The organism is Acinetobacter sp. A2, assembly GCF_012371325.1.
Lineage (GTDB): Bacteria > Pseudomonadota > Gammaproteobacteria > Pseudomonadales > Moraxellaceae > Acinetobacter.
The window spans coordinates 1-57,671 of sequence record NZ_JAAZQX010000015.1 but is presented as its reverse complement, the minus strand read 5'-3'; the positions used below and the strand labels follow the sequence as shown (position 1 = coordinate 57,671).

At 40.2% G+C, this 57,671-nt stretch carries 57 protein-coding genes (1 of these 57 running past the window's edge); 28 read left to right on the top strand and 29 right to left on the bottom strand.

Translation table 11 applies throughout. The annotated features are described in order from the left end of the window. From sstT to plsB, 4 genes are all read right to left on the bottom strand, one after another. Positions 1–359, bottom strand: the start of a protein-coding gene (sstT, locus tag HHA43_RS07495; RefSeq protein WP_168542262.1) for a serine/threonine transporter SstT. It extends 838 nt beyond the left edge of the window; only the first 359 of its 1,197 coding nucleotides appear in the window; the start codon lies at positions 357–359; its stop codon lies beyond the left edge, outside the window. Positions 360–534: 175 nt separating this feature from the next. Continuing rightward, a complete protein-coding gene (locus HHA43_RS07490) occupies positions 535–2,277 on the bottom strand; it encodes a SulP family inorganic anion transporter (RefSeq protein ID WP_168542260.1) in 1,743 nt (580 codons plus the stop codon). A 132-nt stretch (positions 2,278–2,409) separates the two neighbouring features. Beyond that, positions 2,410–2,718: an ArsR/SmtB family transcription factor gene (locus HHA43_RS07485; protein ID WP_168542258.1), complete on the bottom strand. Its 309-nt coding sequence runs from the start codon at positions 2,716–2,718 to the stop codon at positions 2,410–2,412. Positions 2,719–2,909: 191 nt separating this feature from the next. Beyond that, positions 2,910–5,420 carry a glycerol-3-phosphate 1-O-acyltransferase PlsB gene (gene plsB, locus HHA43_RS07480; protein WP_168461137.1) on the bottom strand — a complete coding sequence of 837 codons (2,511 nt, stop codon included), beginning with the start codon at positions 5,418–5,420 and terminating at the stop codon, positions 2,910–2,912. A 298-nt stretch (positions 5,421–5,718) separates the two neighbouring features. On the opposite strand from plsB, the gene cysK reads away from it, so the two are divergent. After that, entirely contained in the window at positions 5,719–6,717 is a 999-nt protein-coding gene (cysK, locus tag HHA43_RS07475; RefSeq protein ID WP_168461135.1) for a cysteine synthase A, read from the top strand. Between the two features lie 79 nt (positions 6,718–6,796). Here the strand turns inward: cysK and HHA43_RS07470 are convergent, their stop codons facing one another. After that, the gene (locus HHA43_RS07470) at positions 6,797–7,405 is read right to left on the bottom strand and encodes a TetR/AcrR family transcriptional regulator (protein WP_168418267.1); all 609 of its coding nucleotides are present in this window, start codon (positions 7,403–7,405) and stop codon (positions 6,797–6,799) included. A gap of 434 nt (positions 7,406–7,839) precedes the next feature. Here HHA43_RS07470 and HHA43_RS07465 point away from each other — a divergent pair, with 434 nt between their 5' ends. Further along, a complete protein-coding gene (locus tag HHA43_RS07465) occupies positions 7,840–9,009 on the top strand; it encodes a thiolase family protein (protein ID WP_168461134.1) in 1,170 nt (389 codons plus the stop codon). Positions 9,010–9,102: 93 nt separating this feature from the next. Here HHA43_RS07465 and pcaD read toward each other — a convergent pair whose 3' ends face one another. The 12 genes from pcaD to HHA43_RS07405 all read right to left on the bottom strand — a co-directional run bounded on the left by pcaD (position 9,103) and on the right by HHA43_RS07405 (position 20,378). Continuing rightward, complete coding sequence (pcaD, locus tag HHA43_RS07460) at positions 9,103–9,879, bottom strand: 3-oxoadipate enol-lactonase (RefSeq protein WP_168418269.1); 777 nt, start codon at positions 9,877–9,879, stop codon at positions 9,103–9,105. Between the two features lie 76 nt (positions 9,880–9,955). Next, the gene (pcaF, locus tag HHA43_RS07455; RefSeq protein WP_168461133.1) at positions 9,956–11,161 is read right to left on the bottom strand and encodes a 3-oxoadipyl-CoA thiolase; all 1,206 of its coding nucleotides are present in this window, start codon (positions 11,159–11,161) and stop codon (positions 9,956–9,958) included. A gap of 176 nt (positions 11,162–11,337) precedes the next feature. Beyond that, the gene (locus tag HHA43_RS07450) at positions 11,338–11,988 is read right to left on the bottom strand and encodes a 3-oxoacid CoA-transferase subunit B (RefSeq protein ID WP_168418271.1); all 651 of its coding nucleotides are present in this window, start codon (positions 11,986–11,988) and stop codon (positions 11,338–11,340) included. Between the two features lie 22 nt (positions 11,989–12,010). After that, positions 12,011–12,697, bottom strand: coding sequence for a 3-oxoacid CoA-transferase subunit A (locus tag HHA43_RS07445; RefSeq protein ID WP_104851986.1), 687 nt, complete (start codon positions 12,695–12,697; stop codon positions 12,011–12,013). Positions 12,698–12,724: 27 nt separating this feature from the next. Continuing rightward, complete coding sequence (benE, locus tag HHA43_RS07440) at positions 12,725–13,945, bottom strand: benzoate/H(+) symporter BenE (protein ID WP_168418272.1); 1,221 nt, start codon at positions 13,943–13,945, stop codon at positions 12,725–12,727. Positions 13,946–14,004: 59 nt separating this feature from the next. Continuing rightward, the gene (gene benD / locus HHA43_RS07435) at positions 14,005–14,790 is read right to left on the bottom strand and encodes a benzoate diol dehydrogenase BenD (RefSeq protein ID WP_168418273.1); all 786 of its coding nucleotides are present in this window, start codon (positions 14,788–14,790) and stop codon (positions 14,005–14,007) included. Positions 14,791–14,828: 38 nt separating this feature from the next. Beyond that, positions 14,829–15,845: a benzoate 1,2-dioxygenase electron transfer component BenC gene (benC, locus tag HHA43_RS07430; RefSeq protein ID WP_168461132.1), complete on the bottom strand. Its 1,017-nt coding sequence runs from the start codon at positions 15,843–15,845 to the stop codon at positions 14,829–14,831. A 93-nt stretch (positions 15,846–15,938) separates the two neighbouring features. Then, positions 15,939–16,430 carry a benzoate 1,2-dioxygenase small subunit gene (gene benB, locus HHA43_RS07425; RefSeq protein WP_131261937.1) on the bottom strand — a complete coding sequence of 164 codons (492 nt, stop codon included), beginning with the start codon at positions 16,428–16,430 and terminating at the stop codon, positions 15,939–15,941. Next, positions 16,427–17,815, bottom strand: a complete 1,389-nt coding sequence (benA, locus tag HHA43_RS07420; protein WP_131261936.1) for a benzoate 1,2-dioxygenase large subunit — start codon at positions 17,813–17,815, stop codon at positions 16,427–16,429. The genes benB and benA overlap by 4 nt, the downstream gene beginning before the upstream one ends. 74 nt (positions 17,816–17,889) lie before the next feature. Beyond that, positions 17,890–18,810, bottom strand: coding sequence for a catechol 1,2-dioxygenase (gene catA / locus HHA43_RS07415; RefSeq protein WP_131261935.1), 921 nt, complete (start codon positions 18,808–18,810; stop codon positions 17,890–17,892). Between the two features lie 154 nt (positions 18,811–18,964). Beyond that, positions 18,965–19,255, bottom strand: a complete 291-nt coding sequence (gene catC / locus HHA43_RS07410; protein WP_168418274.1) for a muconolactone Delta-isomerase — start codon at positions 19,253–19,255, stop codon at positions 18,965–18,967. Positions 19,256–19,268: 13 nt separating this feature from the next. Next, positions 19,269–20,378, bottom strand: a complete 1,110-nt coding sequence (locus HHA43_RS07405; protein WP_168461131.1) for a muconate/chloromuconate family cycloisomerase — start codon at positions 20,376–20,378, stop codon at positions 19,269–19,271. A 116-nt stretch (positions 20,379–20,494) separates the two neighbouring features. Between HHA43_RS07405 and HHA43_RS07400 the strand changes: the two genes are divergently transcribed. From HHA43_RS07400 to HHA43_RS07390, 3 genes are all read left to right on the top strand, one after another. Beyond that, on the top strand, positions 20,495–21,409 hold the full coding sequence (locus tag HHA43_RS07400; RefSeq protein WP_168461130.1) for a LysR family transcriptional regulator: 915 nt from the start codon (positions 20,495–20,497) through the stop codon (positions 21,407–21,409). A gap of 292 nt (positions 21,410–21,701) precedes the next feature. Beyond that, positions 21,702–23,075: an MFS transporter gene (locus tag HHA43_RS07395; RefSeq protein ID WP_168461129.1), complete on the top strand. Its 1,374-nt coding sequence runs from the start codon at positions 21,702–21,704 to the stop codon at positions 23,073–23,075. Positions 23,076–23,183: 108 nt separating this feature from the next. Next, positions 23,184–24,533, top strand: coding sequence for a DcaP family trimeric outer membrane transporter (locus HHA43_RS07390; protein ID WP_168461128.1), 1,350 nt, complete (start codon positions 23,184–23,186; stop codon positions 24,531–24,533). 83 nt (positions 24,534–24,616) lie between these two features. On the opposite strand, the gene HHA43_RS07385 is transcribed toward HHA43_RS07390, so the two are convergent. Then, entirely contained in the window at positions 24,617–26,047 is a 1,431-nt protein-coding gene (locus tag HHA43_RS07385; protein ID WP_168461127.1) for a PLP-dependent aminotransferase family protein, read from the bottom strand. A 213-nt stretch (positions 26,048–26,260) separates the two neighbouring features. Here HHA43_RS07385 and HHA43_RS07380 point away from each other — a divergent pair, with 213 nt between their 5' ends. The 5 genes from HHA43_RS07380 to HHA43_RS07360 all read left to right on the top strand — a co-directional run bounded on the left by HHA43_RS07380 (position 26,261) and on the right by HHA43_RS07360 (position 29,213). Continuing rightward, positions 26,261–26,413 (top strand): hypothetical protein, encoded by a 153-nt coding sequence (locus HHA43_RS07380; protein ID WP_168461126.1) that lies wholly within the window; start codon positions 26,261–26,263, stop codon positions 26,411–26,413. Positions 26,414–26,618: 205 nt separating this feature from the next. Then, positions 26,619–27,506 carry a DMT family transporter gene (locus tag HHA43_RS07375; protein WP_168461159.1) on the top strand — a complete coding sequence of 296 codons (888 nt, stop codon included), beginning with the start codon at positions 26,619–26,621 and terminating at the stop codon, positions 27,504–27,506. 140 nt (positions 27,507–27,646) lie between these two features. After that, the gene (locus HHA43_RS07370; RefSeq protein ID WP_168461125.1) at positions 27,647–28,024 is read left to right on the top strand and encodes a hypothetical protein; all 378 of its coding nucleotides are present in this window, start codon (positions 27,647–27,649) and stop codon (positions 28,022–28,024) included. Then, entirely contained in the window at positions 28,014–28,457 is a 444-nt protein-coding gene (locus HHA43_RS07365; RefSeq protein ID WP_228284167.1) for a hypothetical protein, read from the top strand. The genes HHA43_RS07370 and HHA43_RS07365 overlap by 11 nt, the downstream gene beginning before the upstream one ends. Before the next feature lie 258 nt (positions 28,458–28,715). After that, the gene (locus tag HHA43_RS07360) at positions 28,716–29,213 is read left to right on the top strand and encodes a winged helix-turn-helix transcriptional regulator (RefSeq protein ID WP_168461123.1); all 498 of its coding nucleotides are present in this window, start codon (positions 28,716–28,718) and stop codon (positions 29,211–29,213) included. Positions 29,214–29,267: 54 nt separating this feature from the next. On the opposite strand, the gene HHA43_RS07355 is transcribed toward HHA43_RS07360, so the two are convergent. The 4 genes from HHA43_RS07355 to tusD are packed head-to-tail and all read right to left on the bottom strand — an operon-like array spanning position 29,268 to position 30,729. After that, positions 29,268–29,591 (bottom strand): TusE/DsrC/DsvC family sulfur relay protein, encoded by a 324-nt coding sequence (locus tag HHA43_RS07355; RefSeq protein ID WP_168418282.1) that lies wholly within the window; start codon positions 29,589–29,591, stop codon positions 29,268–29,270. A gap of 57 nt (positions 29,592–29,648) precedes the next feature. Next, the gene (locus HHA43_RS07350) at positions 29,649–29,933 is read right to left on the bottom strand and encodes a hypothetical protein (protein WP_168461122.1); all 285 of its coding nucleotides are present in this window, start codon (positions 29,931–29,933) and stop codon (positions 29,649–29,651) included. A 32-nt stretch (positions 29,934–29,965) separates the two neighbouring features. Beyond that, entirely contained in the window at positions 29,966–30,316 is a 351-nt protein-coding gene (locus tag HHA43_RS07345) for a hypothetical protein (protein WP_168418284.1), read from the bottom strand. 44 nt (positions 30,317–30,360) lie between these two features. After that, positions 30,361–30,729, bottom strand: a complete 369-nt coding sequence (gene tusD, locus HHA43_RS07340; RefSeq protein WP_168461121.1) for a sulfurtransferase complex subunit TusD — start codon at positions 30,727–30,729, stop codon at positions 30,361–30,363. A gap of 63 nt (positions 30,730–30,792) precedes the next feature. Between tusD and HHA43_RS07335 the strand changes: the two genes are divergently transcribed. The 4 genes from HHA43_RS07335 to HHA43_RS07320 all read left to right on the top strand — a co-directional run bounded on the left by HHA43_RS07335 (position 30,793) and on the right by HHA43_RS07320 (position 34,422). Continuing rightward, the gene (locus HHA43_RS07335) at positions 30,793–31,797 is read left to right on the top strand and encodes an SDR family NAD(P)-dependent oxidoreductase (RefSeq protein WP_168461119.1); all 1,005 of its coding nucleotides are present in this window, start codon (positions 30,793–30,795) and stop codon (positions 31,795–31,797) included. A 162-nt stretch (positions 31,798–31,959) separates the two neighbouring features. Then, positions 31,960–33,354, top strand: coding sequence for a class II fumarate hydratase (fumC, locus tag HHA43_RS07330; RefSeq protein ID WP_168461118.1), 1,395 nt, complete (start codon positions 31,960–31,962; stop codon positions 33,352–33,354). 183 nt (positions 33,355–33,537) lie between these two features. Next, positions 33,538–33,684: a hypothetical protein gene (locus HHA43_RS07325; RefSeq protein ID WP_168461117.1), complete on the top strand. Its 147-nt coding sequence runs from the start codon at positions 33,538–33,540 to the stop codon at positions 33,682–33,684. 246 nt (positions 33,685–33,930) lie between these two features. After that, the gene (locus tag HHA43_RS07320; RefSeq protein ID WP_168461116.1) at positions 33,931–34,422 is read left to right on the top strand and encodes a hypothetical protein; all 492 of its coding nucleotides are present in this window, start codon (positions 33,931–33,933) and stop codon (positions 34,420–34,422) included. Positions 34,423–34,505: 83 nt separating this feature from the next. Here HHA43_RS07320 and HHA43_RS07315 read toward each other — a convergent pair whose 3' ends face one another. Then, positions 34,506–36,293: an acyl-CoA dehydrogenase gene (locus HHA43_RS07315; protein WP_168461114.1), complete on the bottom strand. Its 1,788-nt coding sequence runs from the start codon at positions 36,291–36,293 to the stop codon at positions 34,506–34,508. Between the two features lie 111 nt (positions 36,294–36,404). Here HHA43_RS07315 and HHA43_RS07310 point away from each other — a divergent pair, with 111 nt between their 5' ends. Further along, positions 36,405–37,385 carry a GlxA family transcriptional regulator gene (locus tag HHA43_RS07310; protein WP_168461113.1) on the top strand — a complete coding sequence of 327 codons (981 nt, stop codon included), beginning with the start codon at positions 36,405–36,407 and terminating at the stop codon, positions 37,383–37,385. 51 nt (positions 37,386–37,436) lie between these two features. Here HHA43_RS07310 and HHA43_RS07305 read toward each other — a convergent pair whose 3' ends face one another. Continuing rightward, positions 37,437–38,354, bottom strand: a complete 918-nt coding sequence (locus tag HHA43_RS07305) for a LysR family transcriptional regulator (protein WP_168418292.1) — start codon at positions 38,352–38,354, stop codon at positions 37,437–37,439. A 93-nt stretch (positions 38,355–38,447) separates the two neighbouring features. Between HHA43_RS07305 and HHA43_RS07300 the strand changes: the two genes are divergently transcribed. From HHA43_RS07300 to HHA43_RS07265, 8 genes are all read left to right on the top strand, one after another. Further along, on the top strand, positions 38,448–39,689 hold the full coding sequence (locus HHA43_RS07300; RefSeq protein ID WP_168418293.1) for an acyl-CoA dehydrogenase family protein: 1,242 nt from the start codon (positions 38,448–38,450) through the stop codon (positions 39,687–39,689). Between the two features lie 131 nt (positions 39,690–39,820). Further along, positions 39,821–40,942, top strand: coding sequence for a phosphotransferase family protein (locus HHA43_RS07295; RefSeq protein WP_168461112.1), 1,122 nt, complete (start codon positions 39,821–39,823; stop codon positions 40,940–40,942). Beyond that, positions 40,939–41,637, top strand: coding sequence for a histidine phosphatase family protein (locus tag HHA43_RS07290; protein WP_168418295.1), 699 nt, complete (start codon positions 40,939–40,941; stop codon positions 41,635–41,637). Before HHA43_RS07295 ends, HHA43_RS07290 begins: the two co-directional genes overlap by 4 nt. Positions 41,638–41,650: 13 nt before the next feature. Next, positions 41,651–42,394, top strand: a complete 744-nt coding sequence (locus HHA43_RS07285; protein ID WP_168461111.1) for an SDR family oxidoreductase — start codon at positions 41,651–41,653, stop codon at positions 42,392–42,394. A gap of 148 nt (positions 42,395–42,542) precedes the next feature. Further along, on the top strand, positions 42,543–43,253 hold the full coding sequence (locus HHA43_RS07280; RefSeq protein ID WP_168418297.1) for an SGNH/GDSL hydrolase family protein: 711 nt from the start codon (positions 42,543–42,545) through the stop codon (positions 43,251–43,253). A 104-nt stretch (positions 43,254–43,357) separates the two neighbouring features. After that, positions 43,358–43,567: a hypothetical protein gene (locus tag HHA43_RS07275; protein ID WP_168461110.1), complete on the top strand. Its 210-nt coding sequence runs from the start codon at positions 43,358–43,360 to the stop codon at positions 43,565–43,567. Then, entirely contained in the window at positions 43,564–44,016 is a 453-nt protein-coding gene (locus tag HHA43_RS07270) for an XRE family transcriptional regulator (protein WP_168418298.1), read from the top strand. Before HHA43_RS07275 ends, HHA43_RS07270 begins: the two co-directional genes overlap by 4 nt. 34 nt (positions 44,017–44,050) lie before the next feature. Beyond that, positions 44,051–44,641 carry a uracil-DNA glycosylase family protein gene (locus tag HHA43_RS07265; RefSeq protein ID WP_168418299.1) on the top strand — a complete coding sequence of 197 codons (591 nt, stop codon included), beginning with the start codon at positions 44,051–44,053 and terminating at the stop codon, positions 44,639–44,641. 93 nt (positions 44,642–44,734) lie between these two features. Here the strand turns inward: HHA43_RS07265 and HHA43_RS07260 are convergent, their stop codons facing one another. Continuing rightward, entirely contained in the window at positions 44,735–46,291 is a 1,557-nt protein-coding gene (locus HHA43_RS07260; protein WP_416240603.1) for a phospholipase D-like domain-containing protein, read from the bottom strand. 128 nt (positions 46,292–46,419) lie between these two features. Here HHA43_RS07260 and HHA43_RS07255 point away from each other — a divergent pair, with 128 nt between their 5' ends. The 4 genes from HHA43_RS07255 to HHA43_RS07240 all read left to right on the top strand — a co-directional run bounded on the left by HHA43_RS07255 (position 46,420) and on the right by HHA43_RS07240 (position 51,537). Further along, positions 46,420–47,535 (top strand): S-(hydroxymethyl)glutathione dehydrogenase/class III alcohol dehydrogenase, encoded by a 1,116-nt coding sequence (locus tag HHA43_RS07255; RefSeq protein WP_168461108.1) that lies wholly within the window; start codon positions 46,420–46,422, stop codon positions 47,533–47,535. A 243-nt stretch (positions 47,536–47,778) separates the two neighbouring features. Continuing rightward, positions 47,779–48,804, top strand: a complete 1,026-nt coding sequence (locus HHA43_RS07250) for a flavin reductase family protein (RefSeq protein WP_227592003.1) — start codon at positions 47,779–47,781, stop codon at positions 48,802–48,804. A 17-nt stretch (positions 48,805–48,821) separates the two neighbouring features. Continuing rightward, a complete protein-coding gene (locus tag HHA43_RS07245; protein ID WP_168461106.1) occupies positions 48,822–49,997 on the top strand; it encodes a fatty acid desaturase family protein in 1,176 nt (391 codons plus the stop codon). A 481-nt stretch (positions 49,998–50,478) separates the two neighbouring features. Continuing rightward, a complete protein-coding gene (locus tag HHA43_RS07240) occupies positions 50,479–51,537 on the top strand; it encodes a 3-deoxy-7-phosphoheptulonate synthase (protein WP_168418304.1) in 1,059 nt (352 codons plus the stop codon). A 118-nt stretch (positions 51,538–51,655) separates the two neighbouring features. Here HHA43_RS07240 and HHA43_RS07235 read toward each other — a convergent pair whose 3' ends face one another. The 4 genes from HHA43_RS07235 to HHA43_RS07220 form a co-directional block, all read right to left on the bottom strand. Beyond that, positions 51,656–52,849, bottom strand: coding sequence for an MFS transporter (locus HHA43_RS07235; protein ID WP_168461104.1), 1,194 nt, complete (start codon positions 52,847–52,849; stop codon positions 51,656–51,658). A gap of 292 nt (positions 52,850–53,141) precedes the next feature. After that, on the bottom strand, positions 53,142–53,516 hold the full coding sequence (gene gcvH, locus HHA43_RS07230) for a glycine cleavage system protein GcvH (RefSeq protein ID WP_168418306.1): 375 nt from the start codon (positions 53,514–53,516) through the stop codon (positions 53,142–53,144). A gap of 71 nt (positions 53,517–53,587) precedes the next feature. Then, positions 53,588–54,616, bottom strand: a complete 1,029-nt coding sequence (locus HHA43_RS07225; RefSeq protein WP_168461103.1) for a helix-turn-helix transcriptional regulator — start codon at positions 54,614–54,616, stop codon at positions 53,588–53,590. 232 nt (positions 54,617–54,848) lie between these two features. After that, positions 54,849–56,708 (bottom strand): ABC transporter ATP-binding protein, encoded by a 1,860-nt coding sequence (locus tag HHA43_RS07220; RefSeq protein ID WP_168418308.1) that lies wholly within the window; start codon positions 56,706–56,708, stop codon positions 54,849–54,851. Between the two features lie 413 nt (positions 56,709–57,121). On the opposite strand from HHA43_RS07220, the gene HHA43_RS07215 reads away from it, so the two are divergent. Beyond that, a complete protein-coding gene (locus tag HHA43_RS07215; RefSeq protein WP_228284166.1) occupies positions 57,122–57,583 on the top strand; it encodes a DUF2147 domain-containing protein in 462 nt (153 codons plus the stop codon). Positions 57,584–57,671: the final 88 nt, after the last annotated feature.

Genomic DNA, 57,671 nt, shown 5'->3' with positions numbered 1-57,671 from the left:
GCAAGACTACCAGGAGGAGTGAGGTCAGCTTGAGTGGCTACATCTAAAAATAAAGTGCTTGGAAATAAAACACTGGCTATTACTGCGCTGAGGGCGGCTAAAAACATGCCAATCGCATACATCAACATAATCGGTTTAATGTAGGCATTGCTGCTACCAATTTTAAAATTGGCAATAGATGCCATGACCAAAATAAACACTAAAATTGGTGCAACAGATTTAAGGGCTTTAATAAATAAGTCCCCTAACAGGCTTAAATAAGCGGCAGATTCAGGAAATATAATTGCAACGGCCACACCCAGCACAATTGCAATCATAATTCGGGAGACTAAGCTCAAACGCAGAAAAGCTGAAAACATAAGAACGCAAAGTAAAAGAAAAACGGCTATTTTATACTGAAACAATCACTCGCTTAAAAATAATTTTGATATAAAAATTAAGTACCTATTTTTGAAAATGATATTTAAGAAACCATTTTTTTTAATAGATGTTAAAGTTCATATAACAGTTAAATAAGCTCCAAAATTTGGCTTATCAACTTGATGATACGCTTTGTGTCAGCTCAGGTGCTAATTCCTGCATAGCCAAATAATGCGATAAATAAACTTTGCCACTGAGCTGTTGTAATAGTTTGGAATGCTGTAACTTGTCCATTACAGGGCCTTTGATTTCTGAAAAATGCAGACAGATATTTAATTTTTTCAGTTCTGCATTTAAATCTTCAAGCATCTCTAAAGCACTTAAATCAATGCTACTGATACTCGAGCAGTTGACGACCACATGCTTGAGTTGCGGGTTTTGACTGACTTGATTAATAAAAAAGCCTTTTAAGGTATTCGCATTTAAAAAAGTCAGGTTTTCATCAATGCGCATAGACAATACATGCGTAGCAGTGCGGACTTGATGGCGCTGAATATTGCGAAAATGTTGTGTTCCTTCAAGTAAACCAATTTCTGCAATATGCGGACGGCTAATTCGCCACAACATTAAAATAAAAGTAGAGACTATCCCAATAATTAGGCCTGTAGAAATATCAATGAGTACGACGCCAAAGAAGGTGACCCACATAGCCAAACCATCTGCTTTTGAATAACGCCAGCTTTCACGGAAAGACTTAAACTCAACTAATTTCCAAATGGAAACCATAATGGTCGCTGCAAGGACTCCAAGCGGCAAATCACGAAAGAAACCTGTGAAGTACAAGCTTACAATTACAATCACGATGGAAGTAAATACGCCCGCCATTGGCGTTTTTGCGCCGGCATCTGCATTGACAACGGTACGTGACAAACTACCTGTAACCGGGAACGATGAACTAACACCCGCACCAAAATTAGCTAAACCTAAGGCAATTAACTCCTGATTGCTGTTTAAATGACTACGTTGTTGTAAGGCTGTGGCTTGTGCAATAGACAGCGACTCTACAAAGCTAATCATGGCAATCATGGCTGCGCCTGGCAGTAGCTGCATGATCAGATTTAGATTCCACTCAGGCAGTTGAATGGGTGGAAATCCTGAAGGAATTTCCCCAACTGTTTTAATGCCGACCTGTTGCAGATTAAAGGAAAATACCAAAACAATAGAGCCGATAACCAATACCAAAGGCAAGGCTTTTAAAATAAAGCCGCTACCCCGAATGCGTTCACGAATGGCATTGCTGTTGATGATTTTAGGGGCATAAATAAGAAATAAAATTGCTGCAATGCCTGAAATCACACTATATAAATGTGTCTGTCCGATATATTGCCAAAGGCTATATAAAAACTGGGGTAAATTACTGGCTTGTAGTGGAATATTTAATACGAATTTCAGCTGACCAATTGCAATCATAAGGGCAGAAGCAATAATGAAGCTTTTAATCACGGGGTGGCTGATCAGCTGAATTAAAAAACCAAAGCGTAAAACCCCAAGTAACAGAGAGATTAAACCCACCATAACGGCCAATAAACAAGCAGCTTGAATATATTCGGCTGAACCAACTTCAAATAATGGGTTTAAAGTGGCAAAGGTCATCATTGAAATAATGGCGACTGGGCCAATGGAGAGGGTTGGACTACCACCGACTAAGGCATACATCAGCATAGGGATTACACTGGCATATAGCCCCATGACTGGTGGCAAACCTGCCAGCATGGCATAAGCCATACCTTGTGGCACAAGCATCGCAATAACAATAAATGCAGACAGCAAGTCAGATTTCAATGTGTCTGCATTATATTTACGCAACCAGCGCCAAGCAGGCAGTACACGAGCCAAACGTGAATTGAAATCTGACATATTAAAATCTAAATCATAAATTTAGATATATTATGAACAAAAAATGCAAAGAAGTCTTTGTATTCAAATGAAGGAAAAGGTGCTTTTAGATAAATAAATTTGAGAAATATATTTTCAAGTAGGAATTACAAGTTATCGCGGGCAATACAGGGCATACAGTGTGTTGAGCACTGTGACCATTTTTTTATCTTTAATGGAATAAAAAATTTGTTTGCCTTCTCGGCGTGTATTTACCACATCACTTTTACGTAGCATCATCAACTGTTGTGAAAGTGTAGGTTGATGAATTTGAGTAATTTCTTCAATTTGAGACACATTTAACTCTTGTTGAGATAAATGGCACAGAATTAAAAGACGGTCGCTATTTGCTAAGGATTTTAAAATTCCAACAACGGTATCCGCAGATTCACGCATTGAGGTGATTTCAAGACCATCGTTCATTGCATTTTTCTCTTAATTGGCTGTAAACCCAATGCGGACATTAGGCGGGAGTGGAAGAAAATTATATAACATTCATTATAACTTATTTTATGAGAACAAATATCATTTGAGATAAAATATCAGCCACCATAAATAAGGGGCTGACATTTTAATCAAAATAAAAGTAAAAAACTTGAGCAGTTACAATAAACTTACTTTTTCAATTGTTCAAAGCTCTTTAATTCTTTTTCGGTAAATTCGCTAGATGCTTCAAGAAGCTGATGCACAGCAGGGTTATACCATGAGAAATAATCTGCCATTTTGGAACCAAAACTCGGATCGAGCGTGATTTGTGTAGCCGTTTGCTGGAGCAGCGCTTGTTGATCCAAACTGCCAATAAAGCTTCTTAATGTCGCATTGTCAAAATAATAGCCCGATTTAAATTGTTGTGTATGTGCTGCACGCTGTAACACAGTTTTAGCCATTTTCTCTAACACTTTCAGGTTTAAAGGTAAATGTGGACTATAACGCTGTAATAAACTTTGAATGAGCACAAAATTATTCAAACTTGGTTTTGCTAGTTCTGCCAAAGCTAAAAGCGCTTGCTGTTTTTCAGGTGATTCAGATGGCATAATCTGTTCATCTAGCATTTGAATCCAATCTTGCTGATTAAAATAAGCCAGAATTTTTTCAACTTCCTGAGTTAATTCTTGTTGTGTCCACGCCAAGAAAAACTCTTGATTTAAATAAGGATAAAGATGCTGCATTTTTTGCATTAAATCTGCAGCAGTCAAATTATGTTTTTGTTCTGCCATTTGCTCAATAATTAATGCCACACATGCAGGCACAATAAAGCAATGCAAAATATTATTACTAAAATAACTCAGTAAGATTTTTTGGCTTTCTGCAACCCGAATTTGCTCTACGCCATCTTGGTTATAGCGCTCAACTTGTTTAAGCTTTAAAGCATATTCAATAATTTCTTGTGAATTAAGATGAGTAATAATCATGCGTGGGTCATAGCATAATTGTTTGAGTAATTGACGGTATGACTCGATACGATGCAGTAAGGCTTGCTCAGTGAGCGCATGTTGATCTGCATTGAGTAAAATGAGAGAAATTAGTGCAATTGGATTAATCACCACCGCTTTATTAATATTTTCTAAAATGGCATGTGCGGTATGATCTACCGTGTGAATTACGGAAGTTGGCAATTCATCATTAATATTTAATTTGAGGTCTTTTGCCTGATTTTCTGCCAGTACATCATCTAAAAATACAGGTTCACCAAAGTTCACATAAACTTGCCCAAAGACTTTTTCAATTTTACGGGCAGAATTTAAAATACCCCATAAAGATTCAGCTTCTTTGGGTTTACCATTCAGCTCATTTAAATATGATGTGCCTTCAAGCAGCTTTTCATAGCCAAAATAGGTCGGAATAAAGGCAATTGGTTTAGTCGCACCACGTAAATGACTTTGGATAGTCATCGACAACATGCCTTTTTTGGGTGGCAATAACAAACCTGTACGTGAACGTCCACCTTCAATGAAGTATTCGAGTGGGGTATTACGTGACAACAAGCTATGCAAATATTCTTTAAATACAGAAGTGTATAGTTCATTGCCGCTAAAGGTACGGCGTATAAAATATGCGCCTGCACCGCGCATCAATTGACCAACAATAGGTAAGTTTAAATTGATACCCGCTGCAATGTGCGGCACCATTAAGCCACGATTAAAAATGACATAAGACAACAACAAATAGTCTATGTGACTACGATGGCAAGGGGTATAGACAATTTCATAATCTTTGGCCAGTTCTCGTACCGTGTCAAAATTATGCACTTCAATACCGTCATAAAGTTGCGTCCATAACTTAGTTAGCGCCAGTTCTGCAAAGCGTAAGGTCGAATAAGAAAAGTCAGATACAATTTCAGTTAAATAGCTTTTGGCTCGGTTTTCAGCCTCAAACATACTTACTTTTTGTTCGATACTTTCTTTACGAATGGCTTGTTGTACCGCTGCACTTTTCATTAAAGCATTAATTAAATTACGGCGGTCAGACAAGTCGGGGCCCAAAATAGCGGCTTTGTGCTGATTAAAATTATGCTCAAGCCGCTGTTCAATAAAGTGTGCTGGTGATAAATGTGGTTGTTCTTGCGTCGCTTGTGCAATTAATTGGCGTAAGGAAATTGCTTTATGAAATTCAATGTAGTTATCACGTGAATACAGTGAAATATTAATGGTTTGTTTAAGTGTGTTGGGCGTAGACCACGCATCGGCAAATAGGGCTTTCAGCCAAGAATCTTCATATTCGGGTGAACGTCCCCAAAGCACGGTGACAGGTACGAACATCACATCTTGTTCAGGATGTTGCTGTAGGGTTTCAATCAATCGAATTAATTTTGCAGAATAACGATAAGCATATTGCTGAGGCTTTTTCTCATTCAGTACCAAAATTGAGTTTTCTTCTTTATGCTCGGCTATTTGTAGAGGCGCATAGACAGAAGGTAAACCACGGGATTGTGCTTGTTGATCTATTAATACGGTATTGCTTAACGAAGCATCTTGTAGGACGTAACAAAACTGGGTTTGATCGGAACGCTGTGCATAGTGATGTTCTAATTCAGCGGTGGAGCCTAATACTTGTGGCGTCACAATCTTATCTAGGATTTTTTGTGTGAAATTACGATAGAAACGACTGTAACTTTTATTAGACATTGCATTCCCTACATTGGCATATATGCGGCTATTGTCAAAAAATAAATAGTGAATTTCAAACAATACTGCCGATAAAATCGGCATTTAGTCAAAGAATCATTCAGACTTGGAATTTTAACTGAAAATTTAACGACTAGACGAACTAACAAGAAACTCTGAGCACATTCTAATTCGCATTATTTTGAAAGCTAATCATTTTTTTGTATAAAACATTTTTGGCTAAACTTCACCAAAAATTTAGATAAAAATGTATGATAAATTGAATCTTATCTTGTATATAACGAATTTAGGGAACAACATGACCACAGATGCAGCTTTTCCAATACCAGAAAATTTAGGCATTGCAGTATATAGCAACAACGCAGAAGCCATTGGTAATACACCATTGGTACGTATTAACCGTTTAATTTCAGGCGGTGCAACAGTTTTGGCGAAAGTTGAAAGCCGTAACCCAGCATTTTCAGTGAAATGCCGTATTGGTGCTGCTTTAATTGCCGATGCAGAAAAACGTGGTGTGTTAAAAGCGGGGATGCATATTGTAGAGCCAACCAGCGGTAATACAGGTATTGCATTGGCTTTTGTGGCAGCAGCTAAAGGTTATGACATTACCCTGACTATGCCTGCAAGTATGAGTATCGAGCGCCGTAAAGTATTGAAAGCTTTGGGGGCAAATTTGGTACTGACAGAACCTGCTAAAGGCATGAAAGGTGCAGTAGAAGAAGCAGAGCGTTTGGCGACTGAACAGCCTGAAACGTATTATTTGCCACAGCAGTTCAATAACCCTGCCAATCCACAAATCCATGAAGAAACCACAGGCCCAGAAATTTGGGCAGCAACAGGCGGTAAGGTCGATATTCTGGTGGCAGGTGTGGGTACAGGTGGAACTATTTCAGGTATTTCTCGCTATTTTGAGAAAGTGAAAGGTCAGGCATTGCATACGGTTGCGGTTGAACCAGCCGAATCTCCAATTATTGGGCAAACGAAACGTGGTGAGGCAATTACACCTGCACCACATAAAATTCAGGGCATTGGTGCAAACTTTATTCCAAAGAACCTAGATTTAGACTTGGTTGATGAAGTCATTGCCATTGAAAGTGCTGAAGCCATTGACTGGGCACGTAAAACAGCAACGCATGAAGGCATTTTAGTGGGTATTTCAAGTGGTGCCGCTATGGCAGCAGCAGCAAAACTGGCAGCACGCCCTGAAAATGCAGGGAAAAATATTGTGGTGATTTTACCTGATAGCGGTGAGCGTTATTTATCTTCAGTTTTATTTGAAGATATTAGTGCAGAATGATGTGTCTTCAGACAGTCAGAATCCTATAAAAAAATCCCAAAGTTTTGACTTTGGGATTTTTTTTGTTCCTAGAGTATGGCTAAGCAATAGAAGATACTTTATCTGGCGTCATTAGCGCTTGATTGATATACAACTTAATTAAACGCTCACGTGAACCGATCGCTTTTTGATAATGCGTAGAATTGAGTAATAACGAAGCACCATAAGTCACTGTCCAAATATAAGACAGATAATCACGAATAGACATGGCACTGTTAAATGATTCCAGATAAGCTTGTGTAATATCTTTAATTTCTAGAATCCGTTGCTCACGTACATCATACAGTTGTTCAAACAACTCATTCAGTTTACGCTCGTTATTGGTCAGTCGCTCTTCAATGGAATGCAGTAAAATCGTGCGATTGGAATTGAGCATGTTATACAGCATGTATTGCGATACATAAGTTTTAAAATGGTCACGATATTTTTTGGAAATTTCCAGCAAGCGCTGTTCATTTAAAATAATCAGTTCCAAATACAGCTGGTTTTTGCTCTTAAAATATTTATAAATTGTGCCTTTGGCGATGTCTAATTCTGCAGCCAGTTCACTTAGCGTAATCTCATTATGATTTTCAAGTAATAAAATTTCAGCCATTGCCAAAATTTTCTCTTTGCGACGTCGGAAATTTTCTTGGCGTAGGGTCGTCATTGAATAGTCCAAATACAACAAATCTAACAAAGTTGCAGTCTAAAACAGTTTTGTATGCTTGCAAATAGCACCAAGGTCTTGAAACCCGATACAAATGATTGGTTAAAAATACCTATGTATTTACGGATGACGGATTACGTGAAAAATAGCACAATCCATAACTGAAATTTGTTGTCAATAAAACTGAACCAAAGAGGTCATTTTGGTGAAATAAAATTGGATTCTATAACGTTTTATTCTATTTTTCTGGGAGTAGCAGTAAAAGCTAAACGCTAATCAAGCTCATAATTCAGCCATTTGCCTGAATATCAGTTGATCTTTTGATTTACATTTAACGTGATTTACTTTGAAACCCACAGGGATGTTATTAAAAGCGAATTAAAGTGTGGCTTTTACGCGAAGAACTTAAAAAGACGGTAATAAGGGAATAAAAAATGATTGTCATTGTAGATGCTGTACGTACCGCAATGGGCGGATTTCAAGGTTCATTGGCCAGTTGTACTGCACCCGATTTAGGCGCTGTCGCGATTCAGCAAGCGGTTGCCCGTTCAGGCTTATGTGCAACAGATATTGATGAAGTAATTTTTGGTTGTGTACTGCCAGCAGGTTTAAAACAAGGGCCTGCGCGTCAGGCGATGCGTCAGGCAGGTTTACCCGACAGCACAGGTGCAACCACCATCAATAAAATTTGTGGTTCTGGGATGAAAGCGGTGATGCAGGCTGCAGATGCAATTCAGGCGGGTTCAGCGCAAATTGTGGTTGCAGGTGGTATGGAGTCTATGTCAAATGCGCCGTATTTGTTAGATAAAGCACGTGCGGGCTTTCGCATGGGGCATGGCAAAGTCACAGACCACATGTTTCAGGAAGGTTTAGAAGATGCTGAAACAGGCTTGTCGATGGGTGTATTGGCGCAAGAAATGGCAGACAAGAAAAATTACACCCGTGAACAACAAGATGAATATGCCATTCGCTCTTTAAATCGTGCGGTAGATGCGATTCAAAACGGTTATTTTAAAAATGAAATTGTACCTGTGACCGTAACAAGCCGTAAGGGTGAGGTAGTAATTGATCAGGATGAGCAGCCTTTAAATGCTAAGGTCGATAAAATTGCCAGTTTACGTCCTGCATTTAAAAAAGATGGCACGATTACAGCCGCCAATGCCAGTTCAATTTCAGACGGTGCATCCGCGTTAGTCATTACCTCAGATACAGTTGCAGCAGAACGTGGATTGCAGCCATTGGCGAAGGTTGTGGCATACGCGACTAATTCACAGCATCCCTCTGAGTTTACCATTGCTCCTGTAGGCGCGATTCAAAAAGTGCTAGATAAAGCAGGTTGGTCTGTTGCAGATGTAGACTTATGGGAAATTAACGAAGCCTTTGCCATGGTGACGATGTTGGCAATAGATGCCTTCGATTTAGACCCTGCTAAAGTGAATATTCAGGGCGGAGCGTGTGCTTTAGGGCATCCTTTGGGTTCTTCAGGCTCACGTATTATTGTGACGCTCATTCATGCACTTAAACGAATTGGTGCGAAAAAAGGCATTGCGTCATTGTGTATTGGTGGCGGTGAAGCAACAGCAATTGCTGTGGAGCTAGTTTAAGCCCAGTCTGTCTAATTTGCGTATTCCTCTATAAAAAAATAGAGCTCTCGAAAGAGCTCTATTTTGAATAATCTATATTTTTTAAAGTGGCAATTATTGGATAAATTGCTTCACCGCTTGGTTAAATTCATTTGGCAATTCCACATTAGAAATGTGCGATGCATTGATTTCAAACAATTGGCTGTTGGTAATACGTTCAACCATAAACTGACCATCTGCAACTGTAGTGACAGGGTCTTGCTGACCAGCAACCACTAAAACAGGCACAGTAATGTCTTTGAGTTGTTCGCGTACATCCGCTTTAGCCAAAGCTTCGCAACAGCTCGCATAACCTTCGGCGCTGCCAGCTGCCAAGTCGTTTTGAAGATTGTTGACCACTGTCGCGTTGCTTTGGATAAAGGGTTCAGTAAACCAGCGTGATGCTGCAGTAGATGCAATCGGTTGCAGACCTTGTTCACGTACCAATGCAGCACGGTCATTCCAAGCCTGTTCCTGACCAATTTTTGCTGCAGTATTACACACCACCACCTGATTAAAGCGCTCTGGACGATGAATCGCTAACCATTGACCTGTCAAACCACCCATGGAAATACCACAGAAAGCCGCTTTTTCAATATTCAAGTGGTCAAGTAGATTTACAACGTCTTGACCCAATTGATCAATGCTATATGGCCCTTGTGGCGCAGATGAAGCACCATGACCACGGGTGTCATAACAAATCACAAAGAAATCTTGCTGGAAAAAATCAATCTGTGCTTGCCACATTTTGAAGTTGGTTCCGAGCGAGTTTGAAAAAATCAGTGCAGGTTTTGCAGCATCACCAAAAGTTTGGTAATTGATTTGTGCATCATTTGATGTAAATGTTGGCATTTTTTATATCCTAGGCTTTTTTAATCCTCTCTCGATCCCTCCTTGAATCAAGGAGGGAGGAAAGAGCATTCAGCGATTAAACACGTTCAATGATCAAAGCAATACCTTGACCGACACCAATACACATTGAACATAGACCGTATTTACCGCCTGTTTGTTCAAGTTGGTTCAGTGCAGTCGTCACCAGACGCGCACCTGATGCACCTAATGGGTGACCTAGAGCAATTGCGCCACCGTTTGGATTGACTTTTTCTGAACCATCTTCAATACCTAAATCACGGGTACAAGCCAACGCCTGAGCAGCAAAGGCTTCGTTCAGTTCAATCACGTCCATCTGTTCAATGGTCAAACCTGTTTGTGCCAATAATTTTTTAATGGCAGGCGCAGGACCAAAGCCCATAATGCGTGGTTCAACACCCACAACAGTCGAACCAATAATTTTGGCACGTGGTTTTAAACCGTGTTGTGCTACCGCTTCTTCAGATGCAATCAGTAGGGCAGCGGCACCATCGTTAATGCCTGAAGCATTACCCGCAGTAACAGTACCTTCAGCTTTTACTACAGGCTTCAATTTTGCCAAAGCTTCTGCTGTGGTTGATGCACGTGGGTGCTCGTCTGCAGACACAACTACAGGTTCACCTTTACGTTGTGGAATTTCCACTGCAATAATTTCTTTATCAAAGAAACCACGTGCTTGTGCAGCTGCTGTACGTTGTTGACTGGTTAAAGCAAACAAGTCTTGATCGGCACGGTTAATATTGAACTGTTCCGCTACATTTTCAGCGGTTTGCGGCATAGTTTCTACGCCGTACATTTCTTTAAGTTTTGGGTTAATGAAACGCCAGCCCATAGTGGTGTCTTCAATTTTTTGACTACGACCATAAGCAGATTCTGATTTGCCCATTACAAATGGTGCACGGCTCATTGATTCAACACCACCTGCAATAATTAAGTTGGCTTCACCTGCTTTAATTGCACGTGCAGCCATCGCAATTGCGTCTAGCGATGAGCCACATAAACGGTTCACTGTGGTTGCAGGCACTTGGTACGGTAAACCTGCCAAAAGTGCAGACATACGACCTACGTTACGGTTATCTTCACCAGCTTGGTTGGCACAGCCGTAAATCACGTCATCAACCAGTTCCCAATTTACAGATGGGTTGCGTTGCATGAGGGCTTTGATTGGGAGAGCGCCTAAGTCATCTGCACGTACAGGTGCTAAACCACCTGCATAACGTCCAAATGGGGTACGGATGGCATCAACGATATATGCGTTTTTCATGGAGTATTCTCTTCTTTATAAAGTTCCCTCTCCTTTGAAGGAGAGGGTTAGGGAGAGGATGTTTGGAAATTCCCTTCATCCTAACCTTCGCCCTGAGCCATATATGGCGCAAGAGAAGGAACGTTCAATCTCTATTCAATGCGTCGTTTAAAATAGCGATGTCTGTCTATTTATACTCATTGAGTCGCATCAATCAGTTTAGCGCCAGTTAAAGATTGCAGCTCTTCAAAGCTTAAGCCTTCAACTTTCTCAATCACTTTCATGCCTTCATCTGTCACGTCAATCACACACAAGTCTGTGTAAATGCGGTCTACACATTTTAAACCTGTAGCAGGATAAGTCAGTTCAGCCACAATTTTAGCTTCGCCTTTTTTGGTCACGTGGTCAGTCGTAATAAAGACTTTTTTCGCACCAACGGCCAAGTCCATTGCACCACCTACGGCAGGAATGGCATCTGGCGCGCCAGTGTGCCAGTTTGCTAAGTCGCCATTTTCAGCGACTTGGAATGCACCTAGTACTGCGATGTCTAAGTGACCACCACGCATCATGGCAAATGAGTCACCATGATGGAAGAATGAACCGCCTGTGAGCATGGTGACGAACTCTTTACCCGCGTTGATCAGTTCAGGGTCTTCTTCGCCTGCAGGTGGTGGTGGACCAAATGCCAATAAACCATTTTCAGAATGTAAGAATACGTCTTTGTCTGAAGGCAGGTAGTTAGAAATTTTAGTTGGTAAGCCAATGCCAAGGTTGACATAAGCACCGTCTGGAATGTCTTGCGCCACACGTTCAGCAATTTGATCACGTGTTAATTTGGTATAGCTCATGATGTTCTCCTTCACGTGACAGTTATGCAGATTGTTCAGGTTGTTTTGCGCCAACGGCAACAACGTGCTGAACAAAAATACCTGGGGTGATAATGTGTTCAGGGTCTAACGCACCCAACTCTACCACTTCAGAAACTTGCGCAATGGTCACATCTGCCGCCATAGCCATGATTGGGCCAAAGTTACGTGCAGATTTGCGGTACACCAAGTTGCCCCAACGGTCGCCTTGCTGTGCTTTAATTAAAGCAAAGTCCGCACGAATTGGGTTTTCAAGAACGTAATCTTTACCTTCATAATTTAGGGTTGGTTTGCCTTCTGCAAGCAACGTACCAAAACCTGTAGGGGTGTAGATTGGCCCTAAGCCCATACCAGCAGCCTGAATACGGCATGCCAAGTTACCTTGTGGCACAAGTTCAAGTTCGATTTTGCCTGCACGATACAACTCATCAAACACCCAAGAGTCAGACTGACGTGGGAATGAACAGATGATTTTACGTACTGCACCCGCTTTCAGTAATTTAGCTAAACCGTAGTCGCCATTACCTGCGTTGTTGTTCACAATAATTAAATCTTTGATGCCAAGTTCAATCAAACCATCAATGAGTTCCGCTGGTTGACCTGCGGTACCAAAACCACCAATCATGATGGTTGAACCATCTTTAATTTGCGAAAGAACTTCTGTTAAAGAAGTTTGACTTTTATCAATCATAATGTGTCCTAGACAATTGCCTGTCCATTAACTTTTGGAACTTTGAGTTGAAGGTAGGGGCGCTGCTGAGTTGTCACGTTTGGTTAAAACCAAATGAGCGATCAAACCAATACAGATCCCCCAAAATACAGAACTTAGCCCTAAAAACTGCATGCCAGAGGCGGTTGCTAAAAAGGTGATGAGGGCTGCATCACGTTGTGATTCCTGACCCATTGCAACGGAAATATTGGTGGCAATAGCACCTAACAGTGCCAGACCCGCCAAAGCTGCAATCAGTTCTTTGGGCAATAAGCTGAATAGCATGACGATGCTGCCTGCAAATAACCCACCTAAAATATAGAAAATACCGTTTGCCACACCTGCGATATAGCGCTTTTCTTTCAGTTCATGTGCATCTTTACCTAAGCATAATGCTGCAGTAATTGAGGCAAGTACAATGGTAATTCCTCCCACACACGCCACCGCAAGCGAAGCAATACTGGTCGCGCTGATGATCGGTTTGGCTGGCATGTCATAACCGCTGATTTTCATAATTGCCATACCTGGTAAAAACTGTCCAGACAGGCTGACTAAAATCAAAGGTAATGCAAGGTTAAGCGTAGAATTCCATGTCCATTCAGGCGCAATAAACTGTGGAATTGCCAAACTAAAATTGGTATTGACTGGGTTGATTTGACCAAACATTAAGCTCAGTACAATTCCTGCTGCCAATACCCAAATCATTGCATAGCGAGGACTGAAACGTTTCGCCAGTAAAAATACTGCCAACATGCCAAATACAATATAGGGCATGCTGTCGCTTGCAGTAAATAAACCTAAACCAAACTGCACCAAAATTCCCGCCATCATGCCTGCGGCAACTTCTTTGGGAATCCATGACAAAAGTTTGTCAAAATAACCTGTAATTCCAATCAAAAAAATCACCACGGCAGAGGTGATGTAAGCAGCAACGGCTTCATTTAAAGAAATATCTGGAAACAGCGTTACCAGTAAGGCTGTACCCGGTGCAGACCAAGCGGTCACCACAGGTACTTTATACTTAATTGATAAAAAGATACCTGCGACTGCAGCACCAATAGAAATTCCCCAAATCCATGAGATCATCATGTCTGGGGAAACTTGGGCTTGCTGTGCTGCCTGAAAAAAGATGATCAATGGCCCCGAATAGGAGATCAGCACTGCTAAGAATCCTGCAACAGTGGCTGAAATTGACCAGTCATTTTTTAAAGTTTGGAACAGGTGACTCATTGAATATTTGCCTCCTTGCATCAAGCAATGATCCTGTTAAAGTTGGTCATGATCTTGGCTTAACCCTGATCACCACCACCTACAGGTACAACCGTACCTGTCATGTACGATGATTCATCAGAAGCAAGGAATAAAATAGCATTCACTTGTTCCTGAATAGTGCCGTAACGACCCAAGAAAGTACGATCAATTGTTTGATCTACCACTTCTTGCATCCACGCTTGTTCTGATTCAGAAAGCGGGTTGGCATTACGTGGTACTTTGCGTGGTGGTGCTTCAGTGCCGCCTGTGGCAATTGCATTGACGCGAATACCGTCTTTGGCGTGTTCAAAGGCAAGAGAAGCTGTTAAGCCATTCACACCACCTTTTGAAGCCGAATACGGCACACGGTTAATACCACGTGTTGCAATAGAAGATACGTTTACAATCGTACCTTTTTGACTCTTAATCATTTCTGGCAACACGGCACGGCAGCACCATAGGGTTGGGAACAATGAACGATTCACTTCCTTGATAATTTCTTCTTCAGAAAATTCTTGGAAAGGTTTCATCCAGATTGCACCACCGACGTTGTTGATGAGTACATCGACACGGCCATAGGTATCGAGTGCTTTTGCAACAACAGATTCTGCGCCTGCAAAAGTTTCAAGATTGGCTTTTACAGTAACAGCATCGCCACCAAGCTCTTCAATTTCAGCCAACACTTCTTCTACATAAGGAGAAAGGTCAGCCATGACTACTTGTGCGCCTTCGCTAGCCACTTGTAAAGCCACACCGCGACCAATGCCTTGAGCGGCACCAGTCACGATTACAACTTTGTTTTCAAATCTTTTTGAGCGATTCATTGTATTCTCCGACTATGTTTCTAGACTGTCTAACAAACTTAGTTGGCAGAGAATTTTTCAAATAGGAAGCTTGCAGGTTTAACACCTTCTGCATCTAACCAGCCACGTACCGCTTCTACCATTGGCACTGGACCACATAGGTAGATGTCTACATTACCACCGTTGAGCCATTCGTTTTCGATATGGCCAGTCACGTAACCTTTACGCTCATGTGCAGATTCTGGATTTGCCACTACAGTGCGATACTCGAACCAAGAGAATTTTTCTTGTAGTTCGTTTAATTTTTCAATTGCGACTAAGTCAAAGTCATTGGTCACACCAAAGACTAAACGTACAGGGTGCTCAGAACCTTTTTCTTCAAGCACTTGCAGCATAGACATAAATGGCGCAATACCTGTACCACCCGCTAACATCACCACAGGGCGTGCTACATTACGTAGGTAGAAGCTACCAAATGGACCAGTAAAGGTCATTTTGTCGCCAGCTTTAGCGTTTTGGCTTAAGAATTCGCTCATTTTTCCGTTTGGTACGTTACGTACCACAAAGCCAGTTAAGCGGTTACCAGGCTTAGAGCTGAAAGAATACGAACGAGTTTCTGTTGTACCAGGAATACCCACATTCACATATTGACCTGCAAGGAAGTGAATGTCTGGTTGACCTTCATCTAACTGAATATCAAAGGTAATAGTCGAGTCAGATAAGTTTTCAACACGTGCCAATGTACCTTCAAATGCATGAATTTCAGTTTTACATACATCAGAAGTGGCTTGAATTTGGAATACTGCGTCTGAAGTTGGTTTACATTGGCATGCAAGAATATAGCCTTGTTCAGCTTCTTCTGGTGTCAATGCATCTTCAATATAAGTTTCTTCAGGCATGTCATACGAACCTGATTCACAAAACGCACGGCACGTTCCACATGCACCGTCACGGCAGTCCAAAGGAATATTGATCTTTTGACGGTAAGCTGCGTCTGACAGTGTTTCACCATCTGTAACAGAAATAAAACGTGTAACGCCATCTTCAAATTGAAGTGCAACATTGTGGTTTGACATGGCTGAATATCCTATAGAAATCTTTAAAACTTGACCTTTCAGCCAAAATTCCATCTGGCTGAAAGGTTTACCTAGCTGTAAATCAATACAGTCTTAGAGGTGATAAATGTCGATTACTTGGTTGATGTAATCGTTTTTCAGCACCACGTACTTGCTTAAAATTTGTGGTTTGTCGCCAGAAAAGTCGATTTCGTAGCGTGACATACCAAAGTAGCTGTAGTTTGTTTTGTAACGGAAACTCAAGGTGTTCCAGTTAAAACGTACAGTCACTTTATCGCCATCACGTTCAACAATTTCAATGTTGTTGATGTTGTGGCTCGTACGTGTGTCTGGCATGGTTGCAGACGAACGTTCAGTTTTGATACGGAACACACGGTCTTCCAAACCTTGACGGTCTGGGTAGTAAATCAAAGAGATTTCAGACTGTGGATCTGTAGTTAATTGGTCATCGTCATCCCAAGCTGGCATCCAGAAAGAAGCAGTAGGAGCGTAGCACTGTAACCACTCATCCCATTGCTCATCATCTAAAAAGCGAGCTTCTTGATAAAGGAACTGTGCAACTTTTTCTAAAGTGATGTCGCTCATGCGTTTTCTCCTTCAGTAGATGCCGCAATTTCTTTTTCAGTTGCGATGCCTTGTTTGATGAGTTCTAACCAGTGTTGGTGCTGAGCAAGGTATAAACCTTCGTCTTCAGTTTTAATACCAGAAAGTTTTGGTTTTAAACCAATTTCGTTGGCTGCATCGTCTGGACCTTGGATCCAGTGCTTAGAGCCACGGCACATATCGTTCCACTCAAGTGCGATACCTGCGTAACCTGCTTGACATGCACGGAATTCTTCAAGATCGTCTGGGGTTGCCATACCTGATGCGTTAAAGAAATCTTCGTATTGACGGATACGGCGTGCGCGTGCTTCTGGCTCTTCACCCACAGGTGCGATACAGTAAATAGTCACTTCAGTCTTATCTACAGACAGCGGACGTAACACACGAATTTGTGAACCGAACTGATCCATGAAGTACACGTTTGGATATAGACACAAGTTACGTGAACGTTCGATCATCCATTTCGCCATCGCTTCACCGTATTGCTCGGTGTATTCATCTTTCTTGGCAAAGTTAGGACGGTCTTCTGGGTTAGCCCATTGTGTCCAAAGTAGCATGTGACCATTTTCAAAGCCGTAAGAACCACCGCCTTGTTTGCCCCATGAACCTGCGCTCATAGCACGAATGTTGTCACCAGCTTCTTTTTCTTTACGTTGCTGAGTTGTTGCAGCGTAGTTCCAGTGTACTGCTGACACGTGGTAACCATCGGCACCGTTTTCAGCAGTTAACTTCCAGTTACCTTCATAGGTGTAAGTTGAAGAACCACGTAAAACTTCAAGACCTTGTTGTGATTGACCTACAATCATGTCAATGATTTTAGTTGCTTCACCTAGGTATTCTTCTAAAGAAGGAACATCTGGGTTTAAGCTACCAAACAAGAAACCTTTATAGCTTTCAAAACGGGCAACTTTTTTCAAGTCGTGTGAACCGTCTTTGTTGAAGCAATCTGAATAACCCGCATCGGCAGGGTCTTTCACTTTTAACAACTTACCAGAGTTGTTGAAAGTCCAACCGTGGAATGGGCAAGTATAAGTTGCTTTGTTACCACGCTTGTAACGACATAACTGTGCACCACGGTGTGAACACGCATTGATCATGGCATTTAATTCGCCATTGCGGTTACGTGCAATGATGATTGGCTGACGGCCAATGTAAGTGGTGTAGTAGTCATTGTTGTTTGGAATTTGGCTTTCGTGTGCCAAATAAACCCAGTTGCCTTCAAAAATGTATTTCATTTCTAGGTCAAACAGGGCTTGGTCTGTGAATACTGAACGGTGTAGTTTAAATTCACCAGATTCAAAATCATCAACCAATAGCTCATCAATGCGGTCTAAGTGGCTGGTGTTAATTACAGGAATACGAGGCATGTCCTTTCTCCGACTTTCCAAGGAGGGGAAGTCATCGGGATGAATCTAATGATTGCATCCCGATTCCATTCAAATTATGCGCTTGCGCGGCGACGTTCAACTTCAGTAGAAGGAGCGCCTTCTTTATCTTTCTGAAGAACAACGTTGAATTGGATGTATTTGAAAGGACCTTTCAAACCACGACGTGCGATTTCAGCTTCGTCAGTTACGTCTACAGCTTCAGCAACTAGACCTTCACGAGTACCGAATGCGAAGTCGTCCCAAAGGTATTTATCACCTTCGATGTTGAACTGAGTCGTAAGCTTACGGTAGCCAGGTGCAGAGATGAAGTAGTGCACGTGTGCTGGACGTTGACCGTGACGAGAGATTTGGTTCAATACACCTTGAAGTGGACCTTCAGGGTTTAAGCCATAACCTACAGGCATAGTTGTTTGAGCAACATATTGACCTTTTTCATCAGCTAAGATTGAGCGACGTAGGTTGAAGTGGCTTTGTGACTTATCAAAGAATGAATAGTTACCGTGGCTGTTTGCATGCCATACTTCAACTTTAGCACCAGGAATGATGTTGCCGTCAGTGTCAGTTACTGTACCGTCAATGATTAAAGTAGGGATTTTGCCTTCTTCAGAACCATCGTCCATACGAGCAAAACCAGTAGATTCAGGCGCACCAGCAACATACAGTGGACCTTCAATTGTACGTGGCGTACCACCAGTCAAGCCTGCTTTCGCGTCAGCTTCGTCAGCACGTAAGTCTAGGAAGTGTTCAAGACCTACAGCAGAACCCATCAATGCAAACTCATCAGCTTTTGCAATATCAATGATAGTTTCAATACCTTTCCAAACTTCTGATTGGCTTAAATCTAAGTCTTCAATCGCTTGGAATAAATCTGTAACTAAACGAACAAGTACCTGTTGTACACGTGCATTTACTGGACCTTCTGAAGTGTCCACGTTACAAGCTTTAACTACATTTTCAATGGTTTGACGATCCATTTTGTTACTCCTTAGAGGTGTGCGCTGTGGTGGCGAATATCTCTGGACTTAAATAAAGAGATATTTAGCTGCCACATTCCTTGTTTACTTGGTGTTAAATATGTGTATTTCTTTGGTGCTGGAATAAATGACTTATTCCAGTACTTGTGTTGTATCAGGTGTCATCTTCACGAATTGAAGATGGGTGGCGGTTCAATGCCATCACTTCAATATTCATGTAAGGGTAGAGTGGAAGACCTTGTAAAATGTTGTGCAGTTCTTCGTTGCTCTCTACATCAAAAATACTGATGTTTGAATATTGGCCAGTAATACGCCAAATATGACGCCACTTGCCTTGATGCTGTAATTCCTGTGAATAGGCTTTTTCAACGGCTTTGATTTCGTTGGCTGTTTCAGCTGGCATATCCAATGGAATGTTTACATCCATACGTACGTGGAAAAGCATGGGTTTCTCCTAATTACTGACGACGCAAGTTGTCAATTTTGTCTTCATCCAGTTCAATGCCTAGACCTGCACCTGTTGGAAGGTGTAATTCAAAGTCTTGGTACTGAAGCGGAGTTTTTAAAATTTCTTCTGTTAGCAGCAATGGGCCAAATAATTCAGTGCCATAAGCTAAATTTTGGAAGGTAGAGAACACGTGTGCAGATGCAATTGTGCCTACAGGGCCTTCAAGCATGGTGCCGCCATATAGGTCGATACCTGCCAACTGTGCAATCGTTGCCACTTCACAGCCTTCAATCAGACCAGCAGACTGTGCAACTTTTACTGCAAAAACAGATGCCGCATTGCGTTTCGCTAATTGATAAGCACTTTGTGGGCCCATCAATGATTCGTCTGCCATGATGGCAATATCAAATTTGCGAGTTAAACGCTCCATGGCATCAATGTTGTCAATTGCACATGGCTGTTCAATCAGGTCTACACCACCATCTTGTAGAAGTTGGATACCTTTAATGGCTTCAAGTTCTGACCAAGCACGGTTAACGTCTACACGAATAGAAACGTCTTTACCTAAAGCTTGTTTAATGGCTAATACGTGTTCAACGTCTTGCTCTACAGGGCGTGAACCGATTTTGAGTTTGAAAGTGTTGTGGCGTTTTGCCGAAATCATTTTTTGCGCTTCAGCAATGTCTTTTTCTGTATCGCCAGATGCAAGCACCCATAACACAGGAACAGAGTTGCGTAGACGACCACCTAAAATTTCACTTAAAGGTTGGTTTAAGCGTTGTGCTTGAATATCTAATAAAGCAGTTTGAATGGCACATTTCGCAAAACGGTTACCATTGATATTCTTTTTAATGATCTGTAAAGTTTGCGCAACGTTCAAGCCAGCTAAAGTTTTTAGCAATGGTGCGAAATATGTTTCAATATTGGTTTTCACACTTTCTGGGCTTTCTTCACCATAGCCCAAGCCACCGATTGTGGTCGCTTCGCCCCAGCCAACAAAACCATCTTCAGTGGTGATTTTGACTAATACCAGGGTTTGGGTTTGCATGGTTGCAACCGCCATCTTATGTGGACGGATGGTTGGTATTTCCACCAGCAAAGTTTCTACTGACTTATACATGGTTTGCCCTTCATATCATTGCTTTATTACAGTTATGTGATATACCTTAAAAGAATAAATTGCATTGGTCGAAGATCAAATTTGCATTTTTTTATACTTAAAAGGTATTTTGAGCTATGGAACTCAGACATTTACGTTATTTTGTTGCAGTTGTAGAAGAGCAAAGTTTCACCAAGGCAGCAGAAAAACTCTTTATTGCTCAACCACCTTTGAGCAGACAGATCCAAAATTTAGAACAAGAGCTTGGAATTCAACTATTTGAGCGCGGTAGCAGACCGCTTAAGACCACGGAAGCAGGCCAATTTTTTTACCAGCATGCTGTTAAACTTTTGTCTAATGCTGAAGAAATTAAGTCGATGACTAAACGGGTAGGTATTGCTGATCGTACCGTGACTATTGGCTTTGTTGGTTCTTTATTGTTCGGTTTATTGTCAAGAATTGTATATTTGTTTAAACAGCAGCATCCGCATTTAAAAATAGAAATGGTGGAAATGACCACCAATGACCAAATTCAGGCACTGAAAGAAGGGCGTATAGATGTTGGGTTTGGACGTTTAAGAATTTCTGATCCTGCAGTTAAACGTATCTTGTTACGTGAAGAACGCTTGATGGTTGCAGTGCATTCTAGCCACCCATTTTCGGCACAAAAAGAAGGTGTATATTTGGCGGATGTTGTTGATCAACAACTATTTTTATATCCAAACCACAATAAACCAAACTTCTCTACCCAAATTCGTGGCGTGTTTTCTGAGTATGGTTTAGAGCCTCGAAAAATTCGTGAAGTGCGTGAATTACAATTAGCATTGGGTTTTGTCGCTGCAGGTGAGGGCGTGTGTATCGTGCCAGAAAGCGCACAAAATATTCATTTGGCACATTTGCACTTTATACCTTTATTAGATGACTCGGCTGTAAGTCCTGTATTTATGGCAATTCGTAATATGGATGAAAGTGAAGATATTCGTTCTTTATTTGACTGCATCTATCAAGTCTATGACTTGGAAGCTGTGACCTATGACCGTAGTGTATTCTAATAAATTTAATTTAAATCAATGGATTGAGAATTAAATCACACATTAATTTATTGTGCTTTTTATTTGTATTTGCCGTCATCTGAATTAGAGAGAAAAACTTTTTCACTATTTCTGATGACGGCATTTTTTATACACTTTCTATTTTATTCTTATAAATATCAATATCTTATATTTTCTTAGACTTTTTAGGTATGCATCCATGCCTATTCAGTTTTGGACAAATTTTAACTTCTTATTCATTGTGTGCATCTGAGTTGGAGTAACGGACTTCACAATTAGGAGGTGAAGCAAGATGCAAAGCAATAAAATTAATATCAATACCTTGATTGATGATGCCAAGTTCACGCCATTCCATTGGGGCGTATTGTTTTGGTGTCTGATGATCATTATTTTTGACGGTTATGATTTAGTCATTTATGGGGTTGCATTGCCGCTGCTCATGCAAGAGTGGGCTTTAAGTGCAGTTCAAGCTGGCTTACTGGCCAGTACCGCATTATTTGGCATGATGTTTGGTGCCATGACCTTCGGTACGCTTTCTGACAAATTGGGGCGTAAAAAAACCATCATGATTTGTGTGGCTATTTTCAGTGGCTTTACATTCTTAGGTGCGTTTGCAAGCAATCCAGTCGAATTTGGTATTTTACGTTTCCTTGCTGGGCTTGGTATTGGCGGGGTAATGCCAAACGTTGTGGCCCTTATGACAGAATATGCGCCTAAGCGTATTCGTAGTACTTTGGTTGCGCTGATGTTTAGTGGTTATGCCATTGGCGGTATGACTTCAGCATTGTTGGGTGCATGGTTAGTGCCAGAGTTTGGCTGGAAAATCATGTTCTACATCGCAATTATTCCATTGGTGGCTTTACCGTTAATTTGGAAATTCTTGCCTGAGTCACTTATGTATTTGACCAACAAGAAAGAAATTGAGCAAACCCGCAGTATTGTGCAAAAAATTTCGCCAAGCCAACAATTAAATGGTGACACTGAGTTTGTACTGAATGAAGTGACTAAAGGCGATGAAGCACCTGTAAAAGCATTGTTCCAGCAAGGTCGTATGTTCAGTACCTTCATGTTCTGGATCGCATTCTTCATGTGCTTGTTAATGGTTTATGCTTTGGGCAGCTGGTTACCAAAATTAATGATCCAAGCGGGTTATTCATTGGGCGCAAGTATGATCTTCCTATTCGCACTGAATATTGGTGGCATGATTGGCGCAATTGGTGGTGGTGCATTGGCTGACCGCTTCCATATCAAAAAAGTACTGACCATTATGTTTATCTGTGGTGCAGCAGCATTAATTCTACTTGGCTTTAACAGTCCACAAATTGTGTTGTACACCTTGATTGCAGTTGCTGGGGCAGCAACCATTGGTTCACAAATCTTGCTTTATACTTTCGTCGCACAATATTACCCATCTACTGTACGTTCTACAGGTATGGGCTGGGCATCAGGTATTGGTCGTATCGGTGCGATCGTTGGACCAGTCTTAACTGGTGCATTATTGACCATGAATTTACCGCACCAAATGAACTTCTTTGCTATTGCGATTCCAGGTGTAATTGCTGCTTTAGCGATCTTCATGGTGAATTTAAAAGCTTCAGTAGATGCCAAAGCCCTTGCAGAGCCTGCGGTAGAAAGCAATCCAATTGCACAAAAAGCAACCCAATAATTTCTATACCTTTCAATTAATCTTTCGTCATCAATGATATAGATCGCCATCGTAAGCGATGGTGATCTGTTGCTAGAATTTGATGGCACAATAACAAGCGAGTTTAGGATGAACGCGAAAACATTAACCCAATCTTTTAATTTTCAATCTACAACGGTTCGACCAACAATGCAGCGCACGCTCATGATGAGCATGATTGCATTGAGTATGGGCGGTATGAGTGTTGCAGCTCAGGCGCAGACCCAACAGCAAACGGAAATTGAGCAACTTAGACAGGAAGTTCAAGCTTTACGTGGTCTGATAGAACAGCAAAAAGTACAAAATACGCAAACAGCAAATGCAATTGCCAATGTACAACGCAGTTCAGCAAGCCCAAGTCCGATTCTGAAAACAGCCAAAGGTGCTGAGTTTAACTTATATGGTAATGTGCGTTTAGATGCGTCTTATCAGGTTGAGGGCAGTAGCCGAGATTTGCCATATAACCACATTAATGCAGTGGCGTTAGAAGGCAATAATGAAAGTAGTGATCGTTTAAGATCAACGCTTTCTGCTACACGTTTAGGTTTGGATTTCAAAAGCCCTGTAGGTGATCAAGACGTAAACGGTAAAATTGAAGTCGACTTCTTGGGCGGTTCTAATTTTGATAATTTACGTATTCGTCATGCTTACTTAAATTATGGCAACTGGTTAATTGGTCAAACTTGGTCAAACTTTGCCATTCCTGACTATATGCCAGAAACCATTGATGCATTGGCATTTGTAGGTGGTGCGGTAAAACGTACACCTCAGGTTCGTCATACTACAAAATTTAGTCCACAAACTAATTTGGTTGTAGCAGCTGAAGACCCTAAAGATGCCACAATTAGCCAGCGTTTACCTGCATTGACAGCACGTTTAAATCATCAATTTGCAGATAATTTAAATGTTAGTGTTCGTGCTATGGGCCATGAAAAACGTGTTAATTCTGAAGAAGAAATGGCATGGGGTGTGGGCGTAGGTGCAAAATATGAAGTTGTCCCTGGCACAACCCTTAAAGCAGATTATTACCATGTTAAAGGTGATAGCAGCTTTGTATCATTTGCCAATAAAGGCGTTGCTGTAACCGCTTTAAATGATAAAGGTGCCATTACTGCAGATAGTCGTATAGCTGCACAAAGCGAATTTGATTCAATTATGGTGGGTATTACCCAAAAATTTACAGATCAAATTCACGGTACACTCGGCTATGGCTATATGAGTTTTGATAAAGACCCTAACTATATAGCTGCAACATCAGATAAAACAAGCATTAACAAAGATTTATGGCAAGGGTGGGCAAATATTTTCTATAGCCCGCGTAAACCATTAAGCTTTGGTCTTGAGTATGTCTATGGTGAACGTACTGCTTTAGAAGCTGTTAATGGCAGTAAAACAGGTGAAGACAACCGAATTAATGCAGTTGCCATTTATAACTTCTAAGTTTGAACTAAATACAAACTTTCAAAAGAGCTGAGTGAAAAACTCGGCTCTTTTTTGTTGCGAAATATGGCATATAGATCACGTTATATTTCTAGTTGTTCGTGTGCCGTAATATGTTGCTGAATCACCTCTGCAAGTACAGTAACCGCATGTTCAATTTCTGCTGTCCAAGCAAAAGAGCAATTTAAACGGATAAAGTTTTGTTTAACGTGCTCAGAACGAAATAACTGACTTGGTGCAATACCAATCTGTTGTTGAATTAAGGCTTGATAAACTGCGTAACCATCTAAATTTATGGGCAACTCAACCCATAAAAAATAACCACTAGAATAGTAGTGAATCTTGCATGCAGGATTTAAACGTTGTTTCAGTTGTTGATAAAACACTTTTTTATGCTTTTCCAACTGACTACGTAACAGACGTACATGCTTTTCATAGTGGTGATGCGATAGAAAATCGACCAAACTATTTTGTAGTAAAGGACTTGCTGAAACTGTACTCATTAATTGCAAATGTTGAATTGCATTGGAAAATTGCCCTGCATAGACCCAGCCCACGCGTACCGCAGCACCGAGCGTTTTAGAAAAAGAAGAGCAGTGCAATACACGCTGTGTTTTATCAAAATATTTCATAGGTAGAGGTTTTTGCGCACCGTAATACAGCTCTTGATAGACATCATCTTCAATTAAATAGACTTGATATTCTTCTAATAGTTCAGCAATACGCTGTTTAATTTCATGACGCACACTAAAGCCAATCGGGTTATGACTATTTAGCATGAGCCAGCACACTTTAATTGGATATTGCTTCAATGCTTGTTCAAAGGACGCTATATCCAAACCTGAAACAGGATGTTCAGGAATGGTAATCACCTGTAAGCCTAAGCGCTCTGCAGCTTGCCAAGCACCATAAAAAATTGTTTCTTGTAATAAAATAAAATCGCCTGGTTTGGTTAAGGCTTGTAATGACAAATTTAAAGCATCTAAAGCACCTGATGTAATGACAATGTCATCTGCATGTGTGGGTATGCCTTGTAAACAGTACCGATTAGCAATAATCTTTCTTAATTCGTTATGTCCAGGTGGCATGTGGTCATGACTAAAATAGCTACTTTTTCGCTTGGCATGCTGTGCCAAAATTTGTATTAATTTGGCATTAAACAGTAATTCTGCATTGGGAAAAGCAGAACCTAAAGGACATACGGCTTCAGACTGAATGGATTTCAAATAACGAAATACCAAAGAGTTCATTTGAATGTTGGAATTTAGACTTAAGCTACTAGCTGTATGTACCGGCTGAGAGTTAAAACGCTCTGCGACATAAAAACCGGACTTTTGTTTGGCATATACCAGACCTTGTGCTTCAAGTTCCTGATAAGCATTCAAAACCGTCATTAAACTATAGCCACTCATGTGTGACTGTTCTCGCAATGAAGGCAATTTACTATGTGGTTTCCATGCACCATTTTCGATCAGTTGCCTAATATTCAAAGCCAGTTGTTCTGATTTATACATTGCAACATTCCGCATGCTAGGTGTTATTGCTTCAAGTGTATTTTGCTCTAATTTTAATATTAAAGCATGTAATAAATCAGTATTTATATAACAGATGGGCTGGGTAGATCACTTAACTGTTATAGTTTTAAATGAATTATTTGTATCTACAGCAGTGTGCATTAGTTTTAGATAATACAAATATTCCACTTGTCTGGTCAGATCGGAGTCGATATGCAAGAAGATAATTCACCACGCAAACCGCAGAAATATGCCGATAGCAGTATTTCAGACAAAGCTTTTAAACACATGATTATTTGGTTTACCGTATATGTGGCCTTGTTCTGTATTGGGGTGGCTCTAGTGGTCAATGCCGATAAGTTTTAATGACTGCGTATTGAACATTTAATTCAGTCATTATTTCTATTCTAAGCTAAAGACATTCATTGATTGATGAATGTCTTTTTGTTTATTGCTCAAAAAATATCAGAATTAATCCTTGTAATCGGCTATTACAAAGTTAATCCGCCATCGCAAAATGAACTGAATAGGCGTAAATTATAGCGCTGCGGATCTAAGTTAGTGGTAGATGATGATTTCTAGTTGGGTGCTATTTACCTTAATGGCTGCTTTTATGCAGGCATGGCGTAATGCTTTTCAAAAACAACTCAGCACCACGGTTGATGTCTACGGCGTTACGCTCGCACGTTTTATTTTTGCTTTACCTTTTGCTGTGCTTTATTTAAATCTGTTGCAATGGCAACAACCTGCGCAAGTCGAGCTACAGTTCAGTTCAAAGTTTTGGCTATATATAGTTATTGCTGCTATTTGCCAAATATTGGCAACCGCTTTAATGGTCAAACTTTTCCAACAGAAAAATTATGCAGTCGGTGTTGGCCTTGCCAAAAGTGAAGCGGTACTGGCCGCAATCGTCGGTGTGATTTTCTTACAGGAACATTTAAGTGCTTTGGCTTGGCTCGGTGTTGCTATTGGTGGTATCGCAGTTTTTTTACTCAGTAAAGGCAATCAGCGCAGCGACTTTTCTTTGACTACTTTGGCTATTGGAATTGGCAGTGGGCTGAGTTTTGCCGTCACCTCACTTTTAGTACGCGAAGCCAGTTTAGAACTTGATTTTTTGCCTTTTATCCACCGCGCTGCATGGGTATTGGTTTGGGTGATTGGTTTTCAATGCTGTATTTTATTGGCATATTTAGGCATTTTTAAACGACACACTTTATATGCGATGTGGCAACGTGTAGGGCTGACCTTTAAAGTCAGTATCTGTAGCTTTTTAGCGTCACTGGGTTGGTTTAGTGCGATGAGTATGCAAACAGTGGCAATTGTCAAAACACTTGGTCAAATTGAAATATTATTCAGCTTACTAATTTCTGCCTATTTCTTTAAAGAAAAACTCGCCCGAACCGACCATTGGGGGTTGGGATTAGTTGTGCTTGCAGCAATGTTGGTGATTTGGGCCTAATGCACAATCATTCAACAGATCAAATCAATGTCTAAAACCTAAAATAAAAGTTTTCTCTATGCGCAATCTCGCTAGAATAACCTAAGTTTATTTATAAATACGTATGACTTCACTTCAGCATATCAGATCAGGAAAGCCCTATGTCTAAACCACAACAAAAGCAAAAAAATACTGCATTGGCAGCATTGATTGAAGAGCAACAATTACTTTGCGAAGAATTTGGTTCAGCTTATGTCGAAGTTAGTGGTGATGACGTGGTGGCTGTGGCTGTACAAACCTTAAATAAAGACCCGATAGTCGGCTTGCGTAAAAAGGCAGAGGGTGATGAGCAAGTGGCTTGGTATATCTATGGTGGTGAACTCGGTGAAGAAGATGCTAACTTTGAAACCATGACCGTGCGTGAATTGCAGGACATTTTACCCGATGTACTCCCATATTTAGCTTTGGAAGAAGGCTATCGTTTTATGATAGATGCAGATGACTATGAAGACGTATGGAAAGAAGGCGATGCATCTTAATTTTAGCGTACGGCATATCATGCAACTGAATAAAATTGGTGTTGCACTATTGCTAAGCTTTTCCAGTCTGAGTTTTAGTCTTCAGGCAGCGGAAACAGCTACTGCAAAGCCTGCGAGTGATGCAATACAGCATCACAGCCATTTATCACAGCAAGAATATCAAGTCTTATTGAATCAATACACTCAAGTGGTGAATGACAGTAAAAGGGTATTGGATGATCCTGCTAGTCAAGCGACTGCCAGTGAGCAAAAGCGTGCATTTTGTGCACGTTACCAAGCCTATAAAAATATTGCAGATATTTCAGAACGCAATCTAGATTTATATCCTGCCAGTGTCATGCTGATGGTGGCCAATCGTTACTTGGAACAACAGCATAATAGTTTGACTGCCTCTGGTATGACCGAACAGGTTTTTTGTGCAGAAGCGAAGTAAGGTTTATTAATCTGCCCAAAAGTCTTATTTCGCATTGCTTTATAGCTGCATCTGCTGTTGTAGAATAGATCAATCAGTAAGCTTAGTGCTGAAATAACGCTGAATCCCCTAAATTGGGGATTTTTTTATGATGTGTTTAATTTATGCTGTATTGTGAAGTAAAACTTAAATTTATATCTGTATATGAACAAAAGTTGCTTTGCAAAATTTATAGAATCCTTTAATTTGAAAGTATTGAGTCAGAACGGACGGCTATAGATGAAGTGGGATGAAATTGGTGATCAACCGTGTTCAATTGCACGTACTTTATCGGTTATTGGTGACCGTTGGACATTGCTAATCATACGTAACGCCTTTATGGGAATGCGTCGCTTTGATGACTTTCAGCAGCATTTAGGGGTTACGCGGCATATTTTATCTGATCGTCTAAAGCGTTTGGTGGAGCATGGCGTTTTAGTCAAAGTCCCTTATGTAGAGCGGCAAGAGCGTTTTGAATATAAACTGACTGAAAAAGGTTTAGAGTTATATCCCTTAATGCTGTCTATGGTGAAATGGGCAGATAAATGGATGGATCAAGGCTTAGGCAAACCTGTGGAATATATTCATAAAACCTGTGCCCAAAAGTTTGAGCCTATTCTAGTCTGTTCAGCATGTGGTGAAGCGTTACATGCCAAACAGGTAAAACCATTTCTGACGCCTGTGTATTATCATGCCATTCAGGCACAGCAAAACCTAAAAGATGCGCAAGAAGCCTAGAACATTAAAGGCAAAAAGCGATCAATTATTTCGATTTAACAATCATAAAAAATGCTATAAGCAGTTGGCAGGTTTGGGAATACCCGCTAAGCGACTCAAATGACGTGCAACCAAACCAGTGTTAAATTTTTCCTGTAAAACGGCATTGTTAATTTCTGGGCCAACCGTTTTCATTAAAAACTTAATTAAAGGTCGAGTCGCAGGCGAGTGCCCAAACTGCTGATAAAACTGACGTACCGCTTGCAGTACCTGAAAATGCCATGCAGTTAACTCAAGGTCTAAACTATTTGCCAGTTGTTGTGCGACATGTTCATCCCAAATGGTGTAATCCAATAAATGTCCATCTTGGTCTAGTTCGAGAGTCGTGTTTTGGTTCATAAATGCGAAAACTCTATATCTTCGTTTTTTAGGTCTTTGGTAAAATATTACAAACAGTTATTTTAAACTGATACAGCGTTGCTGTGCCAAACACAGGTCTGCAAAAGCGACATAATCTAAAACTTGTATATTGGCAGCCAAGTGACCATTCAGCATTTGTGCATCATGCTCTAACATATAAATTTTGTCTAAACCTGCACATATAGCATGAGTTTGATGCAGCACTGCACCACCCATTAAAACTACAGAATCTTGTGGGGCATAGAGCGCTTGGAGTTGTTCCAAAACTGCAGGTGTACTCGAAAAACTAGACTGGACTAAATATAACTGTGCTTCAGACATACGATGCTCGATTCATTTTAAGTTAAGGCAAATTACCAATATAAAACCCGATCAAAACTTTGAATCAATGCGCGATTCAGCTCAACCAACTCAATTTCATGTGGTGTATTTTGTACAAAAGCCGATTGAGCATGCTTACTTTCTATCAAAATAGGACTCAGATCGTAAAATTCAAAGCTATCGACCAAGTTGGACGCAAGCTTAAAGGCGTGTTGTAGCGAGTCAAAAGCAAGGTCAGATTGCAACAAACTCAAGGCAGCGTCTTGCAATAAGACTTTGACTTCACAACCAAAAGTGGCCAAAACCATCGTTGCTGACAAGCTTTCATGGACTTGCAGACTGCTTAAATTGGCCTGACGTAAAATAACGAGTACAGTTTTCACACAATTTACCTTTTAAATGCAACACATGGTTAATAACAGATTGCTTAGAATTGAATCAGGCGTTCTGTACTTTGCACAGCATCGGCCAATTCGCCCAAGCCTACTAATTCAAAGCCTTTGGCTAAATTGTGTTGGCTGAGTTGGTGGCGTTTGGCATTCTCTGCATCGCAGATTCCTCGTGCTAGGGCAGCACTGACACATACTGGTAAACGAATGCCCAATTTTTGCCATTCAGTTTTCAGGTTGCGTTGATCGTCAGGTACCCATTGCAATTCGTTCGCCACAGCAACGCCATCTTGATAGAAAAACACACGAAATGCTTCATTTTTGTGTTGTAAAGCTTGGGCAAGCCCCAGTGCATGCCACGCATGAATGGAGGTTGGTGCAGAGGTTATTAGTAATAAGGTACTCATCAAAATTCACTAATGAAATGTGCCTAAGCGCATTTGGACTTCATAAAGACAAAGGTAGTATAAATGATTTTAGTGACTGGTGGTTTAGGCTTTATAGGCTCACACATTGCATTAAGCCTGATGGCTCAAGGGCAAGAGGTCATTATTGTAGATAATTTATCTAATTCAAGCATGCAAACTTTAGAGCGACTTGAATATATTGCAGGGCGTTATGTGCCTTTTGCCAAAGTGGATATACGCAATACGCCTGCTTTAAACAAAGTTTTTGAACAATATTCAATTGCTGCAGTGGTGCATTGTGCGGGCTTTAAATCTTTAGAAGAATCGGTGTTAAAGCCGCTGGAATATTATAACGATAATGTCAGTTGCATTATGAGTTTATTGCGCTCTATGCAGCGTACAGGTGTGCGACGTTTGGTGCATTTGTCGAGTTTGGCAGTCTATGGCAAATCAGGACTGGATTTAGAAGAAACTCAGCCTTTTAATTATGCCTATGCCAACCCTTATGTAAAATCACAGCAAATGGTTGAAGAAATCATTAGAGATACCTTTAGAACCGATAATGAATGGAATATTGCCATTTTGCGCTTGAGTAATGTTGCTGGTGCATTTGAACATGGAGTATTGGGCGAAGTTGTTGCGCCACTACCCAAAAATATTATTCCTTTGGCGATGCAAGTCGCGGTACAGCAGCGGGAAGCAATTGAACTGCGTCAACAAGCCAATACAGACGATCAAACGGTAGAACGTAGTTTTGTGCATGTATTAGATGCCTGTGAAGCAGTTATTGCGACATTGCACTGGTTATTTCAGCAAACGCATGCGTGTGAGGCATTTAATATTGCAGGCGAGGTCATTTCAATTAAACAGTTGTTGGCGCAAATTGCCCAAGTCACTGAGGCTGAAATCCATACTATGCCTGCAATTCATTATGAGCACCCTGAACTGGATCAATTAGGGGCAAGTTTGGACAAGGCAGAGCAATATCTAAACTGGCAACCTAAACGTAGTCTGGAAAAAATGCTGGAAGATGAATGGCGGTTTTATCAAAATACCTTGAAGCATTAGAGAGAATTTAGAACGAGGTAGATAGGTCACATATACGTTAGCATCGTGAAAGCAAATATTCTCAAAAGCTATTATTGATAATAATTATCATTTACTGGGTGGCGGACTTTTTGTAAGATCAAATTAATATCATCTAACAATCATTAGGGAAAGAGGCGGAACATGCAAACACGTATTGAACATGACACTATGGGTGAAGTTGAAGTTCCCAATGATGCGATGTGGGGAGCACAAACCCAACGCAGCTTACAAAATTTTAAAATTGGTCATGAGCGTTTGCCACGTCCCATGATTCGAGCCATGGGCTTGGTTAAAAAAGCCGCTGCAATCACGAATGCAGAGTTAGGACAAATTCCTCAGGAGTTGGCGCAGTATATTGTGGGGGCTGCAGACGAAGTAATTGCAGGTCAGTGGGACAGCCAATTTCCATTGGTGGTTTGGCAAACGGGTTCAGGCACACAGAGCAATATGAACTGCAATGAAGTCATTGCCAATATTGCCAATCAAAAACTGGGGAATCCACTGGGTGCACAAAAGCCAGTACATCCAAATGATCATGTTAACCGTGCACAATCGACCAATGATTCGTTTCCAACAGCCATTCATGTGGCTGCAAGCTTGCAAATGAATGAGCTTCTTATTCCTGCGGTAACAGCCTTACGGCATACACTACATGCCAAAAGTGAAGCGTTTTCAGATATTGTCAAAATTGGTCGTACACATTTACAAGATGCCACACCTTTAACCTTAGGGCAGGAGTTTAGTGGTTATGTGTCTCAGCTTGATCATGGCTTAAAGCGCTTACAACAGGCCTTAACAGGATTATATGAATTACCACTTGGTGGAACTGCGGTAGGTACGGGGTTGAATGCTCACCCAGATTACGCAGTAAAAGCAGCAGCACAATTAGCCGAACTTACAGGTTTGCCGTTTATCACTGCACCCAATAAATTTGAAGCTTTGGCTGGGCGCGATGCTGCAGTGTTTGCATCTGGCACATTAAAAACACTGGCGGTAAGCTTAAATAAAATAGCCAATGACATTCGCTGGTTGGCCAGTGGCCCACGTTGTGGTTTTGGTGAGTTGCGTATTCCTGAAAATGAACCTGGCTCAAGTATTATGCCAGGCAAGGTTAATCCAACTCAGAGTGAAGCCATGACCATGGTAGTCGCACAAGTCTTGGGTAATGACACCACAATTAATGTTGCAGGCGCATCGGGTAATTTTGAATTGAATGTGTTCATGCCCGTGATTGCTTATAACTTGTTGCAATCGATTCAATTACTTGGTGATGCTTGTAACAGCTTTAATGAACATTGTGCTATTGGAATTGAAGCCAATCGTGAAAAAATAGATCATTTTTTACATGACTCACTCATGTTGGTCACAGCATTAAATCCTGTGATTGGTTATGAAAATGCAGCCAAGGTCGCTAAAACTGCCTACAAGGAAAATAAAACCTTAAAACAAGTTGCGGTAGAAATGAATTTGGTCACGGCAGAACAGTTTGATGAGGTGGTGCGTCCTGAGCAGATGATTGCGCCAAATGCTAAATAGTCGGGGCTGAGTGTATTTAAAAAGTCTGTATGTGCCTTGCTTAAATTAGGTCAATACAGACTTTTTTATAATCATTTTGTTGCTCTGTTGCAGATTGGTAAGGGGTAACATAAGCATTATTGATGTTGCTCCCGATTCATTTTATTAATTTCTTAACGTAGACAGAAATAAGGGACTAACCACATGAGCAATAACAATCCATCACAGCAGGAGTCAAATCCGCATCAAGAGTCGAATGAAGATAAAGGTAAGCACGATCTTTATAAAAACACTGAGCCACAGAAAAAGCCCAATGCTGAACCAGATCATCCGTTAAGGGAACAGAAATAATTTACCTTGCTGAATGATCAGTACGCATTTTGCGTACCTAATATTTTTTAAATGAAAGCCGCCTAGAGGCGGTTTTCTTATTCAATTTAGACTTTGTTGTGAGCTGTCAAAAAATACGACATTGAATTAAATGCTATAGTTGCTAAAATGCATCTCCCTTGTTGTTTATGCTTTTATAAGTATGCTGTTGTTTCACATACTTAAGATAAAATGATAAACAACGGTGTCTTATTTAAGGTTTTTTCAATGTTCGATATTTATTTAACTGATGTTCAGCAACATGTGCAATTTCAAGATTATCCAGGTGAGCATCCTGTTAAATTTATTCTGAATTTTAAAAAGATTTTCCCAAGCGTAATGGAACTGATGCTTCCTGTATTGCCTGAAAATGAAAACCTAGAAGAAATGACTTGGGAATCTACCACTGCAGACCTTGCATTATTTAAATTGTTGCTTAGTGGTTGGGGCGTAATTGAATTGCGTTTAAATGCAATTAGTCAATTTAAGAGCAAAACTTTCGCAGATCAGTTAGTCAAACAAGCCCAACAAAAACGCAAAGCATTTGCCAAGGCGCAACCACAACTAGAAACAGTGGAACTGGATTATTTATTCATGCATGAAACGCATGCCTTGATTGATGCAGAATTAGTTGAAGTCGGTGAAAAATTCTATTTACCTATTTTGCGTGATTTATGGAAAGGCAAAGTCTCGGCAAAAGTGCTCGAAGCGAAATTTTAAATATTCATTCAATATCAATTTCAATATAAACGTGAAGGAAGCAGGGATTGTGTCTATAAATAGCACAATCCCTTTTTAATTAATTAAAACCAGTCTGCTTGCATCGTGGAGCAGCTATCATCAAAACTACACAGCAGTTTGGCTTGATGCTCTATTTCAGGCAACTCCCAACGTATAAAATAACGAGCGGCTTGTAATTTCCCTAACCAAAAGTGTTGGTCTTGCTCGTGTGTAGATGCTGCATAATGCAAATGTGCTTTGTTAGCCATCTCTAACCAGAGCCAAGCAATCATAGTCTTACCCATCATATCTAAATATAAGGCCGAATTTGCCAGTCCTTCCTGAATTTTGCCTTGTTGTAAGGCAGTACCAAGAGTTTGCGTGGTCTTTTGGACAGTGTCCAAATGATTACGGAAAATTGTGGCCAGGGTTTGTATTTCAGGATGGGAGACTTCAGTAAGCGTTTGCTGTATACGCTGCATGAGTAAGCTCAAGCCTTTACCCTGATGCTGCCATAATTTACGTCCCAGTAAATCTAATGACTGAATACCAAAAGTACCTTCATGAATTGGGTTGAGTCGGTTATCTCTATAATATTGCTCTATAGGATAATCACGGGTATAGCCCGCACCACCTAGAACCTGAATAGCCAAATCATTCGCTTTAGGTCCATAAGCAGAAGGGAAGGACTTTACAATAGGGGTAATTAAATCCAGTAAAATTTCACTGTCAGTATCATGATTTGCTTGGTGTTCATCTATTAAACGTGCAGCAAATAAACATAAGGCCAAACTACCTTCAACATAAGACTTTTGTGCCAACAACATACGTTTTACATCTGCATGTTCAATAATATTAACACGCTTGCTGTTAGGATTTTTCTCAGTCGCTAAACGACCCTGTGGACGCTGCTTGGCATACTCCAAAGATTCCAAATAGCCACGGTAACCAATCATAGCTGCACCTAAACCCACACCAACACGAGCCTCATTCATCATCTTAAACATATATTTAAGACCAGAACCCGCTTCACCAATTAAATAGCCTAAGCAAGCATCTTGCTCACCAAAATTCAGTACGGTAGATGTTGTGCCACGATAGCCCATTTTGTGTAATAAGCCGGCAAGTTGTACGTCATTGGCTTCTGCTAATGTACCATCTAAATGCGTTCTGAATTTAGGCACAATAAATAGGGATATGCCTTTTACCCCTTGGGGTGCATCTTGAATACGTGCCAAAACCAAATGCACAATATTTTCGGTAATGTCTTGATCACCACCAGAAATAAACATTTTTTGGCCTTTAATCAGGTATTGGCCATCTGCCTGCGGAATGGCTTTAGTGATCAAATCCCCTAAAGATGAGCCAACGTTTGGTTCTGTCAGTGCCATCGTGCCAGAAAAACGGCCACTGAACATGTGTGGAAGAAAGCGCTGTTTTTGTTCTGTTGTGCCAAACGCTTGAATTACGTTGGCTGCGGCAGCAGTCAGGAATGAATAGGCCACTGTAGATGGATTGGCTGACATAAAATAGGCATTTGCAGCCATATTGATGAGCGTAGGTAATTGCATGCCGCCGTCTGCATAATCATGCTGTGCACTGAGCAAACCTGCGTTGGCAAACTGTTGCCATGCAGTTTTCACTTCGGCAATGGTTTCTACCTTTTTTCCATCAAAACTTGGTTCTTGCTGATCAGCTTTGCTGTTATGCGCTGCAAAATAATCGCAGGCGATGCCTTTGGCTGTATGCAGGATACTGTCAAAAGTGACTTTGTCATGTTCCTGATAACGCTCAAACGAGTTCAATTGCTCAGCATTAAATACCTGATACAACATAAATTCTAAATTTTGATCGTTGATGAGCTGTGTCATGGTTTACCCGAATATTTTTATATTGGGGTTAAAAATAACAGTTGCTAGATTAGCTGACGATTGTCAATAATGACATCAAAGCAGCTAAAAGTGACAAATTGAATTAGAGCAATGAAGCAAGTGGTAATTCTAGCCTTTGATGGTGCTTTGGCATCGGCCATTACAGGTATTGTTGATTTATTTTCTCTGGCAGGTGCCAGTTGGAACCGTATTCAAAACCAGCAGATTGAACGTCTGTTTGAAGTGAAAATTGCCAGTCCCAAAGGGCAAAGTATTCAATGCATTAACGGCATTAAAATGTATGCAGAATTTAGCTATCAGGAAATTCAACATGCAGACCTTGTGGTTGTACCAACCATTGGTGCCGCTTTATTGTCTGTGCTGCAACGAACACCAGAATTGATAAATTTTTTACAGTACGCACAGCAGCAGCATTTCATGATTGCGGCAAATTGCACTGGTAATTTCTTCTTGGCTGAAGCGGGAATTCTAAACGGCAAGCAGGCTACGACGCATTGGGGTTTTGAAGCTATTTTTAAGCAGCGCTATCCGCTAGTTGAATTAAAAGTAGAGCGAATGATTACCCATGCAGATCATATCTACTGTGCAGGAGGGGGCTTAGCATGGTTTGATTTAGGTTTGCACTTAATTGAGCGTTTTTATGGCTTTGAAGTTGCGATTCAGACTGCAAAATCTTTTGTCATTGATTATCGCCGTGACAGCCAGTTGTCATACTCCTTAATGAAAATTGCCAAACCACATCAAGATGCGTTAGTGCAGGAAGTTCAAAATTGGATAGAACAGCATTATTCGCAAAACTTTAATTTAGATGAGGTCGCTCAGCATTTCAATCTAAGCACTCGCAGCCTCATTCGCCGTTTTAAAGCAGCATTGGACTTAGCACCGAATCAATATTTACAGGCTATGCGTATAGAAGCTGCACGTAAACAATTAGAACAAACCGACTATACCGTTGAGCAGATTATGCTAGCAGTTGGATACAATGACAGCAGCTCGTTTCGCCGTTTATTTTTAAAGAAAACAGGGCTGACACCTTTAGATTATCGCCGTCGTTTTAGCCGACATTTTTAAGTTGGTTAAAAAAAGAGGAAAGCACTAATAGTACCAATTGACCAAAATAGCCTAAGCAAAAATTTTAGAAATTTCCTGTCTTAAAAAATGATGTCTTGAATTTTCCTGTAAGTCTTTATGCCAATACATCCCCATATTGATCAAAGGCAGGTCTACAGGAACGGTAAAAATCTTTAGTTTTTGGCTGATGCTTAAATGTTTTAAGATCATTTCCGGTATGGTCAAAATCGCTTGGGGATGCTGCTGCAAAATTTGTAAGGCTGTTGAATAGTGCTGACAACGTAAAAAAACCTGTCGCGATAATTGTTTTTGATGCAAATAAATATCTTCAAGCAACATACCAGTACGGCGCGATGAAACCCCAATGTGCGCAGATGATAAATACAGTTCCGTCGTCATTTCATTTAATTGGCTACACACTACAAATTGATCTTGTACTAAAGATTGAAACTGGATTTTATCGCCAAAGTTTTGTTCTAAATCAATGACAAAATCAATTTGCTGGGCAGCCAAATCTGCCAAAACCGTTTTACGCTCTAATTTGTGGCTAAAAAATTGAATATCTAGATTCAGGTTTTGGAAATGCGCCACCAGTTTAGGAAAAATAATCGGTTCAATTTCATCATGTACAGCAATTTTAAGTGATTGCAGCATATTGGGTTCAAACTGCTGTTTTTGTACCGCAATACTTTGAATGGCCAACAAGGCATTTTTTATGGTGGGATAAATTTGCTCGGCAAAAGGAGTAGGTAACATTTTATTGCCATTACGCACCAGTAAATCATCCTGTAAATGCTGTCTTAAACGTTGCAAAGCATGACTGGCAGCAGATTGGCTGATACACAAAATTTGTGCTGCTTTGGAAATACTGCGCTGTTCATAAATTGCAACAAACATTGGGTATAAATTGATGTCTAAACGATGAAAAGCAGCAAGATCAATTTTTGCATTATTATGAATATGATTCATAGTGTTTTATTGAATTAAATCATTTTGTTCATATTAGTTTTCAAGTTAAGGTGTTGTAAAGCAATGAATACAATATTTTAAGGGATTTGAACCATGTTTGAGCTATCTGCACGTGCCAAAGACTATATAGAACGTACCAAAGCCTTTATTGCCCAAGAAATTGAGCCAATTGAAGCCGAATTTTGGGCAGAAGTCCATGAGCTGAATCAGGGTGGTGATTGGACCAAATGGCAATGGCCATCACAATTAGAACAACTAAAAGCCAAAGCCAAAGCTGCTGGCTTATGCAATATGTTTTTACCTTGTCCAGAATTGGGGCAGGGCTTGTCGGTACAAGAATATGCACACATTGCAGAACTCAGTGGTCGCAGTTTAATTGCGCCAACGGTTTTTAACTGTAATGCACCAGACAGCGGCAATATGGAAGTTTTGTGGCGTTATGGTTCTGAAGCACAGAAACAAGAATGGCTCACACCGCTGCTAGAAGGCAAAATTCGTTCAGTATTTTGTATGACTGAACCTGCAGTGGCTTCAAGTGATGCCACCAATATGCAGGCGACAGCTGTGGTAGATGGTGATGAAATTGTCTTAAATGGTCGTAAATGGTGGTCTTCGGGTTTAGGCGATCCAAATGCCAAAATTATTATTTTTATGGCGCATACCCCTGATGAAAGCAAAGACCGACATCACCAACACTCTATGGTTTTAGTGCCTGTAGATACTGCGGGCGTTAAAATTGAGCGCATGTTACCTGTATTTGGCGATTATGACGCACCTCATGGTCATGGTGAAGTTAGTTTTGATAATGTGCGTGTGCCTGTCGCAAACTTTATTGGCGGTGCAGGGCAAGGTTTTGAAATTGCACAAGGTCGTTTAGGGCCAGGCCGTATTCACCACTGCATGCGTTGCATCGGGGCAGCCGAAAAATCTTTAGAATTGATGATCGATCGCGGCATGAGCCGTACCGCATTTGGTAAGGAAATTTTAAAACTTGGTGGTAATTTGGAACGTGTGGCAGAAGCGCGTGTTGCCATTGATCAGGCGCGTTTATTAACCCTATATGCAGCCTATAAAATGGATACTTTAGGTAATATGGCGGCATTGACTGAAATTTCCGCAATTAAAGTTGTTGCACCAAGTGTCTTGGAAAAAGTGGTAGATATGGCCATGCAAATTCATGGTGGTGCAGGCGTGTCTAGAGATACGCCGCTCACAGGTTTCTTTGCCCAAGCCCGTAGTTTACGTCTTGCCGATGGGCCTGATGAAGTACATAAAGGCATGATTGCTAAACTCGAGTTGGCAAAACGTGGCTACCGTAGCAGTCGTAAAAAATAAGGCATTAGCGCACACTTTTTCCTGTTTCTCTTGCATGGTATTTGGCAATATTGTTGATATTGCCAATACATCTTAAGAGAACGCAGAAAATTTATGCTAGATTTAAAAAGATAGAAAATTAGGGAAAAATAATGTCAGTTATTGATGTAGGCGGCACAGTACGCGATGGCGAAGAGCTCGATATTCAGGCGGTCACGGCATGGTTAAAACAACAAAATGTAGAAGTCGTTGAACCCGTAGAAGTCACACAATATTCAGGTGGTGCATCAAACTGGACCTATCGCCTCAAGTATAGTAATACCGATTTAATTTTACGTCGTCCACCTAAAGGTACTAAGGCCAAATCTGCCCACGACATGGCACGTGAATATCATGTGCAAAAGAATTTAGCACCATTTTATCCTGTATTACCCGAAATGGTGGCTTTGTGTCAGGATGAATCTGTAATTGGCTGTGATTTTTACGTGATGCAACGCATTGAAGGTATTATTCCACGAGCTAAATTGCCGCCTGAACTTGAGTTTAACGAAACGCAAGTGCATGAACTTTGTGTGAATGTCATTGATAAACTCATTGAATTGCATCAAGTGCCTTATCGGGGGACAGAGCTTGAAAAATTAGGCAAGGGCGATGGCTATTGTCGTCGTCAGGTAGAAGGTTGGGATGCTCGCTATGCAAAAGCACACACCATTAACGTGCCATCTTTTAAGTATGTGCGTAAATGGTTGTTAGACCATATTCCTGCCGATTCAAAAACTTGTATTATTCATAATGACTGGCGTTTTGATAATGTCATTTTAGACCCCAAAAATCCGACGCAAGTTATTGGCGTGCTGGACTGGGAAATGGCGACATTGGGTGATCCACTTATGGATTTAGGCTCGGCTTTGGCGTATTGGGTAGAAGGTACGGACAACCAAATTTTTAAAGCCACTCGTCGTCAACCAACGCATTTAAAAGGCATGTTCACGCGTCAGCAAGTGGTGGACTACTATTTGCAAAAAACTGGATTAAGCACTGACAACTGGACTTTCTATGAAGTATTTGGAATTTTCCGTTTAGCCGTGATTGCTCAGCAAATTTATTATCGCTATTACCACAAACAAACCAATAATCCTGCGTTTAAAGACTTCTGGATTGTGATTCATGCCTTGCATATTCGTGCGTTGAAGCTTATTGGTTTACAAAAGATTGAAGCCAATGAACTGGCGCAAAAATACATCGCTAAATTTAAGGAACTCATGCCGAAATGACCACTATTTATTTAATTCGTCATGGGCAAGCTTCGTTTGGTGCAGAAAGTTATGACCAACTTTCGCCTAATGGTGAGTTACAGGCCAAATTACTCGGCCGCTACTTTGAACGTATTTTAAAAGAAGCGCCTTATGTCGTTGCTGGTTCAATGCAGCGTCATCAGCAAACGGCGCAATTGGCTTTAGCAGAGTGTTTTCCTGAAGTTGAAATTCAAACTGACAGTGCTTGGAATGAGTTTAATCATCAACAAGTCTTTGCGCAGTATGAGCCGCGTTTTAATCACCCTGAACTAATGAAGCAGGATGTGGCTAAAGAGGTGAATCCTCGTGCGTATTTGGCAAAGATTTTTGAAGGTGCAATTGAGCGCTGGACAGGTGGTGAGTATCACCATGAATATGAAGAATCTTGGCCGCATTTCAAACAACGTGTGGAAGATGCCTTACAAAATTTATGTACCGACTTGGCACAAAAGCAGCCACGTTATGCAGTTGTGTTTACTTCGGGTGGTGTCATTTCTGTAGCGGCAGGTAAAATTTTGGGCTTAACGCCTAATAAAACCTTTGCATTGAACTGGGCAATTACCAACTCAAGCATCACCACTTTACGCTTGGTGGGCAGCGAGCCACAACTCTTAAGCTTAAATGAACATCATTTTATTAAAGCTGAAAACTCAAATTTATTGACTTGGATTTAACAAGGATCGAACCATGACAAAAACAATTCTAATTACAGGTGCAAGTTCTGGAATTGGCGCAGGTATGGCGCGTGAATTCGCTCAAAAGGGCTATAACCTTGCCATTTGTGCACGACGTTTAGAGCGTTTAGAAACATTGAAACAGGAACTTGAGCAGCAATATGGTATTCGTGTGATTGCTAAAAGTTTGGACGTTACCAATTACGATCAAGTATTTCAGGTATTTCGTGAATTTAAACAAAACTTTGGACAGTTGGATCGAATTATTGTCAATGCAGGTGTGGGCGAAGGACGTCGCATTGGTAAAGGCAACTTTGCCATCAACAAAGCTACGGTAGAAACCAACTTTATTTCGGCTTTGGCACAGTGTGAAGCAGCAGTTGAAATTTTCCGTGAGCAAAATTCAGGGCATTTGGTGATGATTTCATCTATGAGTGCCATTCGTGGTATGCCAAAACATCTGACTGCTTACGGCGCAAGTAAAGCTGCAGTGGCACATTTAGCAGAAGGTATTCGTGCAGAACTAATTGATACGCCTATTCAAGTCACCACAATTTTCCCAGGTTATATACGTACCGAGATTAACGAAGGTGCAAAAAAATTACCGTTTGAGGTGGATGAAAAAACAGGTTCACGTTTACTTGCCGCAGAAATTGAAAAAGCACCTATTAAGGCTTATGTACCTAAATGGCCATGGTTGCCACTTGGTTTAGCCATGAAAGTCTTACCATTAAAACTGGTGAATAAACTGGGCTAAACAGTGATGTTTTGATTTTCAGATTAGCATCCTAAAATTTAAAGATGATGAGTTATACATGACTCACTTTAAATGATGGGGTGCTATTTTTATATTTGAGCGTTTACTTTTTAGTTTTACTGCCTTTGTCTTTTAGAGTGAAAGTTGTATGTGGTTAAAAACGGCAACCCTTGCCTTAATTCCAGCCTTAGTAATACAGGGCAGTAGAGTGAAGAAAAATACTATAAGGCTGCCCGAACCCTCAGGTGAGCGTAAGGGTATTACAGGGCAAGGCCGACCACTGTCATTATTAATTTTAGGCGACTCCGCTGCTGCGGGTGTAGGCGTAGAACATCAGCAAGATGCCTTACTCGGTGCAATGATTGCTGAGTTAAAACATCAATATCAGCTGCATTGGTGTTTGGAAGCACAATCGGGTAACAATACAGCACAAGTTATTCATCAAACACAAAAACTTAGCAATCAAAAATATGACGTCGTTGTGACATCAGTTGGTGTGAATGATGTTACTAAACTCATGTCTGCACAAAAATGGATAAAGCAACAACAGCAGTTTTATCAGTTAATTCAGGATAAATTTCAACCTGAATTGATTATTGCAACAGGCGTACCACCAATGCATTTATTTCCAGCATTGCCCAACCCTTTGGCATGGTTATTTGGTCAATATGCACAGCAAATGAATCAAAAATTAGCCCAATTTGTTGCACAACACGATGCTATGCAGTGGATCGAATACGATATTCAGAAATATCAGTCCATGAATCTAGAAATGGCAAAAGATGGTTTTCATCCGAGTAAAGAAATTTATAAAATTTGGGGGAAAGACGTTGCGGATAGGGTTTTAGCGTGGTTTTAAAATAGATGTAATACTAAGTATAAATTCAGGTAATTTTTTGATAATTCTTTTGTTGACATTGGTCAACATGATACTATAGTTAAAAAATAGATAAAGGTGGAAAAATGAAGAAACATCCCAATAAGCATATTCGCGAAGCGATTGACTATGCTGTTGAAGTTGGGATGTTGTCGACTCTGGCAAGTCAGGACATGCATTTTATCCTAGGTCATACGGAACATCAAATGAGTGTGTGGAGCACACCTAAAGATCCTGAAACACATGCAAAGCAAATCCTGCGTAAGCTAAAGCAATGTAATGGAGATGAGCTATGAATAACTATCACTTTACCGTTGTGGTACGTGATGCACGTGCTAATCTATCCGAACTAGAAGATAAATTTTTTGAAGCGGGTTGTGATGATGCATTACTTTGTAGCTATAACGATACAATTTATCTTGAATTTGATCGTGAAGCTGACAATGCAGAACAAGCTGTTAGCTCTGCTTTAAACGATATTCGCTCATTAGGATTTCATGATTTGATTGTGGAAGAGCAAGGATATTCTACTTTGGCCGAAATGGCTGAACGTGCGGGTATGACTCGTCAAGCATTATCTCTATATGCTCAAAATAAACGTGGAGATGGTAATTTTCCACGTCCTATGTATGGGCTTGCATCTAAATCTGCCATGTACTTCTGGCCAGAAGTTGCGACCTGGTTATTCAATCAAGGGAAATTACATAAAAACCATTATGAAGTTGCCCGCACAGTAATGTCTTAGCTGAATTTGAAAATATAAAACACTTTATCTATAAATGACTGATTCCAAAATAGAAACCCATCCGCTTAAACCCTTTTTACCCGCCAATGCTAAGCTGTTAATGTTGGGTAGTTTTCCTCCGCCAAAAAGCCGCTGGAAAATGGATTTTTACTATCCGAATTATCAAAACGATATGTGGCGAATTTTTGGTTTATGCTTTTTTCAAGATAAAAACTATTTTTTAGATTTAGAACATAAAAACTTTCATTTAAATAAAATTATTGAGTTCTTAAATGCAACAGGAATCGCTATTTCTGATACGGCGCAACAGGTGATTCGACTCAAGGGCAATGCTTCCGATAAGTTTTTGCAGATTCATCAAAATATGGATATTGCAGCACTTTTAAAGCAGATGCCTGAATGCCGCAGTATTATGACTACAGGTGATAAAGCTACAGATACCCTCATGCAGTCAATGCCAGTAGAAACAGAAAAACCTCAGATTGGGCAGTCGACACAAAGTTACTTGGCTAATCGTGAGATACGTTTATACCGCATGCCATCTTCATCACGCGCTTATCCTTTGGCTTTAGAGAAAAAGGCAGAAGCCTATTTAAGCTTATTTAAAGAAATCGGCTTACTATAAGTAACTTTTGATATTAATATTAACTAATCTTGTGATTGGTATCCACAATCAATACGTATTTTATTAGACTCTATAAAAGACACTACAATGTCATTACATCATCCATTCAATGGGTAAATAAGAGATTGCATGCATCATAAAACGTTGGAACTTTGTGGTTTCGGGGTCATGGGTATAGGTTTTAACACTGCCGTCGGCTTGGTGATCTAACCAAATCAGTTCATCATCTTCATTTAATTTGAGTTGATAGGCAATTTGCGGTAAGTATTGGTCTAAAGATTGAGAAACATCATTTTGAAGCTGTTCTGACTCTAGAACTAAACCGACCTCAGTATTTAAATTGGCAGAGCGTGGATCAAAATTAAAAGAACCTACAAATACCATACCATCTATATCAAAGAATTTAGCATGTAAACTTGAAGCATTTTTACCTTTGGCGGGAATTACATTGCCCGTTGCAACTTCATACCAAGTTCTTCTTTTGCGCTCTATATAGGGTTTAAATTCGTATAATTGCACACCTGACTTGAGTAAATCTACCCGATATTTCTGGTAAAACGCATGTACCAAGGGCACATCATTAGCTAGAAAAGAATTGGTAAGCACCCGAATTTGTATATCATTTTTCGCTAAATTGGTCAGGGCATGCATGCCTTTTTCGGTTGGAACAAAGTAGGCAGAAACTAATTCCAAATGCTGTTTGGGTTCGCCCATAATATTGAGCATTTGCTGATAAATAAGTTGCTCAGTTTCAGCATTGCCACGAATTTTATTCGGAGAGTCCGCCACAAAATGTGCATTCACCCACTGTACAGGGTGCTGTTCCAATTTAATGCTGACTTCTTCTTGCGCACTGGCAACCCGTTCACGAATCTTATCTTTATATTTTGCATTTTGTTCATAAAGATTACGCAATTCTCTAAGTTGAACTGCGCTGCCTGCACCGAGTAGCTGATGCACTGAATAACTTAATTCATCATTCCAAAAGTCTAAAAATACAGCATTGGCCTGTGGGACTGCACTGCCATAAAACAGAATATCCATATCGGTAAATTGGAAGTTTTCACTGGCATCAAAATATTCACGACTAATATTACGGCCACCTGTAACGGCAATCGCGCCATCGGCAATAATCAGTTTATTGTGCATCCGGTGGTTAATCTGCTTAAATCGAAACAGGTAATCCAAGACGCGAATATTACGAAACTTGTAGGGATTAAAGATTTTAATTTCAAAATTAGGATGCTGAACCAGTCTTTTTAAGGTCGAATCAAGTTGCGTACCGTTTTGATCATCAATCAATAAACGTACTTTTACCCCGCGATCTGCAGCTTTTAAAAGTTCAGCCAGCATTAGCTGACCAATTAAGTCATCTTCCCAAATATAATATTGTAAATCTAAATGATGCTGTGCTTTTTGAATCAAGTATAAACGCGAGGCGATACTACTGAACGCATCGTTCAGTGCCAAATAAGCAGTGAGATTTTTGGCCAAATGTGCATCAATTTCATTGCCATTTAGCCAATGATCTACATAGTGTTCTACAGGACTATCTTTACTTGCTTGATTCATAGGCAAACTGCATCCTGTCAGTAAAATAGCTGCAAAAGCCAATATCCCAAGCCTGTACTGTGTTGGGGTTTGCGTCATTATTCTTAAGTCTTCTCTAGCATATTGTTATACGTTGATATTCTATTCATGTTAATGCTTGAAACGCGCAATAGAAAGAGGATACTGTTAGTCATCTGTTAATCAAATTTTTTAGGGATAATGTGCTCATGAAATCACGTGCAGCCGTCGCTTTTGGCCCTGGTCAACCACTCGAAATTGTTGAAATTGATGTTGCTCCGCCTAAAGTAGGTGAGGTCTTGGTCAAAATTACCCATACAGGGGTGTGTCATACCGATGCATTCACTTTATCGGGTGATGATCCTGAAGGTGTTTTTCCTGCAGTTTTAGGCCATGAGGGTGCAGGAATTGTTGTTGAAGTAGGCGAAGGTGTGACCAGTGTACAACCTGGCGATCACGTGATTCCACTATACACCGCAGAATGTGGTGAGTGTTTATTCTGTAAGTCAGGTAAAACTAACTTATGTGTTTCAGTCCGTGCTACACAGGGTAAAGGTGTCATGCCCGATGGAACAACACGTTTTTCATATAACGGGCAGCCAATTTATCACTACATGGGCTGTTCAACTTTTAGTGAATATACTGTGGTTGCAGAAGTTTCTTTGGCTAAAATTAACCCTGAAGCCAATCACGAACAGGTCTGTTTATTGGGTTGTGGTGTAACGACAGGTTTGGGGGCAGTTAAAAACACAGCCAAAGTCCAAGAAGGCGATACCGTTGCAGTGTTTGGTTTAGGTGGAATTGGCTTAGCTGTCGTGCAAGGTGCACGTAAAGCCAAAGCCAGCCGTATTATTGCGATTGATACTAACCCTGAGAAATTCAAACTGGCAGAACAATTTGGTGCAACTGAATTTTTAAACCCTAAAGATTATGACCGCCCAATTCAGGAAGTTATTGTTGAAAAAACAGGTTGGGGGGTAGACCACTCATTTGAATGTATTGGCAATACCAATGTCATGCGTTCGGCTTTGGAGTGTGCACACCGTGGTTGGGGGCAGTCAATTATTATTGGAGTTGCAGGTGCGGGTCAGGAAATTTCAACCCGTCCATTCCAGTTGGTTACAGGCCGTACTTGGAAAGGTACAGCATTTGGTGGCGTGAAAGGTCGTTCACAACTTCCTGAAATGGTAAATGAAGCCATGCGTGGTGATATTCAATTGGCACCTTTTGTGACCCATACCATGAAACTTGAACAAATCAATGAAGCCTTTGATTTGATGCATGAAGGTAAATCAATTCGTAGTGTAATTCATTTTGATGAATAACATTTTGATTCAATAAATAAAAACATCAAAACCAAGCTTAGGCTCGGTTTTTTTATTAAGTTTTTAAGTTCAGCTAACGTCCCCACCACCTTAAATTGTTAGACAAAAACACATAATAAAATTCTAAAGACACGGCTTTGTCCTGTAATGACATGGTGCAGCCAAACCTCAAGTTTTATCTTCAATCAAGAAATAAAGAACATTTGTATTTTAATTAAAAACATTATCGCAAGGGGAATGAACATGAGCATTACAGCCTATCAACCCGAATGGATTCGTGAAGATTTTATCGATTTTATAGCAGAAAAAGTTCATCCCACTTGGGCATGGAAAAAAGTCAAAGCAGAACTCATCTCACAACGTAATTTAAGTGATGATTTTGTTGAGCTTAAACTTCGGCCTAATCAGAACTTTAAGCAAAACAATGTACGTGCAGGTCAAAGTATTTTAGTTACGCTGACTTTGCAAGGTGTCCGCCAGCAACGCAGCTATTCTGTGGTAGAAATTACAGCGCAGGGTAATGTCGTCATTGCAGTAAAAAAGCAAGGTCGAGTTTCACATGCACTATGTAATTTAAAACGTGGTGATGTGCTGGAAATTTCACAAGCGCAAGGTGACTTTATACTAGATGTATCTGCACACAAACAGGCAACTTTATTGCTTGCTTCGGGCAGCGGCATTACCGCAATTTATGCACTCGCAGTCGAGCACTTAAAGAAAAGCACTCAAAGTTTAGATTTGATTTATTTCAGTCGCGATGATGCTTATCTTCCAGAGTTGCACTCACTGCTTCAGCAGTATCCTCAATTTAAATTGCATTATTTTAATACGACTCAGCAACAGCAACACTTACAGCTTGAACTGATTCAGCAGTATATTCCAGATTTTCAGCAGCGGATGTGCTATGCCTGCGGTGCCGCAGCTTTGATGAAAAGTGCGCAGCAAATCTATCAAGACTTAGATATATTCGCTCAATTAAAAACTGAATTTTTTCAGTTCAGAGCAAATGAAAACATTACAGCACAACCCGTACAGTTTTTACGTGCTCAACAAAGTTTTATGGCTCAAGGTAGTTTATTGGACAGTGCAGAACATGCAGGATTAAAACCTGCAAGTGGCTGTCGTATGGGTGTTTGCAATACCTGTTCCTGTACCAAACTCAATGGAAGCGTGCAAAACATGCTCACGGGTGAAGTGAGCCATGAGCCCAATACTCAAATCAAATTATGCATTTCGCAGGCTTTAACTCCTGTCACCATCAATTTATAAAAATGTGAGGCATAACAATGAATAAGCCCGTATATTTTAATGAAAATAGTAAATCCCGATTTTTAAATGCTGCACAAGTTGAAGAATTTGGTGCCAAAGTTGAAGAAATTCGACGAGAGATAATGCAAAGTCTCAATGAAAAAGACGCAGCTTATATTTATAAAATTCGTAATTTTGTGCGATATAGTGAAATCACTTCACGTGGTTTGCTCATGTTTGCAGGCTGGATTCCACCTGTGTGGTTGCTTGGGACGGCATTGCTGGGCGTATCCAAAATTGTTGAAAATATGGAGTTGGGACACAATGTCATGCATGGTCAGTTTGATTGGTTGAACGATCCTCATTTGAATGGTGCCAATTATGACTGGGATACCATTGCCACGGGCGATGACTGGAAATATACCCACAATTATATTCATCACACCTACACCAATATTGTCGGAAAAGACCATGATGTCGGCTATGGCTTACTACGTGTGAGTGAATCCCAGGCTTGGGAACCACGCTTTTTGTTCAATATTCCGCTGGCGATTCAACTGATGCTGTTTTTTGAATGGTATGTGGGTATTCAGCGACTACATTTAGAAGATGTTTTAGTCTATAAAACAAAAACATGGCGTGAGGTTTGGCATGAAGCACGTGATGTTCGTAAAAAAATAAAACGTCAGGTTGTGAAAGATTATGTATTTTTCCCGCTTATTGCAGGGCCAAATGCACTGCCAGTTTTTGCGGGTAATGTGGTCGCCAATATCATACGCAGTGTATGGGCATCGGCGGTGATTTTTAATGGACATTTCACTGAAGATGCCGAGAATTTTGAAGCAGATGACACTGCAAATGAAACTAAAGCTGAATGGTATTTACGCCAAATTCGAGGTTCTAGTAATTTCAGTGGCACAGCGTGGTTACACATTTTAAGTGGTAATTTAAGCCATCAAATTGAGCACCATTTATTTCCAGATATGCCTGCAAACCGCTATGCAGAAGCTGCACCTAAGGTAAAAGCACTTTGTGCAGAATACGGTATTCACTACAACGAAGCCAGTTTTACTCAGCAATTTGCCAGTGTCTGGATACGCTTAGCAAAATGCTCTTTACCCAATGCAGAAGATTTATCTGAGCAGTTGCGTTTTGCTAAAGCAGCAATACAACAAACGGCCCGACAAAAAATAGGGCAGTGGTTTAAAAAATAACAGCATAGATACACTGAAAAGACTTAGGAGGAGTCTTATCAGTTGGCAAATTTGGATTAAAAATATAGGTTAAATATTTTTGAAAAAGCATTGCCAAACTGAACAATACAGCGTATTTTAATTTTAACAGTTCATTTTTTGATGAAATCAAGATGTTGAAGCAACCTTTAATCGTAAACGCATACTATTACTTTTGGCAGTTTAAATGATTGCCTGAGATGCGTTCGGGCAAAAAAGGTTGCCCACCAGTTGATACCTGATCGGCAACCCTGATCAGGTTTTTTTATGCCTGCGATTTCATTTTGATTTTTATGAGTTTTTTGGAGAAAAATATGTATAACCTTAATTATTCATACTTTGGCAACTTTTATTGGTTTTACTTTAGTCAATTTATGACTCAAACCTTACAAACGATTAGACCCATAACGCTGAAATAAATGATCGGACTGTAAACAGAAACACAGTCCAAAGGAACAAACCAATGAATGCTTTAAATACTGCTTTACAACAACAGCACAACAGTTCAGAAATTAGTTTAAGCTTACCGCAACAACTCAAAGCAAAGTTTCCACTTTCGATTGAGTTAAAACAGCAAGTCGCACAACACCGCCAAACCATTCTAGATATTTTAGCGGGTACAGACTCCCGTTTATTGGTCATTACTGGACCTTGTTCAATTCACGATCCACAAGCTGCACTTGAATACGCAAAAAAATTAAAACAATTACAAAGCCAGATTTCAGATCATGTATTTTTGGTCATGCGTGCTTATATCGAAAAACCACGTACTACAGTTGGCTGGAAAGGCTTTATGTATGACCCAGACTTAGATGGCTCTGCCAATATGCAGCTAGGTTTAGAAAAGTCACGTGAACTCTACTTACAAATTATAGAAATGGGTTTACCAATTGCTTCTGAAATTCTAAGTCCAATGGCAACCGCTTATTTTGATGATTTACTGGCGTGGGGTGCAATTGGTGCACGTACCAGCGAATCTCAAATTCACAGAGAAATTTCTAGCCTAATGCCATATAGCATTGGCTTTAAAAATGGTACAGATGGCTCTATTCAAATTGCTTTAGATGCAATTCAGTCTGCAAGCCATCCACATCAATTCATGGGCATGAGCCAATCTGGTTTACCGTCAATTTTAGCGTCACAAGGTAATCCGCACGCACATTTAATTTTGCGTGGTTCAAATTCAGGTCCAAATTACCAATTGGCAGAAATTGAGAAAATTAAAGCAAAAAGCAAAGGGCAGTTGCCTGCTTTAATTATTGATTGTAGCCACGGCAATAGTCACAAAGACCCACAATTACAACCACAGGTATTACGTACAATTGTGGCAGAGCGTGAGCAAACTCAAGTACGTGGCATCATGCTAGAAAGCCATTTGGTCGATGGTAATCAAAAAATTTCCTGTGATATGACTTATGGTCAGTCGGTCACAGATGGTTGCCTAGGCTGGGATAAAACAGAGCAACTCTTACTTGAAGTTGCAGAAAACTTAAGCTGTCAAAATCTAGCCAAGACAGCTTAAAATTATATGACACAAACATTAAACCCCTGAATTATTCAGGGGTTTTGTTTTACACGTGTATTAAAAATACTGCAACAACATCATGCAATACACTAATGTTTTGATTCAGCAAAAAACATTAAGAATGAGCATCCACAGATTTATTTGGTTTTTCAACCACAAATTTATAGAAAATTAAACTTAAAAAGGTCAATACAGCACATAGCAAATAGGCAACCGTATAGTCATAGCATGCAATCACAAAGCCTAGAACTAAAGCACCAATGGCAATACCAATATCATAACAACAGAAATAAGTTGAAGTCGCATGTCCAATACGGTCTTTAGGTGAGCGCTGAATTGAAATAGTTTGCAAACAAGGCTGAGCTGAACCAAATCCTACACCAATTAGAACAGCTGCAAACATAAAACCGATGACACTTTGCACTTGGCTCAACACAATTAAACCCAAAGCAAAAAGGGTAATGGCAGGATAAATCACATAACTTGGCCCTTTGCGATCATAAATTTTGCCGGTAATGGGGCGTAAACTCATCATTGAAATTGCAAACACCACAAAGAATAAACTGGCATAAGACAGCATGTGGCGTGATTCTGCAAATGTTGAAATAAACGACATAATACTGGCGTATGAAAATGCCACCATCATTGCCATTAGTGAAACAGGGATTGCTTTTGTCTCGACAAAATCATTTAAGCCTAATTTACGTTTAGGTACGGGTGCTACATCAGTTTTTTTATTCGCTATTGGAATCATTAAACAAAATGCAAAGCCAACCCAGACACTAAGTGATAATAAGGTTGAAATACTGGCATAAGAAATGGATTGAATTAGGCTTAAACCAATTAATGGCCCAAGGACAATACCCAAATTCACTGAAACCAAGAAATAGCCCATACCTTCACCTTTACGGCTGTCAGGAATAAAATTATTGGCAATAGGTACTGTTACCGTAGTGACAATGCTGAACCAAATTCCATGTAAGAAGCGTAAAAGTAAAAGAAATTGTAGATTATCTGCAAAAATATAGGCCACGCTGCATAAACAGAACAGGATTTCAGACACATATAAGGTCTTTTTATAGCCAAATTTTTCAATAATCAGTCCACTAAATGGACGTACCGCAATGGCTGAGAGCATGAACAGGGTCATTGCAAGACCAGCTTGTGACAGACTGCCCCCCAACTCATTCACAATATAAATAGGCAGAATTGTCGTTTGCGCAAAATAAAATATGAATAAGAACAAGTTATTGAATAAGCAGAGAATAAACGACTTATTCCATAAATGTTCGGCATTTACGGAGGACATGGGAATAACCTATAGCTTGTGAATGGGAGCGATCACGCTGTGCGTACATTGTTATGCAGATGATTTGTTATTGAAGACAGAGTACAGCGCTATCATGCAAAATAGAATAAAACAACTTATGTGAAAAGTACAGTTATTTAATAATACGATTGAAAAACTTTAATTTTATTGAATTTTATATAGGCAAATTATCACAATAAGATAAATATATGATAATTAAGATTGTGTGAATAAAAAAATCAGCCCTAAGGCTGATTTTTCAATTATGTATCCGTTACGAGTAACTGAAATTTTATAAACCAGCTTCGTATTCAGCGCTAGAAAGTAGTTTTTCAACATCTGCAATGTTGTCTGGTTTGATTTTATAAATCCAGCCTTTGCCATAGGGTTCATCATTCACAAAATCAGGATCATCTTCCAAATTGCTATTCACTTCAACCACTTCACCAGAAACAGGCGCATGAATATCTGAAGCTGTTTTAACAGATTCTACTACGCCAGCTTGATCACCCGCAGTAACGTGTTGGCCAACTTCTGGGGCTTCTACATAAACTAAATCGCCCAAAGCATCTTGTGCATGGTCTGAAATTCCTGTGACGACCAAATCACCTTCAATACGTACCCATTCGTGGGTGCTTGCATATTTTAAGTCTGCAGGGTGATTCATTTGATAACTCCTTAAATTGTATCGAATCTTTTTGCCATGTTTTATACATGCTTTTTGCTAAAAACAAAAGTTTATAAATATGGATCTTTACGCCAATTGCTCGGACTGCGTCCACTCCAGCGTTTAAAGGCACGACTAAAATTTGCCACGTCGCTATAGCCTAACTCATCGGCAATTTGCTCTAGGGTATAGTCTGTACGTGACAAGAGCGAAGTCGCATGCCGATAGCGCACTTCATCCACCAAATTTGAAAAAGAGGTGCCTTCGGCAGCCAGTTGTCGCTTTAGGGTGCGATCTGACATGTGTAGATGGTCAGCCACATGCTCAATACTTAAATAATGTTGTTCCGCATGAGTCAAAATATCACGTACACGCATGGAAATACGCCGACGTTCGCCCAAGGCAGAAAGTTCTGCTTCACATTGATTAATGGCAATTTGACTGGCAATTGGATCTGCATTAATCATTTTTAAGCCAAGATATTGCTTATCAAAACTGAGTGCTAAATAAGGTTGATCAAAACGAAATTGATGATAGGGAAATTTAGCCATGTATTGGTCAAAGCCTTCTGGCTTTGGAAAGTCAAAATCGACTTCACCTGTAAAATCTTGCATGCCTGTCATGGCTTTGGTCATGGTGATCATGCCAATCATTAAGGCAATTGCAATTTCTGTGCGCAAAGGCTCCATGTGAATATCACACTGTAACTGCAGGCTGGCTTTTTCTCCAAAGGTCGAAAAAAATAGCTGTAAAAAGGGCATACGCAGCTGAATGAAACGGTTCGCCAATACCAGTGCATCACTTATTTCATGTGCAGTCATAATGGCATAACCAATAAAACCATGAATGGAAATACGCATTTGTGTGCCCAAATGATAGCCCAGCGTATTTTCACCAGTCAGTTTTAAGGCATGTTTGACTAATTCGTTGGCAACAGGTGTTGGAATTCGAAATTCAGGGGCTGCCAACATTTCACTGTTTAGCTGAAATGGTGCAAATAGGGTATCTGCGTTATATCCCCAGCGGGATACAACATCTAAAACCAATAAGCCATATACTCCAGGAACACCTTGTTCCTGACGTGTTGATATTGTTTTCATGCATATTCCATTGCATTTGCAAGTTTTATTTTAATTTGCGTTCGTCATCATCATCTATTTTTCAGCATTCTTTTTTAGGAGTTAGCTCCGAAAATATAATCAGATGACTTTTGCATCTTGGCATGAAATTTAAAGAAATTCTATGAAAATTGTTAGACAAAGCAGGCTTTGACTTCATGCTATTCATCTGCATTTAATCAAAGCCCGAATAAGATAAATAATGCTTTAGATGCTAATTTTTATCAGCTGATGGTTTTAGAATTTTATCTTGTTCAATCAAGAAACCACCTGTTTGACGTTGCCATAATTGCGCATAAATACCATTCATAGCAACTAACTCATCATGTGTGCCTTGTTCTGCAATACGTCCTTGATCGAGCACAATTAAGCGATCCATCTGCGCAATAGTGGAAAGTCGGTGCGCAATGGCAATCACCGTTTTGTCTTGCATTAGCTCATCTAGACTAGATTGAATTGCCGCTTCCACTTCAGAATCTAGCGCACTGGTGGCTTCATCTAAAATTAAAATAGGTGCATCTTTTAAGAAAACACGAGCAATTGCAATACGCTGGCGCTGTCCGCCTGAAAGTTTTACTCCACGTTCACCCACGTAGGCTTCATAACCTTTTTTGCCCCGTAAATCAGTCAATTGTGGGATAAATTCTTCAGCTTTGGCTTTACGTACAGCCTCATACATTTCTTCATCTGTCGCTTCTGGACGACCGTATTTAATATTCTCTGCAACGGTACGATGAAGCAATGAAGTATCTTGGGTAACTAAGGCGATGTTTTTACGCAGGCTATCTTGAGTGACATCTTCAATATTCTGCCCATCAATGCTAATCGTGCCTTGTTTCAGCTGATAGAAATGTAGCAATAATTGAATTAAGGTCGATTTTCCTGCACCCGAACGCCCAACAATTCCTATTTTTTCGCCTGCGCGAATGTTTAAATTAAACTGGTCAATCACATTTTTGCTGTTATAGGCAAAACTTACATCTTTAAACTGAATTTCACCTTGAGCAACTTGTAATGGTTTTGCATCGGCTTTGTCCTGAATCGCGATTGGACGTCCAAGGGTTTTCATACCATCTTGGATGGTTCCGACATTTTCAAACAGGGCAGAGGTCTGCCACATCATAAACTCAGCAATACTATTCAGTTTAAGAATCATGGCTGTAGTTGCAGCAATAATACCTAACTCAGCACGACCATTGAGCCAGAGCCAAATTGCAGTACCCAAAACTCCTACATATAGCACCACACTCAGTAAATTGATGCTGATTTCATATTGAGCGCCTAAACGCATTTGTTTGTACACGGTCACCATAAATTCTTGCATCGACGCTTTGGCGTATTGGCTTTCACGGCCTGCATGTGCAAACAGTTTTACCGTTTGAATATTGGTATAGGCATCGGTTACACGTCCTGTCATGACTGCACGTGCATCGGCTTGTTCGTTCGAGACTTTACTTAAACGTGGAATAAAATAAGTCGCTGCAAGAATAAATAAGGCTAACCAAACCAGTAACGGTAGAATTAGTATGGGTGAAATTGCACCAAGTACAATGCTGATTGTAATAAAGTAAATAAAGACATAGGCGAGCATATCGCCCAAAATCACCCAAAACTCACGTACTGCCAAAGCTGTTTGCATGACTTTGGCAGATAATCGTCCGGCAAAATCGTTATGGAAAAAATCCAGACTTTGTTGCAGCATTAAATTATGAAAGCGCCAACGTAAACGCATTGGAAAGCCGCTATACAATATTTGGTGTTTAACGATAGATTGTGCGCTGGCAAAGAAAATATTGGCCAATAAAATAAAAAACAATAAAGTTAAGTTCTGCTGATGTTGTGCAAGAAATGTATCTGGCTGGCTTTGGCTAAGCCATGTCACTAAATCGCCAATTTTTGCATACAATAAGGCTTCAAAACTAGCAGCCCCAGCTGTACACAATACCAGTATCAGCAAATATGGACGCACGCCTGAAGCAGCTTGCCAAACAAAAGGAAAAAACTTGGTTGGCAAGGGTTCGGTCAAACCTTTATTTGGATAAGGATCTATAAGTTTCTCGAACCACTTAAGCATGCGACTTTACCTTGTTAACAATACTGAGATTTAAGCTAAAACGTGCAGATGAATAGACTAAATTGAATAAAACAAAAGTTTGATTTGTATTTGTAAAGCCAAATTTTAATTTTTGACTTTCAAATCAAAAGAAAGCCTAGTTTACGCCATAATGCGCTAAATGTTGAAAGCTAAAATGAGCTTGCTTAAAAGTACTGCAAGGCAATAAGCCTATAAGTATTCAAATATCCTTTAACCAGTAAAAATAAAATGTTTAAAAAGAGTCATACATCACAATTTTAGTAAAATAAAACCAACCACATAACAAATAAATATTTAATTTTTATGAAAAATTTATTTTAAATTTGAATAAATTGCTATAATCGCGCCCATTTTGCACAAGCGTGCTGTTTATACTCCTTAATTTGATATTTATGATGATGCGTAACTTTTTAGGTGCAATTGCACTATGTTTCGGGCTTATTTTTCCAGTTAATGCCATGCCATTTGATCCATTAATTGGTACATGGAAAGTCATTGATGACCGTACAGGCTACTATGTTGCAGAAATTGTGATTCGTAAAAACTCCAAATCTTTGCAATATAGTGCCGTAATTACTCAGAATTTATCATCGGCAAGTGTAAGTAACGCAGGGTTATGTACAAAATGCCAAGGTGCTTTAAAGAATCAGCCAATTAAAGGTATGCAGGCTTTAGAGGGATTAATTGCAAATTCAGCGCCAAAACAATTTACTCAAGGGCAATGGCTTGATCCAAATGATGGACTAGTTTACAAAGTTGAGGCGCGTTTAAATACGGCGAATAACCAAATGAAAGTATTTGGTAAAGCCAAACATGCAAATGTCACCACAGCGATGACGTGGAAAAAACTTTAATATAGTTCAGTGGTAATCCTCCCATAAATAACCGAAGTTAAAAGTAGAGGTTAAGCAGCCATTAGAGGTGGCTTTCCTTTGTTAGCTT

Excerpts from the sequence above, each read along its gene's own strand:
- HHA43_RS07355 (WP_168418282.1), bottom strand. The coding sequence starts at position 29,591 with ATGAACCAAAACACGACTCTCGAACTAGACCAAGATGGACATTTATTG.
- HHA43_RS07400 (WP_168461130.1), top strand. The coding sequence starts at position 20,495 with ATGGAACTCAGACATTTACGTTATTTTGTTGCAGTTGTAGAAGAGCAA.
- HHA43_RS07275 (WP_168461110.1), top strand. The coding sequence starts at position 43,358 with ATGAAGAAACATCCCAATAAGCATATTCGCGAAGCGATTGACTATGCT.
- HHA43_RS07370 (WP_168461125.1), top strand. The coding sequence starts at position 27,647 with ATGTCTAAACCACAACAAAAGCAAAAAAATACTGCATTGGCAGCATTG.
- HHA43_RS07245 (WP_168461106.1), top strand. The coding sequence starts at position 48,822 with ATGAATAAGCCCGTATATTTTAATGAAAATAGTAAATCCCGATTTTTA.
- HHA43_RS07470 (WP_168418267.1), bottom strand. The coding sequence starts at position 7,405 with ATGACGACCCTACGCCAAGAAAATTTCCGACGTCGCAAAGAGAAAATT.
- HHA43_RS07285 (WP_168461111.1), top strand. The coding sequence starts at position 41,651 with ATGACAAAAACAATTCTAATTACAGGTGCAAGTTCTGGAATTGGCGCA.
- HHA43_RS07280 (WP_168418297.1), top strand. The coding sequence starts at position 42,543 with ATGTGGTTAAAAACGGCAACCCTTGCCTTAATTCCAGCCTTAGTAATA.
- benE (WP_168418272.1), bottom strand. The coding sequence starts at position 13,945 with ATGAGTCACCTGTTCCAAACTTTAAAAAATGACTGGTCAATTTCAGCC.
- benB (WP_131261937.1), bottom strand. The coding sequence starts at position 16,430 with ATGAGCGACATCACTTTAGAAAAAGTTGCACAGTTCCTTTATCAAGAA.
- HHA43_RS07305 (WP_168418292.1), bottom strand. The coding sequence starts at position 38,354 with ATGAATCATATTCATAATAATGCAAAAATTGATCTTGCTGCTTTTCAT.
- catC (WP_168418274.1), bottom strand. The coding sequence starts at position 19,255 with ATGCTTTTCCACGTACGTATGGATGTAAACATTCCATTGGATATGCCA.
- benA (WP_131261936.1), bottom strand. The coding sequence starts at position 17,815 with ATGCCTCGTATTCCTGTAATTAACACCAGCCACTTAGACCGCATTGAT.
- tusD (WP_168461121.1), bottom strand. The coding sequence starts at position 30,729 with ATGAGTACCTTATTACTAATAACCTCTGCACCAACCTCCATTCATGCG.
- HHA43_RS07385 (WP_168461127.1), bottom strand. The coding sequence starts at position 26,047 with ATGTATAAATCAGAACAACTGGCTTTGAATATTAGGCAACTGATCGAA.
- HHA43_RS07350 (WP_168461122.1), bottom strand. The coding sequence starts at position 29,933 with ATGTCTGAAGCACAGTTATATTTAGTCCAGTCTAGTTTTTCGAGTACA.
- HHA43_RS07220 (WP_168418308.1), bottom strand. The coding sequence starts at position 56,708 with ATGCTTAAGTGGTTCGAGAAACTTATAGATCCTTATCCAAATAAAGGT.
- HHA43_RS07315 (WP_168461114.1), bottom strand. The coding sequence starts at position 36,293 with ATGACACAGCTCATCAACGATCAAAATTTAGAATTTATGTTGTATCAG.
- HHA43_RS07250 (WP_227592003.1), top strand. The coding sequence starts at position 47,779 with ATGAGCATTACAGCCTATCAACCCGAATGGATTCGTGAAGATTTTATC.
- HHA43_RS07335 (WP_168461119.1), top strand. The coding sequence starts at position 30,793 with ATGATTTTAGTGACTGGTGGTTTAGGCTTTATAGGCTCACACATTGCA.
- HHA43_RS07260 (WP_416240603.1), bottom strand. The coding sequence starts at position 46,291 with ATGACGCAAACCCCAACACAGTACAGGCTTGGGATATTGGCTTTTGCA.
- fumC (WP_168461118.1), top strand. The coding sequence starts at position 31,960 with ATGCAAACACGTATTGAACATGACACTATGGGTGAAGTTGAAGTTCCC.
- HHA43_RS07265 (WP_168418299.1), top strand. The coding sequence starts at position 44,051 with ATGACTGATTCCAAAATAGAAACCCATCCGCTTAAACCCTTTTTACCC.
- HHA43_RS07365 (WP_228284167.1), top strand. The coding sequence starts at position 28,014 with ATGCATCTTAATTTTAGCGTACGGCATATCATGCAACTGAATAAAATT.
- HHA43_RS07485 (WP_168542258.1), bottom strand. The coding sequence starts at position 2,718 with ATGAACGATGGTCTTGAAATCACCTCAATGCGTGAATCTGCGGATACC.
- gcvH (WP_168418306.1), bottom strand. The coding sequence starts at position 53,516 with ATGAATCACCCTGCAGACTTAAAATATGCAAGCACCCACGAATGGGTA.
- HHA43_RS07380 (WP_168461126.1), top strand. The coding sequence starts at position 26,261 with ATGCAAGAAGATAATTCACCACGCAAACCGCAGAAATATGCCGATAGC.
- benC (WP_168461132.1), bottom strand. The coding sequence starts at position 15,845 with ATGTCAAACCACAATGTTGCACTTCAATTTGAAGATGGCGTTACACGT.
- HHA43_RS07215 (WP_228284166.1), top strand. The coding sequence starts at position 57,122 with ATGATGATGCGTAACTTTTTAGGTGCAATTGCACTATGTTTCGGGCTT.
- HHA43_RS07240 (WP_168418304.1), top strand. The coding sequence starts at position 50,479 with ATGAATGCTTTAAATACTGCTTTACAACAACAGCACAACAGTTCAGAA.
- catA (WP_131261935.1), bottom strand. The coding sequence starts at position 18,810 with ATGGATCGTCAAACCATTGAAAATGTAGTTAAAGCTTGTAACGTGGAC.
- benD (WP_168418273.1), bottom strand. The coding sequence starts at position 14,790 with ATGAATCGCTCAAAAAGATTTGAAAACAAAGTTGTAATCGTGACTGGT.
- HHA43_RS07270 (WP_168418298.1), top strand. The coding sequence starts at position 43,564 with ATGAATAACTATCACTTTACCGTTGTGGTACGTGATGCACGTGCTAAT.
- HHA43_RS07225 (WP_168461103.1), bottom strand. The coding sequence starts at position 54,616 with ATGAAAACAATATCAACACGTCAGGAACAAGGTGTTCCTGGAGTATAT.
- HHA43_RS07320 (WP_168461116.1), top strand. The coding sequence starts at position 33,931 with ATGTTCGATATTTATTTAACTGATGTTCAGCAACATGTGCAATTTCAA.
- HHA43_RS07445 (WP_104851986.1), bottom strand. The coding sequence starts at position 12,697 with ATGATTGATAAAAGTCAAACTTCTTTAACAGAAGTTCTTTCGCAAATT.
- HHA43_RS07290 (WP_168418295.1), top strand. The coding sequence starts at position 40,939 with ATGACCACTATTTATTTAATTCGTCATGGGCAAGCTTCGTTTGGTGCA.
- HHA43_RS07255 (WP_168461108.1), top strand. The coding sequence starts at position 46,420 with ATGAAATCACGTGCAGCCGTCGCTTTTGGCCCTGGTCAACCACTCGAA.
- HHA43_RS07395 (WP_168461129.1), top strand. The coding sequence starts at position 21,702 with ATGCAAAGCAATAAAATTAATATCAATACCTTGATTGATGATGCCAAG.
- HHA43_RS07310 (WP_168461113.1), top strand. The coding sequence starts at position 36,405 with ATGAAGCAAGTGGTAATTCTAGCCTTTGATGGTGCTTTGGCATCGGCC.
- HHA43_RS07450 (WP_168418271.1), bottom strand. The coding sequence starts at position 11,988 with ATGAGCTATACCAAATTAACACGTGATCAAATTGCTGAACGTGTGGCG.
- HHA43_RS07390 (WP_168461128.1), top strand. The coding sequence starts at position 23,184 with ATGAACGCGAAAACATTAACCCAATCTTTTAATTTTCAATCTACAACG.
- HHA43_RS07490 (WP_168542260.1), bottom strand. The coding sequence starts at position 2,277 with ATGTCAGATTTCAATTCACGTTTGGCTCGTGTACTGCCTGCTTGGCGC.
- HHA43_RS07360 (WP_168461123.1), top strand. The coding sequence starts at position 28,716 with ATGAAGTGGGATGAAATTGGTGATCAACCGTGTTCAATTGCACGTACT.
- HHA43_RS07325 (WP_168461117.1), top strand. The coding sequence starts at position 33,538 with ATGAGCAATAACAATCCATCACAGCAGGAGTCAAATCCGCATCAAGAG.
- plsB (WP_168461137.1), bottom strand. The coding sequence starts at position 5,420 with ATGTCTAATAAAAGTTACAGTCGTTTCTATCGTAATTTCACACAAAAA.
- HHA43_RS07300 (WP_168418293.1), top strand. The coding sequence starts at position 38,448 with ATGTTTGAGCTATCTGCACGTGCCAAAGACTATATAGAACGTACCAAA.
- HHA43_RS07375 (WP_168461159.1), top strand. The coding sequence starts at position 26,619 with ATGATTTCTAGTTGGGTGCTATTTACCTTAATGGCTGCTTTTATGCAG.
- HHA43_RS07465 (WP_168461134.1), top strand. The coding sequence starts at position 7,840 with ATGATTGTCATTGTAGATGCTGTACGTACCGCAATGGGCGGATTTCAA.
- pcaD (WP_168418269.1), bottom strand. The coding sequence starts at position 9,879 with ATGCCAACATTTACATCAAATGATGCACAAATCAATTACCAAACTTTT.
- pcaF (WP_168461133.1), bottom strand. The coding sequence starts at position 11,161 with ATGAAAAACGCATATATCGTTGATGCCATCCGTACCCCATTTGGACGT.
- HHA43_RS07405 (WP_168461131.1), bottom strand. The coding sequence starts at position 20,378 with ATGTATAAGTCAGTAGAAACTTTGCTGGTGGAAATACCAACCATCCGT.
- HHA43_RS07235 (WP_168461104.1), bottom strand. The coding sequence starts at position 52,849 with ATGTCCTCCGTAAATGCCGAACATTTATGGAATAAGTCGTTTATTCTC.
- cysK (WP_168461135.1), top strand. The coding sequence starts at position 5,719 with ATGACCACAGATGCAGCTTTTCCAATACCAGAAAATTTAGGCATTGCA.
- HHA43_RS07295 (WP_168461112.1), top strand. The coding sequence starts at position 39,821 with ATGTCAGTTATTGATGTAGGCGGCACAGTACGCGATGGCGAAGAGCTC.